Annotated in this window: 57 protein-coding genes (2 of these 57 cut by a window edge); 24 read left to right on the top strand and 33 right to left on the bottom strand. The window is 65.6% G+C overall.

Features of this window, described 5'->3' with window-relative positions:
- Nucleotides 1-67 carry the 3' end of a cysteine synthase CysM gene (cysM, locus tag MFF62_RS04145; RefSeq protein ID WP_238260489.1) on the top strand. Its footprint begins 836 nt before the window's first position, so 67 of the gene's 903 nt are visible here — the last part of the coding sequence; its start codon lies off the left edge, out of view; it ends in the stop codon at nt 65-67.
- 93 nt (nt 68-160) lie between these two features.
- On the opposite strand, the gene mltB is transcribed toward cysM, so the two are convergent.
- Nucleotides 161-1,267 carry a lytic murein transglycosylase B gene (gene mltB, locus MFF62_RS04140; RefSeq protein WP_238260488.1) on the bottom strand — a complete coding sequence of 369 codons (1,107 nt, stop codon included), beginning with the start codon at nt 1,265-1,267 and terminating at the stop codon, nt 161-163.
- Between the two features lie 151 nt (nt 1,268-1,418).
- On the opposite strand from mltB, the gene MFF62_RS04135 reads away from it, so the two are divergent.
- The 7 genes from MFF62_RS04135 to MFF62_RS04105 all read left to right on the top strand — a co-directional run bounded on the left by MFF62_RS04135 (nt 1,419) and on the right by MFF62_RS04105 (nt 8,835).
- Nucleotides 1,419-2,342: a histone deacetylase family protein gene (locus tag MFF62_RS04135; RefSeq protein ID WP_238260487.1), complete on the top strand. Its 924-nt coding sequence runs from the start codon at nt 1,419-1,421 to the stop codon at nt 2,340-2,342.
- Between the two features lie 170 nt (nt 2,343-2,512).
- A complete protein-coding gene (locus MFF62_RS04130; protein WP_238260485.1) occupies nt 2,513-3,547 on the top strand; it encodes a methionine ABC transporter ATP-binding protein in 1,035 nt (344 codons plus the stop codon).
- On the top strand, nt 3,537-4,190 hold the full coding sequence (locus MFF62_RS04125; protein ID WP_238260483.1) for a methionine ABC transporter permease: 654 nt from the start codon (nt 3,537-3,539) through the stop codon (nt 4,188-4,190). Before MFF62_RS04130 ends, MFF62_RS04125 begins: the two co-directional genes overlap by 11 nt.
- A gap of 40 nt (nt 4,191-4,230) precedes the next feature.
- The gene (locus tag MFF62_RS04120; RefSeq protein WP_238260481.1) at nt 4,231-5,025 is read left to right on the top strand and encodes a MetQ/NlpA family ABC transporter substrate-binding protein; all 795 of its coding nucleotides are present in this window, start codon (nt 4,231-4,233) and stop codon (nt 5,023-5,025) included.
- A gap of 207 nt (nt 5,026-5,232) precedes the next feature.
- On the top strand, nt 5,233-5,982 hold the full coding sequence (locus MFF62_RS04115; protein WP_238260479.1) for an electron transfer flavoprotein subunit beta/FixA family protein: 750 nt from the start codon (nt 5,233-5,235) through the stop codon (nt 5,980-5,982).
- Between the two features lie 19 nt (nt 5,983-6,001).
- On the top strand, nt 6,002-6,937 hold the full coding sequence (locus MFF62_RS04110; RefSeq protein ID WP_238260477.1) for an electron transfer flavoprotein subunit alpha/FixB family protein: 936 nt from the start codon (nt 6,002-6,004) through the stop codon (nt 6,935-6,937).
- A gap of 113 nt (nt 6,938-7,050) precedes the next feature.
- Nucleotides 7,051-8,835, top strand: a complete 1,785-nt coding sequence (locus MFF62_RS04105) for an acyl-CoA dehydrogenase (RefSeq protein WP_238260475.1) — start codon at nt 7,051-7,053, stop codon at nt 8,833-8,835.
- 66 nt (nt 8,836-8,901) lie between these two features.
- Here MFF62_RS04105 and MFF62_RS04100 read toward each other — a convergent pair whose 3' ends face one another.
- The gene (locus tag MFF62_RS04100; protein ID WP_238260473.1) at nt 8,902-10,206 is read right to left on the bottom strand and encodes a D-amino acid dehydrogenase; all 1,305 of its coding nucleotides are present in this window, start codon (nt 10,204-10,206) and stop codon (nt 8,902-8,904) included.
- Nucleotides 10,207-10,316: 110 nt separating this feature from the next.
- Between MFF62_RS04100 and MFF62_RS04095 the strand changes: the two genes are divergently transcribed.
- Nucleotides 10,317-10,829, top strand: coding sequence for an Lrp/AsnC ligand binding domain-containing protein (locus MFF62_RS04095; RefSeq protein ID WP_238260471.1), 513 nt, complete (start codon nt 10,317-10,319; stop codon nt 10,827-10,829).
- Between the two features lie 78 nt (nt 10,830-10,907).
- Entirely contained in the window at nt 10,908-12,029 is a 1,122-nt protein-coding gene (locus MFF62_RS04090; RefSeq protein ID WP_238260469.1) for a PA0069 family radical SAM protein, read from the top strand.
- 289 nt (nt 12,030-12,318) lie between these two features.
- On the opposite strand, the gene MFF62_RS04085 is transcribed toward MFF62_RS04090, so the two are convergent.
- The 3 genes from MFF62_RS04085 to MFF62_RS04075 all read right to left on the bottom strand — a co-directional run bounded on the left by MFF62_RS04085 (nt 12,319) and on the right by MFF62_RS04075 (nt 13,689).
- Nucleotides 12,319-12,822, bottom strand: a complete 504-nt coding sequence (locus MFF62_RS04085) for a TM2 domain-containing protein (RefSeq protein WP_238260467.1) — start codon at nt 12,820-12,822, stop codon at nt 12,319-12,321.
- A 67-nt stretch (nt 12,823-12,889) separates the two neighbouring features.
- On the bottom strand, nt 12,890-13,039 hold the full coding sequence (locus MFF62_RS04080; RefSeq protein ID WP_238260465.1) for a hypothetical protein: 150 nt from the start codon (nt 13,037-13,039) through the stop codon (nt 12,890-12,892).
- Nucleotides 13,040-13,275: 236 nt separating this feature from the next.
- Nucleotides 13,276-13,689 (bottom strand): hypothetical protein, encoded by a 414-nt coding sequence (locus MFF62_RS04075; RefSeq protein WP_238260463.1) that lies wholly within the window; start codon nt 13,687-13,689, stop codon nt 13,276-13,278.
- Between the two features lie 373 nt (nt 13,690-14,062).
- On the opposite strand from MFF62_RS04075, the gene rpsP reads away from it, so the two are divergent.
- From rpsP to MFF62_RS04050, 5 genes are all read left to right on the top strand, one after another.
- Nucleotides 14,063-14,317 (top strand): 30S ribosomal protein S16, encoded by a 255-nt coding sequence (rpsP, locus tag MFF62_RS04070; RefSeq protein WP_238260461.1) that lies wholly within the window; start codon nt 14,063-14,065, stop codon nt 14,315-14,317.
- 57 nt (nt 14,318-14,374) lie between these two features.
- Nucleotides 14,375-15,040 carry a ribosome maturation factor RimM gene (rimM, locus tag MFF62_RS04065; protein ID WP_238260459.1) on the top strand — a complete coding sequence of 222 codons (666 nt, stop codon included), beginning with the start codon at nt 14,375-14,377 and terminating at the stop codon, nt 15,038-15,040.
- Nucleotides 15,041-15,070: 30 nt separating this feature from the next.
- Complete coding sequence (gene trmD / locus MFF62_RS04060; RefSeq protein ID WP_238260458.1) at nt 15,071-15,853, top strand: tRNA (guanosine(37)-N1)-methyltransferase TrmD; 783 nt, start codon at nt 15,071-15,073, stop codon at nt 15,851-15,853.
- Nucleotides 15,854-15,921: 68 nt separating this feature from the next.
- Nucleotides 15,922-16,311 carry a 50S ribosomal protein L19 gene (rplS, locus tag MFF62_RS04055; RefSeq protein ID WP_238260457.1) on the top strand — a complete coding sequence of 130 codons (390 nt, stop codon included), beginning with the start codon at nt 15,922-15,924 and terminating at the stop codon, nt 16,309-16,311.
- 156 nt (nt 16,312-16,467) lie between these two features.
- Nucleotides 16,468-17,148, top strand: coding sequence for a CoA pyrophosphatase (locus tag MFF62_RS04050; protein ID WP_238260455.1), 681 nt, complete (start codon nt 16,468-16,470; stop codon nt 17,146-17,148).
- 3 nt (nt 17,149-17,151) lie between these two features.
- Here MFF62_RS04050 and MFF62_RS04045 read toward each other — a convergent pair whose 3' ends face one another.
- A complete protein-coding gene (locus MFF62_RS04045; RefSeq protein ID WP_238260453.1) occupies nt 17,152-18,009 on the bottom strand; it encodes a sulfurtransferase in 858 nt (285 codons plus the stop codon).
- Between the two features lie 175 nt (nt 18,010-18,184).
- Between MFF62_RS04045 and dnaE the strand changes: the two genes are divergently transcribed.
- Entirely contained in the window at nt 18,185-21,694 is a 3,510-nt protein-coding gene (gene dnaE, locus MFF62_RS04040) for a DNA polymerase III subunit alpha (RefSeq protein ID WP_238260451.1), read from the top strand.
- Nucleotides 21,695-21,739: 45 nt separating this feature from the next.
- Here dnaE and MFF62_RS04035 read toward each other — a convergent pair whose 3' ends face one another.
- From MFF62_RS04035 to MFF62_RS04025, 3 genes are read right to left on the bottom strand one after another with little or no spacing between them, the layout of a single operon-like run.
- Entirely contained in the window at nt 21,740-22,591 is an 852-nt protein-coding gene (locus MFF62_RS04035) for a glycosyltransferase family 2 protein (RefSeq protein ID WP_238260449.1), read from the bottom strand.
- On the bottom strand, nt 22,588-23,361 hold the full coding sequence (locus MFF62_RS04030) for a glycosyltransferase family 2 protein (protein WP_283205309.1): 774 nt from the start codon (nt 23,359-23,361) through the stop codon (nt 22,588-22,590). The genes MFF62_RS04035 and MFF62_RS04030 overlap by 4 nt, the downstream gene beginning before the upstream one ends.
- Before the next feature lie 25 nt (nt 23,362-23,386).
- Nucleotides 23,387-24,712, bottom strand: coding sequence for an O-antigen ligase family protein (locus MFF62_RS04025; protein ID WP_238260438.1), 1,326 nt, complete (start codon nt 24,710-24,712; stop codon nt 23,387-23,389).
- Between the two features lie 345 nt (nt 24,713-25,057).
- On the opposite strand from MFF62_RS04025, the gene msbA reads away from it, so the two are divergent.
- Nucleotides 25,058-26,791 carry a lipid A export permease/ATP-binding protein MsbA gene (gene msbA, locus MFF62_RS04020; RefSeq protein WP_238261199.1) on the top strand — a complete coding sequence of 578 codons (1,734 nt, stop codon included), beginning with the start codon at nt 25,058-25,060 and terminating at the stop codon, nt 26,789-26,791.
- A 103-nt stretch (nt 26,792-26,894) separates the two neighbouring features.
- Here the strand turns inward: msbA and waaC are convergent, their stop codons facing one another.
- On the bottom strand, nt 26,895-27,896 hold the full coding sequence (waaC, locus tag MFF62_RS04015) for a lipopolysaccharide heptosyltransferase I (protein WP_238260436.1): 1,002 nt from the start codon (nt 27,894-27,896) through the stop codon (nt 26,895-26,897).
- Between the two features lie 182 nt (nt 27,897-28,078).
- On the opposite strand from waaC, the gene MFF62_RS04010 reads away from it, so the two are divergent.
- Complete coding sequence (locus MFF62_RS04010; RefSeq protein ID WP_238260434.1) at nt 28,079-28,687, top strand: peroxidase-related enzyme; 609 nt, start codon at nt 28,079-28,081, stop codon at nt 28,685-28,687.
- 24 nt (nt 28,688-28,711) lie between these two features.
- Here the strand turns inward: MFF62_RS04010 and MFF62_RS04005 are convergent, their stop codons facing one another.
- The 8 genes from MFF62_RS04005 to phnG form a co-directional block, all read right to left on the bottom strand.
- The gene (locus tag MFF62_RS04005; protein ID WP_238260432.1) at nt 28,712-29,239 is read right to left on the bottom strand and encodes a hypothetical protein; all 528 of its coding nucleotides are present in this window, start codon (nt 29,237-29,239) and stop codon (nt 28,712-28,714) included.
- A 234-nt stretch (nt 29,240-29,473) separates the two neighbouring features.
- Entirely contained in the window at nt 29,474-30,673 is a 1,200-nt protein-coding gene (locus tag MFF62_RS04000; protein ID WP_238260431.1) for an alpha-D-ribose 1-methylphosphonate 5-triphosphate diphosphatase, read from the bottom strand.
- A gap of 36 nt (nt 30,674-30,709) precedes the next feature.
- Entirely contained in the window at nt 30,710-31,453 is a 744-nt protein-coding gene (gene phnL / locus MFF62_RS03995; RefSeq protein WP_404990608.1) for a phosphonate C-P lyase system protein PhnL, read from the bottom strand.
- A 2-nt stretch (nt 31,454-31,455) separates the two neighbouring features.
- Nucleotides 31,456-32,232: a phosphonate C-P lyase system protein PhnK gene (gene phnK / locus MFF62_RS03990; RefSeq protein WP_238260429.1), complete on the bottom strand. Its 777-nt coding sequence runs from the start codon at nt 32,230-32,232 to the stop codon at nt 31,456-31,458.
- Nucleotides 32,229-33,131 carry an alpha-D-ribose 1-methylphosphonate 5-phosphate C-P-lyase PhnJ gene (locus MFF62_RS03985; protein WP_238260422.1) on the bottom strand — a complete coding sequence of 301 codons (903 nt, stop codon included), beginning with the start codon at nt 33,129-33,131 and terminating at the stop codon, nt 32,229-32,231. Before MFF62_RS03985 ends, phnK begins: the two co-directional genes overlap by 4 nt.
- On the bottom strand, nt 33,128-34,270 hold the full coding sequence (locus MFF62_RS03980; protein ID WP_238260420.1) for a carbon-phosphorus lyase complex subunit: 1,143 nt from the start codon (nt 34,268-34,270) through the stop codon (nt 33,128-33,130). Before MFF62_RS03980 ends, MFF62_RS03985 begins: the two co-directional genes overlap by 4 nt.
- Before the next feature lies 1 nt (nt 34,271).
- Nucleotides 34,272-34,901: a phosphonate C-P lyase system protein PhnH gene (phnH, locus tag MFF62_RS03975; protein ID WP_238260418.1), complete on the bottom strand. Its 630-nt coding sequence runs from the start codon at nt 34,899-34,901 to the stop codon at nt 34,272-34,274.
- Nucleotide 34,902: 1 nt separating this feature from the next.
- Complete coding sequence (gene phnG / locus MFF62_RS03970; RefSeq protein WP_238260416.1) at nt 34,903-35,391, bottom strand: phosphonate C-P lyase system protein PhnG; 489 nt, start codon at nt 35,389-35,391, stop codon at nt 34,903-34,905.
- A gap of 182 nt (nt 35,392-35,573) precedes the next feature.
- Between phnG and phnF the strand changes: the two genes are divergently transcribed.
- From phnF to phnN, 4 genes are all read left to right on the top strand, one after another.
- Nucleotides 35,574-36,308 carry a phosphonate metabolism transcriptional regulator PhnF gene (gene phnF, locus MFF62_RS03965; RefSeq protein WP_238260396.1) on the top strand — a complete coding sequence of 245 codons (735 nt, stop codon included), beginning with the start codon at nt 35,574-35,576 and terminating at the stop codon, nt 36,306-36,308.
- A gap of 97 nt (nt 36,309-36,405) precedes the next feature.
- Complete coding sequence (locus MFF62_RS03960) at nt 36,406-37,608, top strand: alpha-D-ribose 1-methylphosphonate 5-triphosphate diphosphatase (protein WP_238260394.1); 1,203 nt, start codon at nt 36,406-36,408, stop codon at nt 37,606-37,608.
- Entirely contained in the window at nt 37,605-38,339 is a 735-nt protein-coding gene (locus MFF62_RS03955; RefSeq protein ID WP_238260392.1) for a DUF1045 domain-containing protein, read from the top strand. The genes MFF62_RS03960 and MFF62_RS03955 overlap by 4 nt, the downstream gene beginning before the upstream one ends.
- Nucleotides 38,336-38,935: a phosphonate metabolism protein/1,5-bisphosphokinase (PRPP-forming) PhnN gene (gene phnN, locus MFF62_RS03950; RefSeq protein WP_238260375.1), complete on the top strand. Its 600-nt coding sequence runs from the start codon at nt 38,336-38,338 to the stop codon at nt 38,933-38,935. The genes MFF62_RS03955 and phnN overlap by 4 nt, the downstream gene beginning before the upstream one ends.
- 107 nt (nt 38,936-39,042) lie before the next feature.
- Here phnN and MFF62_RS03945 read toward each other — a convergent pair whose 3' ends face one another.
- The 12 genes from MFF62_RS03945 to MFF62_RS03890 form a co-directional block, all read right to left on the bottom strand.
- A complete protein-coding gene (locus tag MFF62_RS03945) occupies nt 39,043-39,591 on the bottom strand; it encodes a phosphonate degradation HD-domain oxygenase (RefSeq protein ID WP_238260373.1) in 549 nt (182 codons plus the stop codon).
- Nucleotides 39,588-40,400, bottom strand: a complete 813-nt coding sequence (gene phnE, locus MFF62_RS03940) for a phosphonate ABC transporter, permease protein PhnE (protein WP_238260371.1) — start codon at nt 40,398-40,400, stop codon at nt 39,588-39,590. Before phnE ends, MFF62_RS03945 begins: the two co-directional genes overlap by 4 nt.
- Before the next feature lie 78 nt (nt 40,401-40,478).
- Nucleotides 40,479-41,468, bottom strand: coding sequence for a phosphonate ABC transporter substrate-binding protein (gene phnD, locus MFF62_RS03935; protein ID WP_238260369.1), 990 nt, complete (start codon nt 41,466-41,468; stop codon nt 40,479-40,481).
- An 82-nt stretch (nt 41,469-41,550) separates the two neighbouring features.
- Nucleotides 41,551-42,405, bottom strand: coding sequence for a phosphonate ABC transporter ATP-binding protein (gene phnC, locus MFF62_RS03930; protein ID WP_238260360.1), 855 nt, complete (start codon nt 42,403-42,405; stop codon nt 41,551-41,553).
- A gap of 227 nt (nt 42,406-42,632) precedes the next feature.
- A complete protein-coding gene (gene rng / locus MFF62_RS03925; protein WP_238260350.1) occupies nt 42,633-44,090 on the bottom strand; it encodes a ribonuclease G in 1,458 nt (485 codons plus the stop codon).
- Between the two features lie 97 nt (nt 44,091-44,187).
- Nucleotides 44,188-44,790: a Maf family protein gene (locus MFF62_RS03920; RefSeq protein ID WP_238260348.1), complete on the bottom strand. Its 603-nt coding sequence runs from the start codon at nt 44,788-44,790 to the stop codon at nt 44,188-44,190.
- 54 nt (nt 44,791-44,844) lie between these two features.
- Complete coding sequence (rlmH, locus tag MFF62_RS03915; protein WP_238260346.1) at nt 44,845-45,324, bottom strand: 23S rRNA (pseudouridine(1915)-N(3))-methyltransferase RlmH; 480 nt, start codon at nt 45,322-45,324, stop codon at nt 44,845-44,847.
- Between the two features lie 35 nt (nt 45,325-45,359).
- Nucleotides 45,360-46,148 carry a ribosome silencing factor gene (gene rsfS, locus MFF62_RS03910; protein ID WP_238260344.1) on the bottom strand — a complete coding sequence of 263 codons (789 nt, stop codon included), beginning with the start codon at nt 46,146-46,148 and terminating at the stop codon, nt 45,360-45,362.
- A gap of 20 nt (nt 46,149-46,168) precedes the next feature.
- Complete coding sequence (locus MFF62_RS03905) at nt 46,169-46,912, bottom strand: nicotinate-nucleotide adenylyltransferase (RefSeq protein WP_238260335.1); 744 nt, start codon at nt 46,910-46,912, stop codon at nt 46,169-46,171.
- Between the two features lie 5 nt (nt 46,913-46,917).
- Nucleotides 46,918-47,829, bottom strand: coding sequence for an oxygen-dependent coproporphyrinogen oxidase (hemF, locus tag MFF62_RS03900; protein ID WP_238260328.1), 912 nt, complete (start codon nt 47,827-47,829; stop codon nt 46,918-46,920).
- 120 nt (nt 47,830-47,949) lie between these two features.
- The gene (gene purD / locus MFF62_RS03895) at nt 47,950-49,218 is read right to left on the bottom strand and encodes a phosphoribosylamine--glycine ligase (protein WP_238260326.1); all 1,269 of its coding nucleotides are present in this window, start codon (nt 49,216-49,218) and stop codon (nt 47,950-47,952) included.
- An 87-nt stretch (nt 49,219-49,305) separates the two neighbouring features.
- Nucleotides 49,306-50,031: a YebC/PmpR family DNA-binding transcriptional regulator gene (locus MFF62_RS03890; RefSeq protein WP_238260317.1), complete on the bottom strand. Its 726-nt coding sequence runs from the start codon at nt 50,029-50,031 to the stop codon at nt 49,306-49,308.
- A 261-nt stretch (nt 50,032-50,292) separates the two neighbouring features.
- Between MFF62_RS03890 and MFF62_RS03885 the strand changes: the two genes are divergently transcribed.
- A complete protein-coding gene (locus MFF62_RS03885) occupies nt 50,293-51,819 on the top strand; it encodes a helicase HerA-like C-terminal domain-containing protein (protein ID WP_238260302.1) in 1,527 nt (508 codons plus the stop codon).
- A 60-nt stretch (nt 51,820-51,879) separates the two neighbouring features.
- Here the strand turns inward: MFF62_RS03885 and MFF62_RS03880 are convergent, their stop codons facing one another.
- The 3 genes from MFF62_RS03880 to MFF62_RS03870 form a co-directional block, all read right to left on the bottom strand.
- On the bottom strand, nt 51,880-52,032 hold the full coding sequence (locus MFF62_RS03880; RefSeq protein ID WP_238260293.1) for a DUF3149 domain-containing protein: 153 nt from the start codon (nt 52,030-52,032) through the stop codon (nt 51,880-51,882).
- Nucleotides 52,033-52,137: 105 nt separating this feature from the next.
- A complete protein-coding gene (upp, locus tag MFF62_RS03875; RefSeq protein ID WP_238260291.1) occupies nt 52,138-52,788 on the bottom strand; it encodes a uracil phosphoribosyltransferase in 651 nt (216 codons plus the stop codon).
- A gap of 102 nt (nt 52,789-52,890) precedes the next feature.
- Nucleotides 52,891-53,868, bottom strand: a complete 978-nt coding sequence (locus MFF62_RS03870) for a Bug family tripartite tricarboxylate transporter substrate binding protein (protein WP_238260289.1) — start codon at nt 53,866-53,868, stop codon at nt 52,891-52,893.
- A gap of 290 nt (nt 53,869-54,158) precedes the next feature.
- On the opposite strand from MFF62_RS03870, the gene MFF62_RS03865 reads away from it, so the two are divergent.
- A protein-coding gene (locus MFF62_RS03865; protein ID WP_238260287.1) for a DMT family transporter crosses the window boundary here: on the top strand, nt 54,159-54,369 show its 5' end (the start). It continues 701 nt past the right edge of the window; the window shows 211 of its 912 coding nt (coding positions 1-211); the start codon lies at nt 54,159-54,161; the stop codon falls past the right edge of the window.

The following is a 54,369-nucleotide window of genomic DNA, read 5'->3' as shown; positions in this document are numbered from 1 at the left end:
GACGATCGTGTTCGTGGTGTGTGATCGCGGCGACCGCTATCTGTCGACCGGCGTGTTCCCGGCCTGAGTTACGCGTCTTCGGCCCCGAACGGGCTCCGAAGCAAAAAACCCCGCGAGACTCTCGCGGGGTTTTTTGTTTTCTGGAAGCGGATGTGGCAGGTCAGCCCATCGCCGCCTTGACTGCTTCGCCCAGTTGGTAGACGGCCAGCGCGTAGAAGAAGCTGCGGTTGTAGCGCGTCAGCACGTAAAAATTGCGCAGGCCGATCATGTACTCCGTGGGCTGATCGGGGGTGGGCAGGTCGACGACGAGCACGCCGGCTTCCCCTTCGCGCTGCACGTCGATCGGCTCGTCCACGCGCAGCCCGGCGCGGGTGAGCTGGTTCAGCGTGCGCGTCGGCCAGGGCTCTCCATCGGCTGCCGCGGTGGCTACACCCAGGCTGCCGGCATCGCCGGCAATGCGCCATGCCACGGGTCGGCCAGGCTCCCAGCCGTGCAGTTGCAGGAATCGCGCGACGCTGCCGATGGCATCGGTGGGGCTGTTGCGCAGGTCCACATGCTTGTCACCGTCGTAGTCGACCGCGTATTCACGCAGGCTGGTCGGCATGAACTGCGGAATGCCGACGGCCCCGGCGTACGAGCCGAGCACCGAGAAGACATCCGTCTTGGTGTCGCGGCACCAGAGCAGGTAGTCGGCAAGCTGGTTACGGAACAGCGTGGTGCGGGCAGCGCGGTTCGGCGTGTCGGGATAGTCGAAGGCCAGCGTGGACAGCGAGTCGATCACGCGGAACGTGCCCATGTCGCGCCCGTAGATAGTTTCCACGCCGATGATGCCCACGATGACCGATGCGGGCACGCCGAACTCGGCTTCCGCGCGGCGCAGTGTTTCGCGGTTCTGTTGCCAGAAGCGGACGCCGGCATTGATGCGGATCGGCTCGATGAAACGCGACCGATACGCGCGCCAGCTTTTCTTTCCTGGCGTGCTGGGCGGCATGATCAGCCGCGACACCGTGGCCGAATACACGGCCTGGCTGAACCACGATTCCAGCTCTGCACGCTGAAAGCCGTTGCGCGCCACCATCTCGTCGATGAATGCACGCGCCTGGGGGTGATTCTGGTAGCGGCCCGGTTCGATTTCCTCTTCCCGGACACTCACGCGGCGACGGCCGGCGGCCAGCAGGCCAGGAGAAACGCCGCACAGGCCCAATGCGGCAGCGGTGAGTGCGGCGCCCAGCAGCGGGCGGCGCAGGGAGCGCTGTTGGTCGGTCATGTTGTCCTTTGCAAGTCGCACCGAGTATAGCGGATGCGATACACGCAACGCCCGCTCCACGGGCATTTGGTTACGAAGTTCCGGCGTCTGAAAACCGGGCACGTCCTGTGCTAACGTAACGTCTGGAGACAAACTTGACCCACAATCGAAAATGCCAACGGGTTATTACACGCATCCGTCGTTCCAGCTGCACGAGATGGGATTTTTCCATCCCGAATGCCCGGAGCGCCTGCAGGCCATTGAAGACCATCTGATTTCGCACGGGATGGACGGCCTGCTCGACCGGCGCGATGCCCCGGCTGCCACCGAGGAACAGATCGAGCGCGTGCACCGGCCCGACTACGTCGCCAGCCTGTCCGGCAACAGCCCGTCCGACGGCTACTTCCAGATCGATCCCGATACGTCCATGAACCGCCACACGCTGACTGCCGCCACCCATGCGGCGGGCGCGGCCGTGGCGGCCACCGATGCAGTGATCGCGGGCCAGATCGAGAACGCGTTCTGTTGCGTGCGTCCGCCCGGCCATCATGCCGAGCCCGACCATGCCATGGGCTTCTGCTTCTTCAACAACGTGGCCATTGCCGCGCGGCATGCCATTGCCGCCCACGGCCTGCAACGCGTGGCGGTGGTCGATTTCGATGTGCATCACGGCAACGGCACCGAGGCGGCCTTCCGCGACGATCCGCAGGTCATGATGTGCAGCTTCTTCCAGCATCCGTTCTATCCGTACAGCGGCACCGAACACCTGGCGCCGAACATGTCCAATATTCCGTTGCCGGCGTACACCAACGGCCTGGCCGTACGCGAGGTGGTGGAAACGATCTGGCTGCCGCGCCTGAACGAGTTCAAGCCGGAGATGCTGTTCATCTCGGCGGGCTTCGATGCCCACCGCGAGGATGATCTGGGTCAGATGGGGCTCGTGGAGCAGGACTACGCGTGGATCACCGAACAACTGGTGCAGGTGGCGCGCACCCACGCGAAAGGGCGCATCGTCAGCTGCCTGGAGGGCGGCTACAACCTCAGCGCGCTGGCGCGGAGCGTGTTTGCCCACCTGAAGGTGCTGATGGAGGCATAAATATGCCTTTTTCGACGCTTTATTGACTTCTATATGACGTCAACGCATAAAGCCATCGAAAAAATCTCGTTTGAGGTATGAAGCGGATCGCATAAAATGCGGGCTTCATAAAAATAAGTACGGCAACAACGCAGGAGACCCCGCGCTGTTGCCGTTTTCTTTTCTCTTTCATGATTGAACTGCAAGGACTGTCGCAGCGGTTCCCCGGTGGGTCGGGGGAAGTGCATGCCCTGCGTGATGTCAGCCTTTCCATTGCCGCTGGCGAGATCTTCGGCATCATCGGGCGCAGCGGCGCGGGCAAGAGCACGCTCGTGCGTGCCATCAACCTGCTGAACCGGCCCACCAGCGGCCGGGTGATCGTCGACGGCCAGGACCTGACTGCGCTGTCCAACGGCGCGCTGCGCGAGGCACGGCGCGAGATCGGCATGATCTTCCAGCACTTCAACCTGCTGTCGTCGCGCACGGTCTACGACAACGTGGCGCTGCCGCTGGAACTGGCCGGCAAGTCGAAGCAGGAGATTGCCTCGACGGTGGAGCCGCTGCTGGAACTGGTTGGTCTGTCGAAACTCCGCGACCGCTATCCGGCGCAGATCAGCGGCGGCCAGAAGCAGCGCGTGGGTATTGCGCGCGCGCTGGCCAGCAAGCCGAAGGTGCTGTTGTCCGACGAAGCGACATCGGCGCTGGACCCCGAGACCACGCGCTCGATCCTTGAGCTGCTCAAGCAGATCAACAAGGAACTGGGCCTGACCATCGTGATGATCACGCACCAGATGGAGGTCATCAAGCAGGTCTGCGACCGCGTGGCGGTGCTGGAAGCCGGCGAAGTCGTGGAAACGGGCCGTGTAATCGATGTGTTCCTGCGGCCTGCGCACGAAGTCACGCGCGCCATGATCGGCGACGTGATTGCGCAGGAGTTGCCGGCCAGCGTGCTCAAGCGCGTGGAAAGCCGCCTGGGCAACGGGCGCGACCACGTCTATCGCCTGGCGTTCACGGGTGACAACGTCGACCAGCCGGTGCTGGCCCAGGCCATCCGCCAGCACGGGCTCGACTTCAATATCCTGCACGGCCATATCGACGAGATCCAGGGCCAGGCATTTGGCTCGCTGGCGATCATGGCCACGGGCGAACCCGCTGCGGTACGCGCCGCGATGGATTACCTGCAGACGCAGGGCGTAGTGGTGGAGGAGATCGAACATGTGGTCTGAAATGTTTGACCTGTTCCTGTCGTCGTTTGGCGAGACGCTGCTGATGGTGGCGATTTCCGGCGTGGTCGGATCGCTGCTCGGCGTGCCGCTGGGCGTGCTGCTGCACCTGACCAATCGCGGCGGCGTGCTGTCGCATCCGCTGTTCAACCGCACGATCGGTGTGGCGGTGAACGCGGTGCGGTCGATTCCGTTCATCATCCTGCTGGTGGTGGTGATTCCGTTCACGCGCTTTATCGTCGGGTCTTCGATCGGCACGACGGCGGCTATCGTGCCGCTGACGATCGCGGCGGTGCCCTTCATCGCGCGCCTGGTGGAAGCCGCGCTGCGCGAGGTCGACAAGGGTCTGGTGGAAGCGGCCCAGTCGATGGGTGCCACCACGAGCCAGATCGTCTGGAAGGTGCTGCTGCCCGAAGCGATGCCCGGCATCGTGGCCGGCCTGACCATCACGTTCGTGAGCCTGGTTGGCTATTCGGCGATGGCCGGTGCCATCGGTGGCGGCGGGCTGGGCGACCTTGGCATCCGCTACGGCTACCAGCGCTACATCACCGAGATCATGGTTGCCGTGGTGGTGATCCTGATCGTGTTTGTCCAGGCAGTGCAAAGCTTTGGCGACTGGCTGGTGCGTCGCATCAGCCATCGGTAATCCAGAAAAATTTCGCAGGGAAACTCAGGGGTACTTCGCAATGCAACGTCGTAGTGTGATCAAGAGCGCCATCGTCGCGCTGGGTTTGGTGGTGTCGGCAGGCGCGTTCGCGCAGGACAAGCCGATCAAGATCGGCGTGACGGGCGGCCCGCACGCCCAGATCATGGAGCAGGTCAAGAAGGTGGCGGCCAAGGATGGCCTGAACATCCAGCTGATCGAATTCAGCGACTACATCCAGCCCAATGCCGCGCTGGCCGCCGGTGACCTGGATGCCAACAGCTACCAGCACCTGCCGTACCTGGAAGCCCAGATCAAGGATCGCGGCTACAAGTTCACGCACGTGGCCTTCACGGTGACGTTCCCGATGGGCGTCTACTCGAAGAAGATCAAGTCGCTCGACCAACTGAAGCAGGGCGCCCGCGTGGGCGTGCCCAACGATCCCACCAACGGTGGCCGCGGCCTGTTGCTGCTGCAATCGAAGGGCGTGATCAAGCTGCGCGCGGATGCCGGCCTGAAGGCCACGCCGCTGGACGTGATCGAGAACCCGAAGAAGATCAAGATCGTGGAACTCGACGCCGCCCAATTGCCGCGCTCGCTGGACGACCTCGATGCCGCCGCGATCAATGGCAACTACGCCGAATCGGCCGGCCTGTCGCCGACGCGCGATGCCATCGCCATGGAAGGCCCGAAGGGCCCGTACGCCAACCTGATCGCAATCCGCGCAGCCGACAAGGACAAGCCGTGGGTGGCCAAGCTGGTGAAGGCGTACCACTCGCCCGAAATCAAGCAGTACGTACAAAGCACTTTTAAGGAATCCGTGATTACCGCTTGGTAATTTCTGGAAGTTTTCATCCAAACCCTGTGCCCGCAGGGCATCCTGCGGCACAATGGGTCTGGATTTTTTGGACAGCCGGCTATGCCCGGCTATTCTTTGTCTATAAAATAGTACGATCGTTCGAAAAACTAAAGCGCCGCCACCCCGGTGGTTATAATGGCGAGCGATTCAAACTTTGGAACTATCAGCTATCAGTGGAGTGAGCGCATGAAAGTATTCGTCGCAGTCAAGCGGGTGGTGGACTACAACGTCAAGGTCCGCGTGAAGTCGGATGGCACGGGCGTCGACCTGGCCAACGTGAAGATGAGCATGAACCCGTTCGACGAAATTGCCGTCGAAGAGGCCGTGCGTCTGAAGGAAGCCGGCGTGGTCACCGAGGTGATCGCCGTGTCGTGCGGCGTGGCCCAGTGCCAGGAAACGCTGCGTACCGCGATGGCCATCGGTGCCGACCGCGGCATCCTGGTGGAATCGAACGAAGACCTGCAGCCGCTGGCCGTGGCCAAGCTGCTGAAGGCGCTGATCGACAAGGAACAGCCGAGCCTGGTGATTCTGGGCAAGCAGGCCATCGACGACGACTCGAACCAGACCGGCCAGATGGTGGCCGCGCTGGCCGGCCTGCCGCAAGCCACGTTCGCCTCGAAGGTGGTTGTGGCCGATGGCAAGGCGTCGGTGACGCGTGAAGTGGATGGCGGTCTGGAAACCCTGTCGGTCAAGCTGCCGGCCGTGGTGACCACCGACCTGCGCCTGAACGAGCCGCGTTACGTCACGCTGCCGAACATCATGAAGGCCAAGAAGAAGCCGCTGGATACCGTCAAGCCGGAAGACCTCGGCGTCGACGTGAAGCCGCGTCTGTCCACCGTCAAGGTTGTCGAGCCTGCCAAGCGCAGCGCCGGCGTGATGGTGCCGGACGTTGCCACGCTGGTGCAAAAGCTGAAGTCGGAAGCCAAGGTTATCTGAGCGCGGGGGAGAAAAGAACATGACTGCACTTGTCATTGCTGAACACGACAATCAATCGATCAAGGCCGCCACGCTGAACGCCGTGACGGCTGCCGCCCAGTGCGGCGGTGACGTCCACGTGCTGGTGGCTGGCTCGAACGCCAAGGCTGCGGCCGACGCCGCCGCGAAGATCGCGGGTGTGGCGAAGGTCCTGCTGGCCGACGCACCGTACTTCGGTGACGGCCTGGCCGAGAACGTGGGTGAGCAGATCCTGGCTATCGCCAACGACTACTCGCACATCGTTGCTCCGGCGACCGCCTCGGGCAAGAACATCCTGCCGCGCGTGGCCGCCAAGCTGGACGTGGCCCAACTGTCGGACATCACCAAGGTCGATTCGCCCGACACGTTCGAGCGTCCGATCTACGCTGGCAACGCCATCGCCACGGTCAAGTCGGAAGACAAGATCAAGGTGATCACGGTGCGTGGCACGGCGTTCGACCCGGCTGCCACCGAAGGTGGTTCGGCTACGGTGGAAACGCTGCCGGCCGTGGCCGACGCGGGCATCTCGCAATTCGTGTCGCGTGAAGTGACCAAGAGCGATCGTCCGGAACTGACCGCCGCCAAGATCATCGTCTCGGGTGGCCGTGGCGTGGGTTCGGGCGAGAACTACACCAAGGTGCTGACCCCGCTGGCCGACAAGCTCGGTGCGGCAATGGGCGCATCGCGCGCGGCAGTCGACGCCGGCTTCGTGCCGAACGACTACCAGGTGGGCCAGACCGGCAAGATCGTGGCACCGCAGCTGTACATCGCCGTCGGTATCTCGGGCGCGATCCAGCACTTGGCCGGCATGAAGGACTCCAAGGTGATCGTCGCCATCAACAAGGACGCTGAAGCCCCGATCTTCTCGGTGGCGGACTACGGCCTGGTGGGTGATCTGAATACCGTGGTGCCTGAGCTGGTGGCCGCACTGGGCTGATGCCCGACCGGCCGGTTCGACGTCGTATTGAACCGGCCGTTGAAAGAAGAACAAGGAAGCCGTTCCGGGTAGATCCCGCGAGCGGCTTTTTTACGAGATCGTGGAGACATACGATGACCTACCGCGCACCGCTCAAGGACATGCTGTTCGTGATGAACGAACTCGCAGGGCTTGAACAGATCAGCCAGTTGCCCGGCTATGAAGAGGCAACGCCCGATACCGCTGAGGCCATTCTGGAGGAGGCCGCCAAGTTCAACGAGCAGGTGGTGGCGCCGCTGAACCGTGCCGGCGACATCCAGCCCAGCAGCTGGAAGGATGGGGTCGTCACGACGACGCCGGGCTTCAAGGACGCTTTCCGCCAGTTTGGCGAGGGTGGCTGGCAGGGCGTGCTGCATCCGTCCGATTTCGGCGGCCAGGGCCTGCCGAAACTGGTGGCCACGCCGTGCAACGAGATGCTGAACACGGCAAACCTGTCGTTCGCGCTGTGCCCGCTGCTGACCGACGGCGCCATCGAGGCGCTGCTGACGGCCGGTACCGATGCGCAGAAGGCATTGTTCCTGCCCAAGCTGATCTCGGGCGAGTGGACTGGCACGATGAACCTGACCGAACCGCAAGCCGGGTCGGATCTGGCCGCGGTGCGCACGCGGGCCGAGCCGCAGGGCGACGGCACGTTCAAGGTCTTCGGCACCAAGATTTTCATCACGTATGGCGAGCACGACATGGCGGACAACATCGTCCACCTGGTGCTGGCCCGTACGCCGAACGCGCCCGAAGGCGTCAAGGGCATCTCGCTGTTCATCGTGCCGAAGTTCCTGGTGAACGCGGACGGCACGCCGGGCGAGCGCAATGACGTGCAGTGCGTGTCGATCGAACACAAGCTCGGCATCAAGGCCAGCCCCACGGCGGTGCTGCAGTTCGGTGACCACGGCGGCGCTATCGGTACGCTGGTGGGCGAGGAGAACCGTGGTCTCGAGTACATGTTCATCATGATGAACTCGGCGCGCTTCTCGGTGGGCATGCAGGGCATCGCCGTGTCCGAGCGCGCGTATCAGCAGGCTGTGGCGTACGCGAAGGACCGCGTGCAAAGCCGCCCGGTCGATGGGTCGGCGCGCGAAGCCGTGACGATCATCCATCATCCGGACATCAAGCGCATGCTGATGACGATGCGTGCGCTGATCGAAGGCGCCCGCAGCGTGGCGTACGTGGCGGCCGCGGCCAGCGACGTGGCACACCAGCATCCGGACGAAGCCACGCGCCGCCAGAACATGGCGCTCTACGAATTCCTGGTGCCGGTGGTGAAGGGCTGGAGCACCGAGCTGTCGATCGACGTCACGAGCCTGGGCGTGCAGGTGCACGGCGGTATGGGCTTCATCGAGGAAACCGGTGCCGCGCAGCACTATCGCGACGCCCGCATCCTGCCGATCTACGAAGGCACGACCGCGATCCAGGCCAACGACCTCGTGGGTCGCAAGACCGTACGGGACGGCGGCGCCGTGGCCCGCGCGATCTGCGCGCAGATCGCCGAGACCGAGGCCGCGCTGGGCCAGCATGGCGGCGCGGCATTTACGGCCGTGCAGGCGCAACTGAAGCAGGGTCGCGAGGCGCTGGACGCGGTGGTCAAGTTCGTGGTGGAAAACACCAAGGCCGATCCGAACGCCGTGTTCGCGGGCAGCGTGCCGTACCTGAAGCTGTGCGGCATCGTGTTCTCGGGCTGGCAGTTGGGTCGCGCGATGCTGGCGGCTGATGCGAAGCGTGCGGAAGATCCGGCGTTCTACGACGCCAAGATCGCCACCGCGCATTTCTTCAGCCAGCACATCCTGTCGCAGGCTTCGTCACTGCGCGCGGCGATCGTGGAAGGTGCGGCGCCGGTGAATGCGCTGACGGCCGAGCAGTTTTAAGCTGCGTTCGGTTTGCTCCCCTCTCCCGCATGTGGGAGAGGGGAGCTTAAACCAAGGGGAATGAATTCAAGCCGGCATCGGCCGCGGCATGTGGTGCGCGCGCGGCTGCTTGCGATAGCGATCCACCGACAGGTCGTCGGCGCGGATCGCCGGGCGCGTGCCCGACACCAGATCCGACAGCAACTGGCCCGAACCGCAGGCCATCGTCCAGCCCAGCGTGCCATGGCCGGTGTTGAGCCACAGGCCGCGAATGCCGGCCGGGCCCACCACGGGTGTGCCGTCCGGCGTCATCGGACGCAGGCCGGTCCAGAACGTGGCGCGGCTGACATCGCCGGCACCCGGGAACAGGTCGGTGACCACGTGCTCCAGCGTGCGACGCTTGTTCGGATCGAGCGAGCGGTCATACCCGACGATCTGCGCCATGCCGCCCACGCGGATGCGGTCGTCGAAGCGCGTGATGGCCACCTTGTAGGTTTCGTCGAGCACCGTCGATACCGGACTCTTGTCGGCATCGACCAGCGGCACCGTGATCGAGAATCCCTTTAGCGGATAGACCGGCAGGTTCGACAGGCCCGGAAGCACGTGCTTCACGAACGGCGTGGACCAGCTACCCAGCGCCACCACCACGGCATCGGCCATCATCGGCCGGCCGTCGACCAGCGCGCCGGTCACGGCGTCGCCCTGGGTCAGCAAGCCATCGATCGACCGGTTATAGAGAAACTCCACGCCATTCGACTCGGCCATGGCTGCCAGCCGTCTTGTGAACAGCTGGCAATCCCCGGTTTCGTCGTTCGGCAGGCGCAAGCCGCCAGCCAGCTTCTGGCCGGCAGCGGCAAGCGCCGGTTCGCTCGCGCCGAGTTCGTCGCGCGAGAGCAATTCGTAAGGCACGCCGGCTTCTTGCAGCACGGCGATGTCGCGCGCGGCGGCTTCCATCTGCGCATCGGTACGGAACACCTGCAGCGTGCCTTGCTGGCGGCCTTCGTAGGCAATGCCGGTTTCGGCGCGCAGTGCACGGATGCAATCGCGGCTGTACTCGGCCAGCCGCACCATGCGTTCCTTGTTCTCGGCGTAGCGCGCGGGGGTGCAGTTACGCAGCATCTGCCACATCCACTGCAGCTGGAACAGCGTGCCATCGGGTTTGATGCTCAGCGGCGCATGTTCCTGGAACATCCACTTAATGGCCTTCAGCGGCACGCCCGGAGCGGCCCACGGCGATGCATAGCCCGGCGAGATCTGGCCGGCATTGGCAAAGCTGGTGCCCAGCGCGGGGCCGCCCTCGCGGTCCACCACGGTCACTTCATGACCTGCCCGGGCCAGATACCACGCACTGGTGACGCCAATCACGCCACTGCCAAGGATGAGAACGCGCATTTTTCGGGGGCTCCGTACTGCAAGAAAGGGCTATGGGAGAATTCGCTTCTATACTATTGACTTCAATGCAGTCATAGTTCGCGAATTTCGTACGGAAACAGGAAAAATTCATGAGAACAAGTCGTCAGCCGGTACGCGCGCTGGATCGCCTCGATCGCAAGATCCTTTCGGTGCTGCAGGGCGATGGGCGGATATCGATGAAAGACCTGGCGGAGTCCGTCGGGCTGACCATCACGCCGTGTATCGAGCGCGTGAAACGGCTGGAGCGGGACGGCGTGATCATGGGGTATTACGCGCGGCTCAATCCGGCGCTGCTGGGTAGCGCGCTGCTGGTGTTCGTGGAGATTTCGCTGGGCAACAAGTCGGGCAACATGTTCGAGCAGTTCCGGCGTGAAGTACTGCGAATTCCGGAAGTGCTGGAATGCCATCTGGTGTCGGGCGATTTCGACTACCTGATCAAGGCACGCATCCGCGAGATTGGCGAGTACCGGCGGCTGCTTGGCGACATCCTGCTGCAGTTGCCGGGCGCCGCGCAGTCGAAGAGCTACGTTGTCATGGAAGAAATCAAGGAAACGCTGGCTATCGCGGTGGATGCCAAGGAGAGCGGCGTGTCCGGGGTGTGAAAACAGGTTGGGGCAGGTGGTGCCGATACTGTATATTTATACAGTATTCGAATCGCCCCCCCCACGCCGACACCAACCATGCCCCCGATCCCCACGCAGCCCAGAAAGGGCCGCGGCGCCGTCAGCAACCTGCAGGGCCGCTTCGAGCGCGACCAGCGGGATACCTTCGATGACGGCTGGGTCGAGCCGGTCGACGCCCGGACCACCGATGACGAAGCCCTGCCGCCGAAGCTCGTCACGCGGGTCAGTATCGAGCAGGCCAGGTCGATCCTGACACGCAACGCATCGCCGGACATTCCGTTCGACACCTCGCTGAATCCTTACCGGGGATGCGAACACGGATGCATTTATTGCTTCGCACGCCCCACCCACGCGTATCTGGACCTGTCGCCCGGGCTCGACTTCGAGACCCGGCTCTTCGCGAAGACCAATGCCGCGCAGCGGCTGCGCGAGGAGCTGTCCCGGCCGTCGTATCGTTGCGAAACGATCGCACTGGGCGTCAACACCGACGCCTACCAGCCGATCGAGCGCGAGCAGCGGGTGACGCGTGGCGTTCTGGAAGTACTGCACGAGACTGATCATCCGGTGGCGCTGATCACCAAGTCGTCGCTGATCGAGCGCGATATCGATCTGCTGGCGCCCATGGCGGCCAAGCGGCTGGCTGTGGCGGCCGTCACCATCACCACACTCGATAGCGAGGTGGCGCGCACGCTGGAGCCGCGCGCGGCCACGCCGTCACGCCGGCTGCGCACGATCCGGGAACTGACCGATGCCGGCATCCCGGTTGGTGTCAGCGTGGCGCCGGTCATCCCATTCATCACGGAACCCGATCTGGAGAGAATCCTGGAGGCTGCGCATGAGGCCGGCGCGGTCTATGCGAACTACATCGTGCTGCGCCTGCCTTGGGAAGTGCGCCCGCTGTTCCAGGAATGGTTGCAGGCGCATTTTCCCGACCGTGCCGAGCGGGTGATGAATCGCGTACGCGAGATGCGGGGCGGCAAGGACTACGACGCCGATTTCGCTTCGCGCATGCGTGGCACGGGAATCTGGGCCGATCTGATCCGGCAGCGCTTCTACAAGGCCGCCGATCGTCTCGGATTTCGCTATAACCGCTTCGAACTCGATAGCTCGCGGTTCAGGCCGCCGCCCAGGCCAACGCGGCCCGGTGGGGGCGAGGACAAGCAGGGCTCGCTTTTCTGAGTTTCCTTGCGGGCGGTTGCGGGTGATTCGAGGCTGTCGTCGATCATGCGGCACGCCAGTTCCAGTGCCGCTCTGGCGCTGTGCGGCGGCAGGCCAGACGACATGGCCAACCGCACGGCGATCGCCGCCAGGCGTCCTTCCTCGTAGCTTGGATGTTCCATCTGCCCTCCTGTGCGTGACGCCGGAACGCGGTCCCGACGTCGAACCTGAACCTAAGCAGTATGGGTGATCCGCGCCGGCGCAGGGCGATGGTTACGAACTTGTCACGGCAGTGTCAGCGAAGCGCCGCTTACTCTTGCGAAAGGGCCTTGGCCGCCTCCACCTGCGATTCGAAAAAGGTCTGGAAGCTGATGGCCAGGCCAGCCATCAACAGGCCTGTGCCGATCATCAGCGACAGGATCACGAGGATCACGACCGGCCAGCCCGAACGTGTGGGCTTGCCGTGTGCGTTGTAGCGGGCGTCCCATTTGTCGTCGGGACGCAGGCCGAACACGATGGCGGTCAGGAAGGCGCTGATGAGCGATATACCGCCCGCGACCGCGAAGACCCAGTTCATCGGCGTACTGCCCGCGCCAAGGATCAGTGACGTCACGCCGATGGCGCCGGCCGCGGTGGCCAGCAGATGCGCCCAGCCGAACAGGTCGCGCAAGCCCTTCAGGTAGAAGCGGTGCGCGCCCAGGCTGCCCAGCAGGAATGCCAGCGCGACGGTGATCAGCTTGGATTTTCCGCCGGAGATGGCGGGCGGGCGATTGGCGTCGCGGGCAATGGCGGGGGCTTGGCTGGCTGCAGGCATTTTGGGCAAGGCGTTGGCGAAACGGAAAAACCCGGGGATGCCGGCGGCATCGGCGCCCATTGTAGCGTCAGGACGGCCAGATCGAAGCCAGTACGCCAGAAGCCAGGTCGGCGATATGCGTCTCGCTGTACAGCACCAGCGTCAGCAGCAGCATGAACAGCAGCGACAACGACAACTGGCCCGCATGCCGGGCCAGGTCGTGAAGAAGGGGAGACATGATGAACCTCGACAAGTCGTTCTTGTGGAGGCCGCGCCCGGCCTTCGGGCCCAGGCAGTGGGTGCCGGACAGAGGCAGGTCAGTTGGATTGCCGTCTGCGCAACAGCGGCACGCTGGACGTTCCCGGACAGCGCCGGGCGGCAGCCTGTGCGGCGTTTTCTGGCACGCACGTCTAGAGTGACAATGGAAAACGGCCGGAAGTTCCGGCCGTCTGGTTTATGGTGCGGGCGTGTGCGTCAGCGTCCGCCGTCACGGCCACGCGCCTGCCAGCCGGGGCCAACGTTGGTGGGGCGCATTTCGGCGCCGCGCATCTGCGTTTCGCCGCCGTTGTTGCGATCCGGGCCACCAGGCTGGCGTACCGCGCGGTCGTCCGGCGCGCCGCCGGGCCCTTGCGGACGCCCGCTGAGCCGGTCGTCGTTGCGCGCCCGCTGCTCCATGCGATCGATCTGGGCCTGCACGTGATCGCGATTCTCGGAGCGGACGGCCGCCATATCCCAGCCGGCGCCCACACGGCCCATCCGGACCGGATGGTCAGCAAAGGCGCGCTGCCAGAAGGCAACTTGTGCGTGGCTGGTGGCAACGGTGCCAACCAGGCCGATGACGGCCACGGTACCAGCCACCAGATGGCGCAGGTGGGGGCGGGTAAGCATGTGCAATCCCAAAGTCCTGTAGTAGCAGGTGATGAGTCAGACGTTGGGTTCATGGTACGCAGGGAGGCTGCGGGGGCCTATTCGAAACCCGTTACCGGTGTAACGGATTGTTTCGTCATTTTTGCCAGCTTTGACGCGTCGGCCGTGGTTCCGCCCGTGGCTGGCTCTGGCGGCGCCCGGGCGGCCTTGCCAAGGCGCGGTCGGGTACCAGTTTGCGGTTTTCGCCACGATGCTACGGCTCCGGTGTTGCGTCAACGGCGCTCCGGGAGCGCGGATCAGTGCACGGAATCCCTAAGTGTTTGTTTGGACTTGGGAAGTGGGCTATACTCTTGCGTTTCGTGTTCGCACACCCCCGTTTTTCTGAGGACTTAACATGGTCGTAATCCGTCTGGCTCGCGGCGGCAGCAAGAAGCGCCCGTTCTTCAACATCGTCGCTACCGATTCGCGCAACCGTCGCGATGGCCGTTTCATCGAGCGCGTTGGTTTCTACAACCCGCTGGCTACCGACAAGGAAGAAGGCCTGCGCGTAGTGGCAGACCGTCTGGCCTACTGGCAAGGCGTTGGCGCCCAACTGTCGCCGACCGTTGCCCGCCTGGTCAAGCAAGCCGCCGCCAAGGTTGCTGCCTGATAGTGGTTCGGGCGTGCCCTTGACGGGCGCGCCGATGCGTAACGACATTCCGCCAACGTGACTGGCAACGCCACCGGCCGCAAGCCGCTGAACCTGTCGCCTGCCGCCACGCAAGATGGCGCCGCCGGCCGGCAGGCAAAGCTGCCTGCCTCGCTGCTTACGGACACCCTGCCCGACGATCTCGTCGAAGTGGGTTACGTGGGTGCGGCGTATGGCATCCGTGGCTGGATCAAGGTCCAGCCGCATGCGGACGACGCCTCTGCATTGCTCCATGCCCGCCGTTGGTGGCTGCTGCGTGCACCGGCCGTTGGCGTGGTGTCGGCGCCTGCGCAGGCGGCGGAAGCCGTCAGCGTCAAGATTTCCCAGTCGCGGGAGCATAGCGGAACCGTGGTGGCGCAAGCCACCGGCGTTTCGGACCGCAATGTGGCCGAGATGCTCAAGGGTCGTCGCGTCTGGATCCGGCGTGCGGATTTTCCCGCGCCGGAAGAAGGTGAGTTTTACTGGGTCGACCTGATCGGTTGTGCCGTGGTCAACGAGCAGGGCGAAACGCTCGGCGAGGTGACCGGCCTGATCGACAACGGTGCCCACCAGCTCCTGCAGGTGGCTTACGAGCTGCCGGATGGCAAGGCCGCGGAGCGGCTGATTCCGTTTGTCGATGCATTCCTGCGCACGGTGGATATACAGAGCCGGCGCATCGTGGTCGACTGGGGACTGGACTACTGAAGTTCCTGAATTGCCGTCAAGGGAGGCGCGATGCAGTTCGATGTGATCACGCTGTTTCCCGAGATGTTTCGCGCGCTGACCGACTGGGGTATTACCAGCCGGGCGGCGAAGCAGCAGCGTTACGCGCTGCGCACCTGGAATCCCCGCGACTTCACGGTCGACAATTACCGGACGATCGATGATCGGCCCTACGGTGGTGGCCCCGGCATGGTAATGCTGGCCAAGCCGCTGGAGGACGCCATCGACGGCGCCCGTGCGGCGCAGTCGGAAGCCGGTGTCGAGCGTCCGCACGTCGTGCTGATGTCGCCGCAGGGCACCACGCTGACCCATGCCAAGGTCATGGAGCTGGCGCAGCGTCCGGGCCTGGTGCTGCTGTGCGGACGTTACGAGGCGATCGACCAGCGGTTGATCGACCGTCGCGTGGACGAGGAAATCAGCCTTGGCGATTTTGTGCTGTCGGGCGGCGAGTTGCCGGCGATGGCGCTGATCGACGCGGTGGTGAGGCATCTGCCCGGCGTGCTGGGCGATGCGCAGTCGGCGGTGCAGGACAGCTTTGTCAACGGCCTGCTCGACTGTCCGCATTACACGCGGCCGGAAGAATATGAAGGTGTGCGGGTGCCCGATGTACTGCTCGGGGGCCATCATGCCGAGATCGAGAAGTGGCGGCGCCAGCAGGCGCTGGCCAATACCGCACGCAAGCGTCCCGATTTGATCGTGGCCGCGCGCGAGCAAGGGTTGTTGTCCAAGGTCGACGAGAAATTCCTGTCGGCCCTGGCAGCGAAAGCAGGGCAGGAGTTCGCTCCTGCCAAGTGAAAACCCCATCCTCTTCCGGGGCCCCGATGTGGGTATATAACGCCGGTACGATGGTTAAGGAGAAAACGATGAATCTCATCGAGCAGATCGAGAAGGAAGAGATCGCGCGTCTGACCGCGAACAAGACCATCCCCGCATTCGCACCTGGCGACACCGTGATCGTCAACGTGAACGTGGTGGAAGGTACGCGCAAGCGCGTGCAGGCTTACGAAGGCGTGGTGATTGCCAAGCGTAACCGTGGCCTGAACAGCTCCTTCATCGTGCGCAAGATCTCGTCGGGCGAAGGCGTGGAACGTACGTTCCAGCTGTACTCGCCGCTGATCGCTGGCATCGAAGTGAAGCGTCGCGGTGACGTCCGTCGCGCGAAGCTGTACTACCTGCGCGAGCGTTCGGGCAAGTCGGCACGTATCAAGGAAAAGCTGGTGACCAAGGCGAAGACCGCCGCCGTCGCCGAATAAGTTTTTCCCGCCGGGCATCGGGCAGCCGATGCCAGCCGGAATGGCGAAGGACACCCTCGGGTGTCCTTTTTGCATTTCTGGCGCGGCGATTCTGCCGGTCAGGGCAATTTACGTTGCAGTGCAACATCAGGCCGTTCTGTCATACTTGACGCCGTTATGCGCCCCAAATTCGATCCCGAAGCGCTGCCGGTCATCGAGACCGACAGCCGCCGCGCGCCGCTATCCGCGCCGCGCATGCAACCCGACTTCATCCGCCATCGGCTGCTGTCTCCGCCGTCCTGGGAGCCCGAGCTGACCGATGAGTCGCGCATCTATGACAAGACTCGTGGATTGCGTGAAGCAGCCGTGCTGGTGCCGCTGGTGCAGCAGCGCGACGGCCTGACGGTGCTGCTGACCGAGCGCAACGCCAACCTGACGTCGCATGCCGGCCAGATCAGCTTTCCGGGTGGCAGGCAGGAAACCTACGACGCCGACCGCATCGCCACGGCCTTGCGCGAGACCGAGGAGGAAATCGGCCTGAAGCGGGACTTCATCGAGGTATTGGGGTCGTTGCCGGACTACATCACGGGCACCGGCTATCACGTCAGCCCGATCGTCGGCCTGGTGCGGCCCGGCTATACGTTGCAGGCCGATGCCGGCGAGGTGGCCGACATCTTCGAGGTGCCGCTGTCTTTCCTGATGGATCCGGCGCGGCACGAGCGCCGGCTGCTGCGGTGGGAAGGCGGGGAACGCCAGTTCTACTCGATGCCTTATCCGCGCGAGGGCGGTGGTCATCGGTTCATCTGGGGCGCGACGGCAGGGATGCTACGCAATCTCTACCATCTGCTGGCTGCCTGAGTTTCAGGCAGCGGCCGCTGTCGATGTGCCAACGGCGTCCGCGCAATGCGGGCAGCTCTTGCCCACCACATACTTGGGATCTTGCTGTGCTTCCGGCGTCACCACGGCGCGACAGGCAAAGCACTGCACCGGGCCGGCGGGCTCTAGGTTCGGATTGAGTGCGGTGCGGTAGTCGAACACGAAGCAGTCGCCGCGATAGTGGCTGCCGCCCACTTCTTCGAAGTATTTGAGGATGCCCCCTTCGAGCTGGTACACGCGCTCGATGCCCACTTCCTGCATGTGGATCGCGGCTTTTTCGCAGCGAATGCCGCCGGTGCAGAACGACACCACGGTCTTGCCTTCGAGCGCCGCCTTGTTTTCGGCCACGGCCGGCGGGAAGTCGCTGAACTTCTGGATGTTGTATTCGACGGCGTTGTCGAAGGTACCTACCGCCACCTCGAAATCGTTGCGCGTATCGAGCATCACCACGGGACGGCCTTCGTCGTCATGGCCCTGGTCGAGCCAGCGCTTCAGGTCCACCGGGCGCACCGCCGGGGCACGGCCTTCTTCCGGCCGGATCACCGGCATCTTCATCGTGATGATTTCCTTCTTGGCACGCACCAGCATGCGCTTGAAGGGCTGGTTTTCCGAGATGCTTTCCTTGGGCGCGATGTCGGCAAAGCGGGCATCGGCGTGCAGCCAGACCATGAAGTCGTCGATCTGCGCGCGCGTGCCGGCCAGGAACATGTTGATGCCCTCCGGCGCGAGCAGGATCGTGCCTTTCAGGCCGGCTGCATCGCAGCGCTCGCGCATGGCGGGGCGCAGGGTCTCGATGTCCTCGAGCGTGACGAATTTATAAGCCGAAATGTTGACGATCTGCATGGAGCGACGCTGCCTGTCCGGGTGCCCGTGGGGCGCTCGGTAACTGCCTGATTGGAAAGGCGAAATTATAGCCCCTCAACCGCATAGACGATACCCGTCGGCGCATGGGCGCGGGGCCGTCACTTTGCGAAACTCCCAAGGATGCCGGCGAGGCAAGCCGGTACAATGGCGCCCTATGTCCGCACCCCGCTTCGTACACCTTCGCCTGCATTCCGAATACTCGGTCGTTGACGGTATCGTCCGACTCGATGACGCCGTCAAGGCCGCCGCCCGTGATGGCATGGGCGCCCTTGCGCTGACCGACCTCGCCAATGCGTTTGGCCTGATCCGCTTCTACAAGGAAGCCCGTGGCGGCGGCGTCAAGCCCGTCGTCGGCGCCGACGTCTGGCTGACCAATGCCGATGACCGCGACAAGCCCGCACGCATGCTGCTGCTGGTGCAAGACCGCATCGGCTACCTGAACCTCTGCTCGCTACTGTCCCGCGCCTGGCTGGGCAACCAGCATCGCGGCCGCGCCGAGTTCGAACCCGGCTGGTTCGAGGAGCCGGGCGAGGAAGGCCTGCCGCTGGCAACCGGCCTGATCGCGCTGTCCGGCGCGATGGGCGGCGACGTGGGCCTGGCTCTGGCCAACGGCAACCCCGACGGCGCGCGCCGCGCGGCCGAGCATTGGGCCCGCGTGTTTCCGCGACGCTTCTACATCGAACTGCAGCGCGCCGGCCAGCCCGGTACCGATGCCTACGTGCCGCAGGCGGTGCAACTGGCCGCGTCGCTAAAGCTGCCGGTGGTGGCCACGCATCCGGTGCAGTTCATGACGCCGGACGACTTCACGGCGCACGAGGCGCGTGTCTGCATCGCCGAGGGCGAATTGCTGGCCAACCCGCGCCGCACGCGCAAGTTCACGACCGACCAGTACTTCAAGACGCAGGACGAGATGTGCGCGCTGTTCGCCGACATTCCGTCGGCGCTGCAGAATGCCGTCGAGATCGCCAAGCGCTGCAACCTGACGCTGGAACTGGGCAAGCCACGCCTGCCGCTGTTTCCGACGCCCGACGGCATGTCGCTGGACGACTACCTCGTCTTCATGGCCAAGGACGGCCTGGAAAAGCGCATGGCCGTGTTGTTCCCCGACGACGCCGAGCGCGAGCGCAGGCGGCCGGAGTACTACACGCGGCTCGAGTTCGAGACCGGCACCATCATCAAGATGGGGTTCCCGGGCTACTTCCTGATCGTGGCGGACTTTATCAACTGGGCCAAGAACAATGGCGTGCCGGTGGGTCCGGGCCGGGGCTCCGGTGCCGGCTCGCTGGTGGCTTACGCGCTGGGCATTACCGACCTCGATCCGCTCAAGTACGCGCTGCTGTTCGAGCGTTTCCTGAATCCGGAGCGGGTGTCGATGCCCGACTTCGATATCGACTTCTGCCAGCACGGCCGCGATCGCGTGATCACGTACGTGAAGGAAAAGTACGGCAAGGAAGCCGTGTCGCAGATCGCCACGTTCGGCACCATGGCCGCCAAGGCGGCCGTGCGCGACGTGGGCCGTGTGCTCGACCTGGGCTACGGCTTTGTCGATAGCGTCGCCAAGCTGATTCCGTTCAAGCCGGGCAAGCTGGTGACGCTGGAGGAAGCCAAGAAGGAAGAGCCGGCGCTGGCCGAGCGCGAGCGCAACGAGGAAGAAGTGCGCCAGCTGCTGGAACTGGCGCAGCGCGTGGAAGGCATGACGCGTAACGTGGGCATGCACGCCGGTGGCGTGCTGATCGCGCCGGGCCGCCTGACCGATTTCTGCCCGCTCTACACGCAGGGCACCGACGGCATGAGCGGCGTCGTGAGCCAGTACGACAAGGACGACGTGGAAGCGGCCGGCCTGGTCAAGTTCGACTTCCTGGGCCTGACCACGCTGACGATCCTGGACTGGGCCGAGCGCTATATCCGCCGCATGGATCCGTCGAAAGCCGACTGGAACTGCAGCCAGATTCCGCTGGACGACAGCCCCGCGTTCGACATCCTCAAGAGCGCCAATACCGTGGCGGTGTTCCAGCTGGAAAGCCGCGGCATGCAGGGCATGCTCAAGGACGCCAAGCCTGACCGCTTCGAGGACATCATCGCGCTGGTGGCGCTCTACCGTCCGGGTCCGATGGACCTGATCCCGAGCTTCTGTGCCCGCAAGCATGGACGCGAGAAGGTGGAGTATCCCGATCCGCGCGTGGAGCCCGTGCTCAAGGAGACCTACGGCATCATGGTCTACCAGGAGCAGGTGATGCAGATGGCGCAGATCATCGGCGGCTACTCGCTGGGCGGCGCCGACTTGCTGCGCCGGGCCATGGGCAAGAAGAAGGCCGAGGAAATGGCCAAGCATCGCGAGCTGTTCCGCGAGGGCGCCGACAAGAACGGGCTGTCGGCGCAGCAGGCCGACGACATCTTCGACCTGATGGAGAAGTTCGCGGGCTACGGCTTCAACAAGTCGCACGCGGCCGCATACGCGCTGCTGGCGTACTACACGGCATGGCTCAAGGCGCACCATCCGGCCGAATTCCTGGCAGCCAATATGTCGCTGGCCATGGACGACACGGACAAGGTCAAGATCCTCTATGAGGATTGCCGCCTGAACGGCATCAAGGTGCTGCCGCCAGACGTCAACGCCAGCGAATACCGGTTTGCGCCGACCGATGCCAAGACCATCCGCTACGGCCTGGGTGGCATCAAGGGCTCGGGCCAGGGCGCCATCGAGGACATCCTGCGCGCACGCGAGGAAAAGCCGTTTGCCGACCTGTTCGACTTCTGCGAGCGTGTGGACCGCCGCCAGGTCAACCGCCGCACGATCGAGGCGCTGATCCGCGCTGGCGCGTTCGACAGCCTCAACGACAACCGGGCGCAGTTGCTGGCATCGGTGTCGATGGCGATGGAGGCGGCCGAGCAAAAGGCGGAATCGGCCAACCAGGTGTCGCTGTTCGACCTCATGGAAGACGCCGGCGAGGCGCATCGTCCGGAACTCGTGGACGAGCCGCGCTGGTCGGCCAAGCGCACGCTGCAGGAAGAAAAGCAGGCGCTGGGCTACTACTTCTCGGGTCACCTGTTCGACGCCTCGCGCGACGAGGTGCGGCGCTTCGTCAAGGGCACGCTGACGGCGCTGGAAAAGGAAGTGCAGGGCAACGGCGGCGGCTACGGTCGTGACGTGCGCGGCAAGGTGGTGGCCGGTGTGATCATGGGCGTTCGCACGCAGATGACGCAGCGCGGCAAGCTGATCATCGTGATGATCGACGATGGCACCGCGCAGATCGAAATGACCGTGTTCAACGAACTGTACGATGCCAATCGCCACATGTTCCGCGAGGACGAACTGATCATCGCCCAGGGCAATGCCCGGCACGATACGTTCACGGGCGGCGTGCGCTTTACCGCGGAATCGGTCATGGACATGGCTGCGGCGCGGGCGCGCTACGCGCAGGCCGTGGAACTCCGCTTCGACCAACGCGCCAGCCTGCCGCGGCTGCGCGAGCTGCTGGAGCCGATCCTGGCCAACGGCCAGGAGCCCGGTGCCGGCGTGCGGGTGCGCATCTCGTATGCGAGTGCGGGCGCAAGCTGCGCGACGATCCTTGGTGAGCGGTGGAGGGTGTTGCCGTCGGACGAGGCGCTGGCGGGACTGCGCAACGCGCTGGGCGACGAGTGCGCCAGGGTCGATTACGACTGAAATCGGCGGCCCTCTCCCGAACGCGGGGGAGGGCGGAACACCAACTTACCGCGTTACCACCGTTGTCGTATCGCCCCGGGCCTGCGCTAGGCCCGCGTCGGCCGTGATCTGCTTCGAAGCCAGTCGAGCCAGCACGCGCTGCTTGTTGACGTTCTCGGTGGCGCGCACGGCTTCCTTGTGCCACAGGTGCAGCACCTCGGTGGCAAAGAACCCCATGCGGCGCGGCACGCCTGCGTTGTGCAGCCGCGCGACGAAATCGGCGTCTTCATGGCCCCAGCCCGTGAACGTGCTGTCGAAGCCGTCGATACGCTCGATATCCTGCTTCCAGGCCGCCAGGTTGCAGCCCTTGATGCGGCGCCATTTGAACGTCTCGACGTCGCGCCCCGGCAGCCAGTTCCAGTGCGCGGCCAGCGGCAAGATCTTGTTGACCTGCCCCCGCAGCCGCGCCGCGAGCCAGAAGCCCACGCCCTGGCGTTGTACCGGAAGCTGGCGCGCTTCCACATCGGCGGTCAGCGCCGGCCCTAGCAGGATGCGGCTCCCGGTCATCATCGCGCCCGGTGCCGCCAGTTCGCCGTGCCGGCGCACGAAATCGCGCTGCGGCACGCAATCGCCATCGATAAAGATCAGGTAGTCGCCCGACGCCGCGGCGATGGCCTTGTTGCGGATTTCCGCCAGCCGGAAGCCGGTGTCGGGATGCCAGACGTGCACCATCGGCACGGCAGAGCGGGCACGCGCCTGTTCGACGATCTCACGGGTGGCCGCCTGAGAGCCGTCGTCGGCCACGATGATCTCGACCGGCGCCACTTCCTGGTCCAGGCAGCCGTCCAGCACCAGCGACAGCGCGGCGGGGCGGTTGTAGGTGCTGACGATCAGGCTGATGCGCGGGGCGGCCATCATTTGCCCTGCATCATCCAGAGCTTCAGATAGCGGTAGTAGGTGCCTTCGGCGTTGGTGATGGCCAGCATGAAACCCTGCTTGCCGTCCAGGAAACCACGCCGGATCACGTAGGTGCGGATAAACGCCCACAGGCCGCGGAAGACGGCCTTGCCGAACGAGCTGCGCTTGCCCTGCTCGAACATCGTCAGCGCGCCGGCGCTGGAGTACTGGTTGGCCTTGTCGACCGCCTCGGTGATGTCCGTGATCGCGTTGTGCACGATGGTCTCGGACAGCTTGCCCGTGGTGCCCGGCACTTCCACGTGAGTATGGGTGCGCACGTCGGTGAAATGACCCTTGTCGCGGCGGAACAGGCGGACGATGCGGTCAGGCCACCAGCCCGAGTGGCGCATGAAGCGGCCGCAGAAGAACGAGCTGCGCGGCGTGGAAAATGCGTCGTGCGGGCTGCGTTCGTCGAGCAGCCGGCTGATGCGCTGGTAAAGCTCAGGGCTCACGCGCTCGTCGGCGTCCAGCGACAACACCCAGTCGCCCTTGGCCATGTTCAGCGCGCGGTTCTTTTGCGGGCCGTCACCGGGCCAATCCGTTTCCACCACGATCGCACCCAGGTCGCGGCAAAGCTGCGGCGTGCCGTCGGTGCTGCCCGAATCGAAGACGATCACTTCGGAAGCGAGTCCCTTGACCGATTCGATGCAGGGCTGGATGTCGTGTGCCTCGTTCATGGCAACAATGATCGTGCTCAGTGTTGCGCGGCGAGAGGATTGCGGGGCTGTCATGGTTTGAATTGGACCCTGGTATGGCTTAAATCGAGTGGGCGGGCGTGCGATGCGCCGCCTCGCGCCGCGTGGCGGGTGCTGCGGCGCCGGCGCCGGCACGCTGCACTTCCACCGCCCAGAAATGGGCGAACACGGCAAAGACGTAGAAGGACACCACCACCTGGCGGTCGAACACGCAGTCGGTGAACGCGAACAACGGGAAGGAGAGGGCGGCGGCCAGTCCGGCCGCCTGCCAGGCCACGCAGGCGCCGTTTCGGCGCGCCTCGCGGAAGCGGCCGAGGAAGTAGACGATCGGCGCGCCGAACATCCACAGCAGTTGTGCCAGGCCGATCAGGCCGCCGGTGGCCAGCGCGCACAGGTATTCGTTGTGGGCGTGGTCAAAGATGCCGATGTCGGGCGGCGCCTTGCCTTCGGCGATCAGTTCGCGCGAGGCATCGCCAAAGTGGCCCAGGCCCACACCGGCCACGGGATGCGACTTGAAGATCGCGGCGGCGTTGTTCCACAGGCTCAGCCGCTGGCCCGTCGAGGTCTGGGTTTTGCCCTTCGCCCACAGTTGCACCTCGGTCACCGTGGATTCCATACGGTCGCGCAGCGGCCCGTAGAGCGCGATCACGGCAAAGGCCGCCACCACCACGGACACGGCGATCAGCGCGCCGCGCCAGCGCTTGCCACGCCGCACGGGGTCCGTGAAATTGAGCCAGCCCAGCACGCAGACCACGATGATGGCCACCAGCATTGGCGCACGGCTCTGCGTCAGCGCCGCGCAGACCACCGTCAGCACGCCGATGCCCATCAGCAGGCCCTTTTGGCCGGGCGTGACGCGGCCGAACTTGCCGAACGCCAGCATCAGCAGGGCAATGACCACCATCGAGAGCGCGAACTTGATGGCGCCCGAGGTCGTCGTCACCGGATTGAATCCGTACGTGCCGTAAGGGCGAACGATGTCCAGACAGAACCGTTGCACCAGCAGCACGGCGCATGCCACCAGCGCGGCCACGGCCAGGCCGATGCACCATTCGCGCATGCGGCGCGGCAGCACAATGGCGCAGGTGCCCATCAACGCGTAGAGCAGGTAGTGCACCGCGTTGTCCATGCTCGATCCCTTGCTGCCCAGCAGCAGGATATGCGCGGCGGAAAAGGGAATGTAGGACAGGAAGGCGGCGAACAGCCACTTGTGTTGCCAGATGACCTGCCTGATCTGCGGCTGGCGCACCACCAGGACCAGGCCGGCCACGCCAAGCAGGCCGTAGATGACATCCCGGAACGGTCCGGGGACGATCAGGGCCAGTGGCAGGGCGGCGACGATCCACGTCAGCGGGCGCTCGTAGCGCGACGCGATGCGCGTGGACATACCAAATTCAACAGGCATCGGATAAGGCGATAGGGAAAACGGATAGAATGCTGCCTGTTTCAGGCCACGAAGCGGTAACAATTGCCGCTTCATCGTCTCCCGAAAAACCGGGCCGAAGCATCGTCGGGCTCACAACAGGTGGGTCGAATGTAGGCTAAGCGGCCTACACGAACTCGGCATTATAGCGCTATTGATCAGGCGTCCCGACCGGGCGCCAGTCCGGCGAGGCGTTTCCCGGCGACCGTCAATCCGCCGCTATTCCCAAACGCAGAAGCGAGAAAACTTTTGACATCCAACACAGACGCGACCAGGCAAGGCCAGCAGGACGACAGCTCGTCCACGCTGATGCGCCGGCTTTGGTCCTACCTGCGCCCCGAACTGAAGGTTTTCATTGCGGCCATCGTGGCGATGGCGGTGGTGGCGGCCAGCGAAGGCGTGATTCCGAAGGTGGTGAACGACCTGCTGGACAAGGGCTTTGGCGGCGACTACGCCGGCCGGCTCTGGCACGTGCCGGCCATCCTGACCGGCGTGGCGCTGATCCGGGGCGTGGCCCAGTTTGCGTCGGGCTACCTCCTGAACCTGATCTCGAACAAGGTGCTGTTCAAGATGCGCATGCAGATGTTCGAGCGCATGCTGCAGGCCCCGGCCCAGTTTTTCTACCGCAACCCGGCCGCTTCGCTGATCAATTCGGTCATCTTCGAAGTCAACCAGGTGCTGCAGATCCTGACCAGCGTGTTCATCACGCTGGTGCGTGACTCGCTGACCGTGCTGGCGCTGCTGATCTACCTGTTCTACACGAACTGGAAGTTGACGCTGGTGGTGGCGGTGATCCTGCCCGTGATCGGCTTCCTGATGTCGAAGGTGAACAAGCGCCTGCGCCGCCTGAACCGCGACCACCAGACCCTGACCAACAGCGCCGCCTATGTGGTGGAAGAGGCGGCTGGCGGCTACAAGGTGGTGAAGCTGCACGGCGGCGAGGCCTATGAGCTGTCGCGCTTCGAGACCATGGCCAACCGCCTGAAGGCGTATTCGATGCGCATGGCGGTGGCCGGCGGCCTGAACCAGCCGGTGACGGCATTCCTGGCCGCGCTGGCGCTCTCCGTGGTCATCACCATCGCCATGGTGCAGGCGCAGGGCAACCAGACCACTGTGGGCGGCTTCACGGGCTTCGTGATGGCCATGCTGCTGCTGATCTCGCCGCTCAAGCACCTGACCGACCTGAACCAGCCGCTCACGCGTGGCCTGACCGCCGCCGAGATGATCTTCAAGCTGATCGACGAGCACATCGAGCCGCAGGAAGGCGGCCGGTCGATCGACCGTGCCGAGGGCGATCTGGCCTTCCGTTCGGTGTCGTTCGGGTACTCGGATGCGGGCAAGCCGGCGCTGCAGGGCATCGACCTGCACGTCCGTGCGGGCGAGGTAGTGGCGCTGGTGGGACCGTCGGGCAGCGGCAAGACCACGCTGGTCAACCTGGTGCCGCGCTTCTTCGAGCCGACTTCGGGTGGTATCTACCTGGACGGCCATCCGGTCACCGACATCAACCTGCGCGACCTGCGCCGCCAGATCGCGTTCGTCAGCCAGGACGTGGTGCTGTTCAACGATACCGTGGCCGCCAACGTGGCCTACGGCGCCGCCAACCATGACGCCATCGACATGGATCGCGTCAAGCGTGCACTCGCCGCCGCGCACCTGACCGACGTGGTCAACGCGCTGCCGGAAGGGCTGAACACGAACATTGGCGACAACGGCATGAAGCTGTCGGGCGGCCAGCGCCAGCGCATGGCCATTGCGCGGGCCATCTACAAGGACGCGCCGATCCTGATCCTGGACGAGGCGACCTCGGCGCTGGACTCGGAATCGGAGCGCCAGGTGCAGTCGGCGCTGGAAGCGCTGATGGTAGGCCGCACCACGCTGGTGATCGCGCACCGGCTGTCGACCATCGAGAACGCCGACCGTATCGTCGTGCTCGATCACGGCAAGGTGGCCGAGACCGGCACGCACGACGAACTGCTGCGGGCCAACGGCCTGTACGCGGGCCTGCACCGGATCCAGTTCTCCACGCAGGAACTGGCGGCATAACGCTGGCATAAGGCTGGCTTGAAGCCGGCCCGGCAACGAAAAATGGCGGTGAGTCCGGAAGGACTCACCGCCATTTTTCTTTAAGGCGCGGGGAAACGCGCGATCAGGACGCCACGGCGGGCGCCATTGCCGGCGTGGGGTAGACCTCTTCCAGCGCGGCCAGCACTTCGGCCGTGGAGGGCGTGACGCCGTCACCGCCCAGCGCCACGACGCGGCCCGGTTCCTGCACGCCGTAGTAATGCTGCGACGTGCTGTTGAACACCATGATCACGGGTTTGCCCAGCGCTTCGCCAATGTGGACGAAGCCGGTATCGGTGCCCAGCACCACATCGGCCGCGTTGACCATGCGCGAGCAGTCCAGCACGCTCATGCGCGCCATCAGCTCGGCATTCGGCATGCCGGCCACCAGCAGTTCGGCGTCGCGGCGCTCCGATTCCGAACCCCACGGCACCAGCACGCGCAGGCCGCGCTGGTTCAGGACCTTGCCAACCTCGATCCAGCGCTCGGGCGGCCATTTCTTGGCGTCGTCCGAGGTGGCGTGGAAGATCAACGCAAACGGACCCTTGCGGCCTTGCTCGGGCAGCTTGTCGGGCTCGGGCAACTGCAGGCCGTATTCCATCTTGTCGGTGATCGGGTAGCCGAACGCCCGGCTGACCGCGCGGCGCACGCGGGCGCGCTGGCAGAAGTTGTCTTCCGGCGCCCGGCCGGCCAGACGGTCGGTATAGGCAAACGCCGAACCGCCTTCGCCCAGTTCATGGTCGGGATAGCCGTAGCGCTTGGTCGAGCGCGTCAGGGCCACCGCGATGGCGCTCTTGTAGACGCCATGGATGTCGATCACGGCGTCGTACTTTTCCTTGCGCAGGGCCCGGATGGCGCCCAGGATCGCGCGGACGTTGGTCCAGCTGCGATCCTTCTTGATGGCGCGCAGCGGGGCGCTGATCACGCGGTCGATATCGGGATTCCAGCGGCACACCTCGGCGCAGTACTCGTCGGCGAACCAGTCGATGCGCACGCCGGGATAGGCGCGCTTGAGGTCAGCCACCAGCGGCTGGGCAAAAACCTCGTCGCCGAGCGACGTGATCTTGACGATAAGAACTCGCTTCATTAGGGCGGGAGCGATTTTTAGTAGGTTGGATCGGTGGCCAGGCACGTGGATTTGCCACGGCCCGGCTTGCAAGCCGCGTAAGTATGCCCGATTTGGCGCGGTTTACTACGTTTGGAAACATGCCGTTGCGAAGGTGGCGAATTGTCTAGAATGTGGCTAAATCGATGCAGCCGGAGGAGACCATGACCGCACAGCCGCACACCCAGAGCCTGCCCATCAGCCGTTATCCCGTCCCGGAGATCGCCAGCTTGCCCGACGATCTGCGCCAGCGCGTGCTGGAGGTGCAGGAAAAGGCGGGCTTCGTACCGAACGTTTTCCTGGCGCTGGCGCACCGCCCGGACGAATGCCGGGCGTTCTTTGCCTACCACGACGCGCTGATGCTCAAGGAGACGGGCAACCTGACCAAGGGCGACCGCGAGATGATCGTGGTCGCCACGTCGGGCGCCAACCAGTGCCTGTATTGCGTGGTGGCCCACGGCGCCATCCTGCGCATCTACGAGAAGAAGCCGCTGGTGGCGGACCAGGTTGCGGTGAACTACCGCAAGGCCGATATCGCGCCGCGCCAGCGCGCGATGCTCGATTTCGCGATGAAAGTCTGCGAGGCGTCGCACACGGTGGGAGAGGCCGATTTCGACGCGCTGCGGGCGCACGGGTTCGACGACGAGGACGCCTGGGACATCGCCGCCATCACGGCGTTCTTCGGCTTGTCGAACCGCATGGCCAATACCATCGGCATGCGGCCCAACGACGAGTTCTTCCTGTTGGGGCGCGTGCCGAAGTCCAAGGGCTGACCCGACCGGCCCCCGCCCGGTGTCCTAGCGCACCTGCGCGCAACCGCCGTTACGGGGGTCGAACAGCACGGGCCACGCCTGCTCGTAGATGCCGGGCGTGCAGTACTTCTCGCAGCGGGCATGCGCCAGCGTGATGCGGCGCGGGTCCTGCCAGACCATCAGCTTGCAGCCGCCGCCGTCCACCGCGTGCAGTTCGATGTGCGGCGTCTGCTGTACCTGCTTGAACTGCTCCAGGTCAAACCGGCACGAGCCCTTGCGCGACACCCAGAGCTTCCAGCTCAGCGTCTGCACGGCATTGTGGGACACCCGCACCACGGCATCCTCTCGGAAGCCATCTTCCTCGGTGCGCTTGCAGGTACCGCTCATGTTGATCTCGCGCGCGGCAATCGGCGTGGCGCGCTCTTGCGGCGAAGGTGGGTACACCTTGTCGACGTTGACATTGGGGCCGGCCAGCGGCGGGGATCGGTCGATGCGTTGCGGCAGCAGATCCGCGCAACCCGCGCAAATGAAAATGGCCAGCATGGCTGGCACTGTAATGCGTCTTGACTTCATGTTGACCCCCTCGCGGCTCCCGCCATCTTCAGAGTAGGGGATCGCAGGGCAAAGGCCAGCGGTATGTGATGAGGACTAGTCCCAACGTGCAGCGTTGAGGACGGCCGTCTATAGTCAATGGATGTGGCCGCGCGGCACCCCGGATCGGGATGCGATGCGCGGCCTTTTTTCTTGCCGAATTGCTTTCTGAATCGTTTGCAGAACGCGCGTTTGAACGCGCGCCCGGGCTAACCGTCAGGCCACGGCCTGCAGCGCTTCGGCATGCGGCGCCGCATGCTGTACGGCCGGGTAGCCGGCGGCAAACACCAGGCGTCCGGCGGACCACGTGTGCGTGACCAGCGGCTGCCCGGCCACGCTGGCCACGGCGATCACGTCGGCGCGCTTGCCCGGCAGCAGGCGGCCGCGATCGTCCAGCAGGCAGGCATCGGCCGGATTGGCGCTGACCAGCGCCAATGCCTGGTTTAGCGGCAGCTCGGCCAGACGCGCTGCCGCAAAGGCGGCGGCGATCAGCGTCGACGGCTGGTAGTCCGAACAGAGGATGTCACCCACGCCGGCCTGAACGGCGTCGATGGCGCGCATCGATCCACTCTGGCTCTTGCCGCGCAGCACGTTCGGCGCGCCCAGGATGGTCGGCAGCGCGTGCGTCGACGCCGCCCGGGCCGTCTCCAGGTTGATCGGGAATTCGCTCATGCGCACGCCCAGCGCCTGCATGGCGGCGATGCGCTGCGGCGAATCGTCGTCGTGGCTGGCGGTGGGAATGCCCAGCGCGTGCGCCTTCGACACCAGGCGGTTGACGCGCTCGGCGGCGCCGTCCAACTCGGCGGACTTCTTGGCGGCGGCGTTGGCCGCTTCCTCGCGGCTCATGCCGTGGTTGCCCATCATGTACGAAAGGTAGGCGTCCAGCGTCTTGAACTGGCCCTGGCCCGGCGAGTGGTCCATCACGGACAGCAGGTCCACCACGCCCTCGGCCATCAGCATTTCCAGCACCGGCACGGCGGCCGCGTCGGTCACTTCGTAGCGGCAGTGGATGCGGTTGTCGACCAGGCTGTGCTTGCGGTACCCGTGCACGGCGCGCACCAGCGTGGCGGCGGTGTCGTTGTTGCGCACGCCGAACTGGTTGCTGGCGAAGGACAGCGCGTGGTACGGCGTGGTGATGCCCGCGGCGGCGTTGCGGCGGTCGACCTGGGCCACGGCGAAGTCGAGCGGAAACAACACGTTGGCGCGCGGCTCGGCTTCCTTCTCGATGGCGTCGCAGTGCACGTCGATCAGGCCCGGCATCACGGTGTGGCCGCGCAGGTCGATCACGTCGGCGTCAACAGGCGCCGACGCGGGTTCGATGGCGGCGATCCGGCCGTCGGCGATCAGCAGCGCGCTGTCGTGCAGCACGCGGTCGGGCAATACCAGCGTCGCGTGCGTAAGGTAGGTAGAGGACATGTCCGGTTCCGTTTCAGGGGCGTCAGGCTTCGGGTGTCAGGCGTTGGCGGCGGTGGCGGCGGCGGTCGCAACGGGCTGCAGCGGCAGCGCACGCGTGGCCACGGCATCGCGCACGGCTTCGTCGTGGAAGATGCCGATCAGCGCGCGGCCTTCTGCCAGCGCTTCGCGAATCAACTCGATCACGACAGCGCGGTTGTCGGCGTCCAGCGATGCCGTCGGCTCGTCGAGCAGCAGGATCGGATGACCGCCGATCAGGCCGCGTGCGATGTTCACGCGCTGCTGCTCACCGCCCGAGAACGTGGCCGGCGGCAGGTCCCACAGCCGGCGCGGCAGGTTCAGCCGTTCCAGCAGCGTGGCGGCACGAGCGCGGGCTTCCTCGTGGCTGGCGCCGCGTTGCTGCATCGGGTCGGCCACCACGTCGAGCGCGGACACGCGCGGGATGGCGCGCAGGAATTGCGAGACGTAGCCGATCACGTCGCGGCGCAGCTTCAGCACGCGCTGCTCGGGGGCGTTGGTCAGTTCCACCCAGGGCTCGCCCGCTTCGCTCGTATCGCGCAGGCGGATAGTGCCTTCGGTGGCCAGGTAGTTGCCGTACAGGCAGCGCAGCAGCGTGCTCTTGCCGGTGCCGGAGCGGCCCGACAGCACCAGGCACTCGCCGCGCGACGCGTCGAAGTCGATGGCCTGCAGCACGGGCAGGCGGATGCCGCCCTGGTTGTGCAACGTGAACATCTTGCCGAGGCCGCGCACCTCGATCAGCTTGTTGGAGTCTGCTTGCATCATGGTCAACCCTGCAGGATGGAAGAAACCAGCAGCTGCGTGTACGGGTGCTGCGGGTCGTCGAGGATCTGGTCGGTCAGGCCTTGCTCCACCACGCGTCCGCCCTGCATCACGAGCGTGCGGTGGGCCAGCAGCCGCGCCACGGCCAGGTCGTGCGTCACCAGGATGGCGGCCAGGCCCAGGTCGGTCACCAGGCGGCGCATCAGGTCCAGCAGGCGCGCCTGCACGGACACGTCCAGCGACGCGGTGGGTTCGTCCATGAACACCAGGCGCGGATGCGTGACCAGGTTGCGCGCGATCTGCAGCCGTTGCTGCATGCCGCCCGAGAACGTGCTCGGCACGTCGTCCAGGCGCCCCAGGTCGATTTCCATTTTCTCCAGCCACGCGCCGGCGATTTCACGCAGGTCGCCGTAGTGGCGATTGCCCACGGCCATCAGCCGCTCGGCGATATTGGCGCCGGCGCTGACCTGCATGCGCAGCCCGTCGCGGGCGTGCTGGCGCACGAAGCCCCAGTCGGTACGGGCCAGCAGCCGCATGCGTGCGCTGGACAGCGTGCCCAGGTCGGTCAGGCCGGTCTCGCGCATGTCGTAGCGGATGCTGCCGCGCTGGGCCTTGACCTGCATCGACAGCGCCTGCAGCAGCGTGCTTTTGCCCGAGCCCGACTCACCGACCACGCACAGCACCTCGCCGGGGTACAGGTCGAAGTTGACGTCATGGCAGCCGTGCACGCCGTCCCAGGTGTGCGTCAGGTCGCTGACGGAAAGCAGTGGCGTGGCGTTCATGGTTGGCCTCCGGCGGCTTGCTTGACGGCTTGTCCGGCCTGGCGGTCTGCGCAGTACTCGGTGTCCGAGCACACGAACATGCGCGTGCCGGCATCGTCGGTGATGATTTCGTCCAGGTAGCTGTCGGTGGCGCCGCATTGCGCGCAGCAGCTCGACCACTTCTCGACGGTGAACGGGTGGTCGACAAAGTCCAGGCTCTTGACCGACGTGTACGGCGGCACGGCATAGACGCGCTTTTCGCGGCCGGCGCCGAACAGCATCAGCGCGGGGCTGCGGTCGAGCTTGGGGTTGTCGAACTTCGGGATCGGCGACGGACGCATCATGTAGCGCTGGTTGACGATCACCGGATAGTCGTACGTGGTGGCGATATGGCCGTGGTGCGCGATGTCCTCGTAGAGCTTCACGTGCATCGATCCATACTCGGCCAGCGCATGCATCGTGCGCGTCTCGGTCTCGCTCGGTTCCAGCCAGCGCAGCGGCTCGGGAATGGGCACCTGGTAGACCATGGTCTGGCCGGCGCGCAGCTTCGTTTCCGGAATGCGGTGGCGCGTCTGCACGATGGTCGCCTCGGCGGTGCGCTCGGTGGTCTGCACGCCGGTCACGCGGCCGAAGAAGCGGCGGATGTTGATGGCGTTGGTGGTGTCGTCAGAACCCTGGTCGATGACCTTGAGCACGTCCTGGCGGCCGATGATCGCGGTGGTCACCTGGATGCCGCCCGTGCCCCAGCCATAGGGCAGCGGCATCTCGCGGCTGCCGAACGGCACCTGGTAGCCGGGAATCGCCACCGCCTTGAGCAGCGCGCGGCGCAGCATGCGCTTGGTGGATTCGTCGAGGTAGCCGAAGTTGTAGTGCTCGTCGCGGACGACGGTGGTGTCTTGGGTTGCGGTGGCGGCGTTCATGCCAGCGACTCCTCTTGGGGCTTGGTCGATGGTTGCGACGTGGGCGAAGACTGCGATGCCGCCGGTGACTGCGGGGCCTGCTCGGCGCGCAGGCGGCGCAGCAGTTCCAGGTTGGCCTGGAAGTCCACGTAGTGCGGCAGCTTCAAGTGCTGCGTGAAGCCCGACGCCTCGACGTTGTCGCTGTGGTAAAGCATGAATTCGATATCGTTGGCCGGGTTGTCGGCGGCCTCGCCAAGCTCCTCGGCGCGCATGGCACGATCGGCCAGCGCCATCGACATGGCCTTGCGTTCGTTGTAGCCGAAGGTCAGTCCATAGCCGCGCGTCAGGCGCGGCGCTTCGTCGGCATTGCCGGCGAACTGGCTCACCATCTGGCACTCGGTGACCTCTACCTCGCCGATGGTCACGACAAAGCCGAGTTCCTCGATGAACATCTCCACCTCGGTGCTGCCGTAGCGGATCTCGGCGGCAAACGGATGCGAGTTGCCATAGCCGCGCTGCGTCGAGTATCCCATCGCCAGCAGGAAGCCTTCGTCGGCGCGCGCCAGGTTCTGCAGCCGTGCGGGACGCCCGGCCGGAAAAGTCAGCGGTTCGCGCGTGAGGTCGGGCGGCGTGGGGTCGCCGGCGGGAATCGTGTCGGCTTCCACCAGTGCTTCGGCTTCCAGCAGGCCCGTCACGCGCGGCATGCTCGCGGCCAGCGGTTCCGGCGACGGTGCCAGCGGTGCCGGATCGCGTCCCGCTTCGAGCGTGAAGTCGAGCAGGCGCTGCGTGTAGTCGTAGGTCGGTCCCAGCACCTGGCCGCCGGGCACGTCCTTGAACGTCGACGAGATGCGGCGCTGCAGCTTCATGGTGCCGGTGTCGATGGCCTGCGTGTAGCCAAAACGGGCCAGCGTGGTGCGGTATGCGCGCAGCAGGAAGATGGCCTCGATCTGGTCGCCGGCCGCCTGCTTGATGGCCAGCGCGGCCAGGTGCGGGTCGTACAGCGAGCCTTCGGCCATCACGCGCGCCACGGCCAGCGGCATCTGCTCGCGAATCTGCGCCAGCGTCAGTTCGGGGACCGACGTGTCGCCACGGCGGTACGTATCGAGCATCTGGTAGGAATTGAGGATGGCGCGTTCGCCACCCTTGACGGCTACATACATGTCAGTCCTCGATGTGCGTGGTGCGCGTCATGGCGCAGAATTGGTCGCCGCTGGCCAGCAGCAGGTCCACACCCAGCGGAAAGCGCGCGTTGTTGGCGCGCCAGGCCGGGCGGAAATCCGCCGGCAGGCCACGTACGCGCAGCGGCTGGGTAGTCTCGATGCCGGGGCCGGAAAGCGTGAGCGCGTCGCCGTCGTGCAGCGATGCCACTTCGGCGATCAGCGTGGCGGAGCGGTCCGGATAGGCGGGCAGGCCCTGCGCACAGTCGATCAGCGCGGGCATGGCGTGGCCGGCGGGTACGCAGACGAACGTGGCATCGGCCACGGTGTCGACCAGTGGGCAGCCGCAGTGGAAACGCAGGAACGCGCGCGCGGCGGCCGGGGTATCGGCGGGCAACCAGACCGGGGTATCGGGATCGGCCAGCGTCAGCAGCAGCGCGGCCAGCGCGGGCGACAGGCCATCGGGCAGGCCGCTGGTAGCCGGCAGCGTTTCCAGGCGGCCCGGGTGGGCAAACGCTTCGAGCGTGGCGCGGAAAACGGCCTGGGCATCATCTACGGGGTTGTCGAAGCCCGGCAACAGCGAGGTGGCGGAAGCAGCGGCGGACGTTTGCATCGAATTCAGGGTGGACGGCATGTCAGTCTTCTCCGCGGGCCATCGTGAAGAACTCCACGCGGGTTTGCGCGGCGGTAGCAGCCTGCGTGGCCGCGCGTTCGGTCAGCGCCTGCGCCAGCGGCGCGATGACGATGTCCTGCACGCGCTGGTGCCAGGCGGGGCGCTGCAGCAGGGCGTCGAGCACGGCTGCCTGTTCGGCATGGCGCTGCCCGCGGCCTTGTACATAGGACACGCCGGCCGTGGCCGGCTCGCCCTGCATTTCATTGAGCACCACGGCGCAGCGTGTGACCGACATTTCACCCAGGTTGAACTGCGCGCCAGTGCCGCCCGCACGTGCGCGCACCATGGCCATGCCCGACTCCGGCTTGCGCAGCAGGCGGTACGCGGGCAGGGCGGCGGCATCCGACAGTCGGCCATAGGCCGCGTCGAGCGCTTCGGAATGGGCCAGCGCCAGTACCCGCAGCCACGCGGCGCGGGCCACTTTGGCCTGGTTGGCGGTTTCGCTTTGCATGATCACCCCTATACGTCTATACGTTTAGATGTACACTAACACAACACGGCGATACTAGAACACAGGGACATGAACGTTTCGTGACGGGTCGGGGTTTTGCTCGGACACGCCGCAAGCGCCTGCGACTCGGGCACAATCGCACGGCAATCATTAAGTCTTGATGACACGGGGCAGAACGGAAGATGTCTGAACGGGAAGTGGAGCGGGGCTCCGGCGTGGCGGTGTGGCGCCAGATTGGCGAGGCGCTGGCGGATGACATCCGCAACAAACTCTATGGCCCCGGCGAGCAGTTGCCGCCGGAGCCCGAACTGGCGACGCGCTTTGCCGTCAACCGCCACACCATCCGGCGCGCGATGGGCGAGCTGGAGCTGAGCGGACTGGTGCGCATCGAGCAAGGGCGCGGCACGTTCGTGCAGGAACATGCGATCGACTACGCGATTGGCCGCCGCACGCGCTTTTCGCAGAACCTTGCCGCGCAAGGCATGCGCGGGCACCTGGAAGTGGTGGATAGCCAGACGCTGCGTGCGCCCGAGATCGCCAAGCACCTGGGGCTGGCGCGCAACGCCGACATCCTGCACATCCAGATGGTGGGCAAGGCCGAGGCGCGCACCATCGACGTGGCCGAGCACTACTTCGACCCCAAGCGCTTTCCGGGTCTGGAAGAGGCGGTGCGTGAATCGCGATCGATCTCGCGCGCGCTGACGCAGTTCGGCATTGCCGACTACACGCGCAAGTGGTCGCGCATCACGGCCGCCATGCCCAGCGCGCCGGTGGCACGCCTGCTCAATCAACCCAAGACGCGCCCGGTGCTGCAAGTGGAGGCGCTCAACGTCGACATCGACGATGTGCCGCTGCAGTACAGCATGACCCGCTTTGCGGGCGACTGGGTGCAGCTTACGGTGTCCGACAACGACTGACAGACATGCTGCGGGTTTCCGCAGCAGAGTCACATTGGTCTAGACATATGTATGTCATGTGCTGGCGCTAATTTGCTGGTGAACATCAAAGCCGATCATGCAAACGACTACCCAATCCTATTCGCTTCCGCTGCGCGGCATCACGGGACGCCGTGTCCTGGGTGCCGGCACCATCGCCCCGGCCACGCTGGGCTTCGAGCAAGGCAACATCGCCCAGCAAGTGGCGAGCAGCGGCCCGTGCATTGACGCAGGTGACCTGCTGGTGCTGCCTGGCATCGTCGACATTCATGGCGATGCATTCGAACGCTCGGTGATGCCGCGTCCCGGCGTGAGCTTTCCGTACGGCCCGGCGCTGCTCGACGTGGACCGCCAGTTGCTGGCGCACGGCATCACGACCGAATTCCATGGCGTGACCCTGTCGTGGGAAGGCGGCCTGCGTGGCGAAGCCTACGCACTGCGCATGTTCGATGCGCTGGCGCAGCTTGAACCCGTGCTGGGCGCATCGCACAAGGTGCACCTGCGCTTCGAGGCTTACCACCTGGCCGGTGTGAGCACCGCGCTGCAATGGATGGCTGACGGCCGCGTGAACCTGCTGGCCATCAACGATCACCTGCCCACCATGGCGCGCCGCATGAACGACGACCGCAAGCTGGCGCAGTATGCCGAGCGCGCCGAATGCGACATGGAGGCGTTCCGCACGCGTCTGCGCACCGCCAGCCGCCATGCGCAGGATGTGCCGGCCGCCGTGTCGGAACTGATTGCCGCGGCGCGCGCCGCAGGCCTGCCGGTGGCATCGCACGACGATCCCGATGTGGCCACGCGCCAGCACTACCATCGCCAGGGTTGCGCCATCGCCGAATTCCCGCTCACCGTGGAAGTGGCCAAGCTGGCACGCCAGATCGGCGACGAGACCGTGTTCGGTGCCCCCAACGTGCTGCGCGGCCAGAGCCATACCGGCGCGCCGAACGCCACCGAGATGATTGCCGCCGGCCTGTGCACGGTGCTGGCGTCGGACTACTACTATCCCGCGCCGCTGCAGGCAGCGTTCAAGCTCGTGCAGCTTGGCGTCTGCGGCCTGCCGGAAGCCTGGCACCTGGTGTCGCGCAACCCCGCGCGCGCCGCTGGCCTGCGCGACCGTGGCGCGCTGGTGCCTGGCATGCGTGCCGACGCAGTGCTGATCGACGACAGCCTGCCCGGCTTGCCGCGCGTTTGCGGCACGATCGTCAACGGCGAACTGCGCCACGCGGCCGCCGCATTGCCGATGATCGACCTGGCGGACGAAGCGAGCCTGGCGGCATGAGCCGCGCCGCCCATCGCTACGCCATCTATCTGGCACCGGCCGAGCCGTTTCGCAGCTTCGGCGCGCAATGGCTCGGGCGCGATGCCGATACCGGCGAGCCGCTGCCCCTGCCCGAAGGTATCGCCAAGCGTCCCGACGGCTGGGTCAAGGCGCCCGCGCACTACGCGCTGCACGCCACGCTGAAGCCGCCATTCCGGCTGGCCGAGGGCACCGACGCGGCCCATCTCGACAGCGCCGCGCGGGCTTTCGCTGCGGTACACCAGCCGTTCGAGGCGCCGCTGGCGCTGCGCGCGCTGCGCGGCTTCCTGGCGTGGTGCCTGGCCGATGCCACGGGGCCGGGCGGACGCCGGATGCATGCGCTGGCCGATGCCTGCGTGACCGAATTCGACCGCTTCCGCGCGCCGCCCACCGAGGCCGAGATCGCGCGCCGTGATCCCGCTAAGCTGAGTACCGCGCAACGCAAGCACCTCGACGCGTGGGGCTACCCCTACGTGTTCGATACGTTCACATTCCACATCACGCTGACCGGCATGCTCGACGCGGCTGACGAAGCGTCGGCCTTCGACATGCTGTCGGACGCGGGTGGCGCACTGCTGGCGCAGCCGCTGCACGTGGATGGCATCAGCGTCTATGTGCAACCGGAACCCGGGGCCGACTTCATCGCGGCGCGGCACTACCGCTTCGACGGCACCACAACGGATGGCGCCGGCGCGGCGTACCTGGACGCATGAGCGCGCGCCCCAACGCCGACGGCAACGGCCTGTTCTACGTGATGGGTCCGTCCGGCAGCGGCAAGGACTCGCTGCTGCGCGCGCTGCGTGAACGGCTGGACCCGGCTGACCCCGTCGTAATCGCGCATCGCTACATCACGCGCGCGGCCGATGCCAACGAGGCGTCGGTGGCGCTGTCCACCGAAGAGTTCACGCGCCGCGTGGCCCATGGCTGCCTGGCCATGCACTGGCAGAGCCACGGCCTGCACTACGGCATAGGCACGGAAATCGAGCAATGGCTCGCGCGCGGGCTCAAGGTAGTGGTGAACGGCTCCCGCGAGTACCTGCCGGCCGCTGCGGCACGCTATCCGTCGCTTTGTGCCGTGCATGTGCGGGTCAAGCCTGACGTGTTGGCCACCCGGCTGCGTCAGCGCGGGCGTGAATGCGAAGCGTCGATTGCCCGGCGTCTGGAACGCGCCACCCAGGCGTTCGACGTACCCGCTGGCTGCCGGCTCGTGGAAATCGACAACAGTGGGGCGCTGGAGGATTCGGCCGCACGCTTCGTTGACCTGGTCCGCACGGCACATCCCATCGTCCCTAACGCCCCTATCGCCTGAATCGAGCAACAACCAGGCAGCAAAAAGGGCTGGCACGTCGATGACGGCCAGCCCTTTTTAAACTTCATCTACTCACTTCCCCTGCAGTCGATCCCTGTCTGGTCCCGTCACGCCTGGCGGGCGCAGCGCGCCGCCATGTCGAGATAGTGCGACAGCGGCGGGGTGGTCAGGTCGACCACTTTCGCCAGGTCATCGTACCGGCGCAGGCGCACGGCTTCCAGCGCATGCGCTTGCTCGGCAAACGTCTCGGCCTGCCCATCGTCATACACGCCGCCCTGGAGCCGGAGGCTGTGGACGGATGCCGGCGACAGCGTATCGAAGTAGGCCGGGTCCACCGCGCACAGGTAGCGCTTGGCGGCCACGTGCATGCGGATCGGCTCGGTGACGTCGGCGCCGAACAGTTCAGCCAGCGCGTCGGCAGCGGCTTCCTGGTGGCGCATGTCGGTGGTGCTGCTTTCGGCCAGCATCAGGTGGCCCACGTCGTGCAGCAGCGCGGCGACGACCATCGCATCGCGCTCGCCGGCCTGCTCGGCCAGTTGGGCGCACTGCAGCGCGTGGGCGGTCTGGCTGATGGCCTCGCCGCCGTAGTACGCGGTGCCGTGCTTTTCGAATAGCGTGGCTATGTGGGACAGCGTCATCGTGACGGGGGCGTTCATACGAGCACCTTGCGGATCTGGGCCGAGGTCACGTCGATGGCGACCACGAACAGGATGATGATGATCATCACGGCGCAGGTCTGGGCGTACTGGAAGCTGCGGATGATTTCCCACAGCACGGTGCCGATGCCGCCGGCACCCACGATGCCCACCACCGATGCCGAGCGCACGTTCGACTCGAAGCGGTACAGCGCAAACGACAGCCACAGCGGCAGCACCTGCGGAATCACGCCGTAGACAATTTCCTCGATGGGGCCGGCGCCGGTGGCGCGCACGCCTTCCACGGGACGCGGATCGATGGCTTCGACGGCTTCGGCAAACAGCTTGGCCAGCACGCCCATCGTATGGATCCAGATGGCCAGCACGCCGGCGAACGGGCCCAGGCCGACGGCCACGATGAACAGCATTGCAAACACCATCTCGTTGATGGCGCGGCAGGCGTCCATGATGCGGCGGGCCGGCTGGTACACCCACACCGGCACGATGTTGGCCGAGCACAGCAGGCCCAGCGGCACGGCCATCAGCACGGCCAGTGCGGTACCCCACAGCGCGATCTGCACGGTCACGAGCATCTCGTCGAGATAGTTGTGCCAGTCGCGGAAGTTGGGCGGGAAGAAATCGGCGGCAAACTTGGCCATGTTGCCGGAGTCGCGCAGCAGGTCCAGCGGGCGCATGTCGGCGCCTTGCCACGACATGGCGAGCATGGCCAGCACGATGGCCCAGACCAGCATCACGGATAAGGACGTGCGCGGTGGCCGTACGGTACTTTGGGGCGAAGGGGGCAGGCCAGGCTTGGCGGTGGCGGTCATCGGACTATCCGGAAATGAAGACTTGAAACGGTGAAAACCGGCAACGCCCGCACGGGCGCCGCCGGTTTCAGGTACGGCTTACTGCTGCGTGGTGGTGGCGGCGGCCTTGTCCAGCTCGGCCAGGCGCTTGGTCACGTCGGCCAGCTTCTTTTCCTTGTCGGCGGTGGCCAGCGTGCTGTCCGTCTCGATCTTGGCCTTTTCGCGGGCCAGTTCGATCTGGCGGATCGGCACCAGCTGGGCATCGCTCGATGCGCGGAAGCCCTGGTACGTCAGCGTGACCAGGTTCTGCTTCTCGCGTGCGGCGTCGGCACCCTTGCCGTAGTTGACGAAGAAGGTCTGGATCTTCTTCTTCAGCTCGGGCGACAGGTCCTTGCGATAGACCATCGGATCGGCCGGGATCAGCGGCGACTTCCACAGCACGCGCACTTCGTCATAGGCGTTCTTGCCGGTGTTCAGGCGATAGCGCTCGAAGTTCTCGGTGTTGTTCACGGCCACGTCCACCTGCTTGTTCAGCACCGACAGCAGGTTCGTTTCGTGGTTGCTGATACGCACGGCCTTGAACAGCGTCTTCGGATCGACCTTGTTGGCGGCCCACAGGTAGTAGCCCGGCACGGCAGTGCCCGACGTCGAGTTCGGATCGCCGGCGCCGTAGCTCAGTTCCTTGCCACGCTTGAGCACGTCTTCCACCGACTTGATGTCGCTGTCCTTGCGCACGATCAGCAGCGACCAGTAGCCCGGGTTGCCGTCCTTGTCGATCACCGACGCGAACACTTCGCCGTTGGCGCGGTCCACGGCTTCCATGGCCGACTTGTTGCCCAGCCAGGCGATCTGCACCTTGTTGAAGCGGATGCCTTCGATGATGCCGGCGTAGTCCGAGGCGAAGAACGGCTTGACCGGCACGCCGAGCGCCTTGCTCAGGTCGTCGATCACGGGTTGCCAGGCATTCTTCAGGTTCGACGACGACTCCGTCGAGATAAAGCCGATGTTCAGGGTCTTGGCGTCCTGGGCGAAGGCGGGCAGCGCTACGACACCCGAGGCCACGACTGCGAGGAAAGTTCTGCGAAGCATTGAAAACTCCGTTTTTGAAAGAGGGGAAACGCGCTTGGGTTGAATCGGTACGTTGGGGAATGCGGTAGTGCTGGAAAGCTGATCAGGCCGTGGCCAGGTCCATGCGGACCATGGCCGGCGCGGGCATGCCTTCGACGGGTGCCGACTCCTCGGGCACGGTGTCGTGCAGCAGCTCGTCGGCCTCGGTGCCATACAGGTCGCGCAGCATCTTGGGGGTCAGCGCGGCCGACGGGCCGTCATAGACCACCTTGCCGTTGCGCAGCGCCACCACGCGCGGGCAGTAGCGCATGGCCACGTCCACCTGGTGCAGCGACACCACCACGGCAACCTTGCGCGTGCGGTTGATCTGCGCCAGCAGCGACATCACACGGCGCGACGACTCGGGATCGAGCGACGCGATCGGCTCGTCGGCCAGGATCACGCTGGCGTTCTGCACCAGCGTGCGCGCAATCGCGGCGCGCTGCTGCTGGCCGCCCGACAGCGTCGAGGCACGCTGAAACGCATAGTCGTCTATACCAACTTGCGCCAACGCATCGAGCCCGGTTTGTACTTCATCAGCCTTGAAATAGCGGATCAGGCTGCGCCACGCCGGTACACGCGTCAGCATGCCGACCAGCACGTTGGTGATCACCGGCAGGCGGCCTACCAGGTTGAACTGCTGGAAAACGAAACCAATCTCTGCACGTACCTTGCGGACGTTGCGCGCCAGACGACCGTTGCGTTGCACCATGCGGCCGTTGACGAGAATCTCGCCCGACCCGGCGTCGCCAGCGACAAAGCCGGCCACGTGGCGCAGCAGCGTCGACTTGCCCGAACCCGAGGCGCCCAGCAGGGCAACCATTTCGCCGGGGGCGATGTGCAGCGTGACGTCGTCAAGCGCCTTGCGGTCCGCGCGGAACGATTTGCTCAGCCCGCGGACTTCGATTGCATGCGTCATGTCGACTCCCTTGCTTGAATGACTTGCGCATTCTGGCGAGGGTCGATGACAGAACGATGACTTCAGGCAGAGGAATTTTGATGCGGGGAGGGGAGTGGCTTTGGGGACGCAGGGGGATTTTCCCCCCGGCTTGCCCCCGGGTTTGCTCCCCTCTCCCACAAAGTGGGAGAGGGGAGGAAAACTAGCGGGAGGAGGCGAGAAAACGAGGGGGGGCAGCGATGCAGGCGTTACATCAAAATAATGTCGTACTGTTCCTGATGGAACGTCGATTCCACCTGCAGCGAGATTGGCTTGCCGATGAAGTCGCCCAGCATGGCAAGGTGCTGGCTTTCCTCTTCGAGGAACAGGTCGATGACCTGCTGCGAGGCCAGGATGCGGAATTCGCGCGGGTTGAACTGGCGCGATTCGCGCATGATCTCGCGCAGGATGTCGTAGCAGGCGGTGCGCGCGGTCTTGACCTGGCCCTTGCCGGTGCAGACCGGGCATTGTTCGCACAGCACGTGCGCCAGCGATTCGCGCGTGCGCTTGCGCGTCATCTCCACCAGGCCAAGCTGCGAGAAGCCGTTCACCGTGATGCGCGTGCGGTCGCGTGACAGCGCGCGCTTGAGTTCCGAGAGCACCGCGTCGCGATGTTCCAGGTTCTCCATGTCGATGAAGTCGATGATGATGATGCCGCCCAGGTTGCGCAGGCGCAGCTGGCGCGCGATGGTGTGCGCGGCTTCGAGGTTGGTCTTGAAGATCGTGTCGTCGAAGTTGCGGGCGCCGACATAGCCGCCCGTGTTGACGTCGATCGTCGTCATCGCCTCGGTCTGGTCGATCATCAGGTAGCCGCCGGACTTCAGGTCCACGCGGCGCGACAACGCCCGCTCGATTTCCGCGTCGATATTGAACAGGTCGAAGATCGGACGCTCGCCGGTGTAGTGCGACAGGCGCGGCAGCACCGCCGGCGTGTATTCCTGCGCAAACTCCACGAGCTTCACGAAGTTCTCGCGCGAGTCCACCTGGATCACGCCCGTGGCGTCGTTGATGAAGTCGCGCAGCACGCGCTGCGCCAGGTTCAGGTCCTGGTACAGCAGGCTCGGTGCGGGCAGTGCCGTGGCGTTCTGCCGGATCGTTGCCCAGATCTTGCGCAGGTACGAGATGTCGTTGCTCAGTTCGTCGTTGCTGGCTTCTTCGGCGATCGTTCGCACGATAAAGCCGCCGCGCTCGTCCTGCGGCACCAGGCCCTGCACGCGTGTGCGCAGCGCTTCGCGATCCACCTCGCCTTCGATGCGCTGCGAAATGCCGATGTGCGGGTCCTGCGGCAGGTACACCAGCGTGCGGCCGGCAATGCTGACCTGCGTGGACAGCCGCGCGCCCTTTGTGCCGATGGGGTCCTTGATGACCTGCACCATCAGCGCCTGGCCTTCGAACAGCGTTTTCTCGATGGCCAGGTGGCCGTTCTTTTCGCCGTCGCGCGGATGCCAGATGTCGGCCACGTGCAGGAACGCCGCGCGCTCCAGGCCCACATCAATGAATGCCGACTGCATGCCCGGCAGCACGCGCACGACCTTGCCCAGGTAGATGTTGCCGACCAGCCCGCGCGTGAGCGTGCGTTCGACATGCAGTTCCTGCACGGCCGCCTGCTGCACGATGGCCACGCGGGTTTCTTGCGGCGTGATATTGACGAGGATGTCTTCGGTCATAGCGATGGATGCCGTCGCCGGTCTGCCGGCGCTTGTTGTTGTCGCCCGGCGTGACCGGGCATCTGACCCCTGAGTCCCTGACCGGACGGAGGCAGCGTCAGAAGCGCAGATCCGCCTCGCGCAGCAGCGCCGCCGTCTCGAACAAGGGTAGACCCATGATACCCGAATAGCTTCCGTCGATACGCTCCACGAATTCCGCCGCGCGGCCCTGGATGCCATACGCACCGGCCTTGCCGAGCGGTTCGCCGCTGGCCACGTAGCGGTCGATCTCGGCCGTGCTCATGGTGCGGAAAGTGACGTGCGAGATCGACAGCGCGTGGCGCGGGCCCAGCGCGGAGACCACGGTCACGGCGGTCAGCACGCGGTGCGTGGTGCCGGACAGCGCGCCAAGCATGCTGGCCGCATCGGCGGCGTCGGCGGGCTTGCCAAGGATGTCGCCGCCACGGCAGACCGTGGTGTCCGACGTCAGGATCGGCGCATCGGACAGCCCGCGCCGGATGCGGCGCTGCAGTGCCGCATCGGCCTTCAGCGCGCACACGCGCTGCACGTAGGCGTCGGGCGATTCCCCCGGCAGCACGGCTTCGAGCGCCTCGGCATCTTCGGAGGCATCGGCCAGCAGCAGTTCGTACTGCACACCAAGCTGCGTCAGCAGTTCGCGGCGGCGTGGGGATTGGGAGGCAAGGTAGAGGATGGAGGTCACGATGGGCCTGTTTGGTTGCACCCGCGTTGGCCTTGCTCCCCAGGGGGAAGGAATTCAGACGCGGTGATACGGGTGATTCTGCGTCACCGACCAGGCCCGGTACAACTGCTCGGCCAGCAGCACGCGCACCATGCCGTGCGGCAGGGTCAGGCTGGACAGGCGTATCAGGGTCTGGGCGCGCGCCTTGAGCGCGGGATCGAGGCCGTCGGCGCCGCCGATCAGGAAGGCGACGTCGCCGCCGTCGCGTTGCCAGCCGGTCAGTTGCTCGGACAACTGGATGGTGGTCCAGTCCTTGCCGCGTTCGTCGAGCGCGACGATGCGCAACTGCTTCGACAACGATCCCAGCACCGCATCGATGCGCGCTGCCTCACGTTGCATCACGGTGGCGGCGTTGTTGCTGGACGAGCGGGCCTCCGGCTTGACTTCGCGTAGTTCGATGCGCAGCTCTGGCGGCATGCGCTTGGCATACTCGGCAAAGCCGGATTCGATCCACGCGGGCATCTTGTGGCCGACGGCCACGATCACGAGTTGCATGTGAAATGCCCGGTGGTCTGTGCTTCAGGAGCGGATCAGGCCGAACGCTTGCGCGGCGCGGCCTTCTTGGCGGCCGGAGCCTTGGCAGCCGTCTTGGTGGCAGCCGTCTTGCGGGCCGGAGCCTTGGCGGCGGTGCCGGTGGCGGCCTTGCGTGCAGGCGCCTTGGCGGCCGTCTTGGTGGCAGCCGTCTTGCGAGCCGGAGCCTTGGCGGCGGTGCCAGTGGCGGTCTTGCGAGCCGGGGCCTTGGCGGGCGTGCCAGTCGACGTCTTGCGGGCCGCGCTGGCCTTGCGCGCGCGGGCGCCCATGGTGGCCAGTGCGTCCGGATCGGTGTCCTCGTGGCCCATCGGCGGCGACGGCTCCTTCATGCCTTCAGGCAGGCGGGCCAGCGACGGACGCAGGTTCGAAGCGCGGCGCACGCGCGGTGCCGGTTCGGCGTCCTCGTCGTCCACCGGCTCGCTGGCCTTGGCCAGGCCACGGGCGGCGGCCAGCTTCACGCGGACCGGCTTGTCGCCCCAGATTTCTTCAAGGTTGTAGTACAGGCGCAGTTGCGGCTGCAGGATGTGCACCACGGCGTCGCCGCAGTCCACCAGCACCCATTCGCCAGTCTCCAGGCCTTCCACGGCCACGATATGGCCGCCGGCGTCCTTCACCGTGTCCCGTACCGACGCCGCCAGCGCCTTGGTCTGGCGGTTCGAATTGCCGCTGGCGATCACCACCCGGTCGAACAGTTCGGTCAGGTGAGTGGTGTCGAACACCTTGATGTCCTGCGCCTTCACATCCTCGAGTCCGTCGACGATCGCGCGCTGCAGTTTACGAATATCCATGGTGTCTTTCTTGTTCAGCTTCATTCGGGTAGGGGCGCGTCGGGCGAGGGGTGTCGGTACAACCCGTGACGCGCGATGTAGTGTGCCACGCCGGCCGGCAAACGGTCATCCGTCTGGTCCGGCAGCAGGCCCTCGGCCAGGTGCTCACGCAGGCCGGTGGACGACAGGTCGACGGCAAGCGTCTGGTCGATCCACATATGTCCGGAGGGCGAGCATTGTATCAGGTGCGTGTCCGCCAGTCGTTCCTGCAGCGCGGCAAGCACCGGCCCTTCCAGTTCGTCCAGGTGAAAACCGGGCCGCGTGGCGATGCACAGGTGCACCTGTTCGAACAGGGCTTCCCAGCCGTGCCACGTGTGCAGGCGCAGCAACTGGTCGGCGCCCATCAGCCAGGACATCGAGGTGTCGGCGCCGTATTCGTCGCGCAGGTGCCGCACCGTGTCGATCGTATAGCTGGGGCCGTCGCGGTCCACTTCGATGCGGCTCACGCGTACCTTGGCGCGGCCCGGCTCCAGCGACGCGGCGGCCAGTTCGGTCATGGCGTAGCGGTCGGCGGCCGACGTCACATGGGCGCCTTTCTGCCACGAGTGGCCGGTGGGAATCCAGACCAGTTCGTCCAGGTCCAGGTGATCGATGCAGAGTTGGGCCAGCGCAACATGGCCGCGATGCGGCGGGTCAAAAGTGCCGCCTAGGATACCCAGGCGGTAGGGGCGCTTGGCGTTGCCGGTGGGGGCGCTGGGTGCAGATACTTGGGTAGCTTCGGTCATCGGCTTCAGGCCCACGCGCGCGCCGGCAGGAAATCGGTATAAAGCGCGGCTTCCGGGGTGCCGGGCTGCGGCTGCCAGTCATAGCGCCAGGTCACTTGCGGCGGCATCGACATCAGGATCGACTCGGCGCGGCCGCCCGACTGCAGGCCGAACAGCGTGCCGCGGTCGAATACCAGGTTGAATTCGACGTAGCGCCCGCGCCGGTACGCCTGGAAATCGCGCTCGCGCTCGCCATAGGCCGTGTCCTTGCGTGCGTTCAGGATCGGCACGTAGGCGTCCAGGAAGGCGTCACCGACCGATTGCATCATGGCAAAGCTCTGGTCGAAGCCCGGTGCGGAAAAGTCGTCGAAGAAGATGCCGCCGATGCCGCGCGCCTCGCCGCGATGCTTGAGGAAGAAATACTCGTCGCACCACTGCTTGAAGCGCGGATACAGGTCGTCGCCAAACGGTTGCAGCGAATCACGGCAGGTGCGGTGGAAGTGCGCGCAGTCTTCGGCGTTGCCGTAGTAGGGCGTCAGGTCCATGCCGCCGCCAAACCACCAGACCGGCTCCGCGTCGGGCTTCACGGCGATGAAGCAGCGCACGTTCATATGCACCGTGGGCGCGTACGGATTGCGCGGATGGAACACCAGCGACACGCCCATCGCCTCGAAGCTGCGCCCGGCCAGTTCGGGCCGGTTGGCGCTGGCCGATGGCGGCAGGGTGTCGCCGCGCACGTGCGAAAAGCCCACCCCGGCCCGTTCCATCACCGCACCGCCTTCCAGGATGCGCGTGCGGCCACTGCCGCGCAGGCGCTCGGTGGGCGGCTTTTCCCAGCTATCGGTCAGGAACGCCTGGCCGTCGATGGCGCCAACGGCGTCGGTGATGCGGTCTTGCAGGCCGAGCAGATAGTCACGGACTGCCTGGGAATCGATCATGATGGACGCTTGAGGGTAAGCCGGTGCAAAGACGGCGGGGCCGGCCGTCATCGCGGTGTCACGATTGTACCGGCTCGATTCCCCCCACGGGGCGCGGGGCGAATCGATGGCCTGACCGGCTCAGCGCTTGATGGCGCGGTAGCCAATGTCGGTGCGGAACTGCATGCCGTCGAAGCGGATCTGCTCCACGGCGGCATAGGCGTTCTTCTGCGCAGCCTTGACCGTATCGGCCAGGCCCACCACGCACAGCACACGGCCACCGGACGTGCGCAGCGTGCCGTCCTGCAGCGTGGTGCCTGCGTGGAACGTCACGGCGTCGTCGGTCTCGGCCGGGATGCCCGTGATGGCATCGCCACGGCGCGGGTTTTCCGGATAGTCGTAGGCGGCCATGACCACGCCCAGCGCGGTGCGGCGGTCCCAGTCCAGTTCCACCTGGTCCAGCTTGCCGTCGACGGCGGCTTCCATCACGTCCACCAGGTCCGTCTTCAGGCGGGCCATGATCGGCTGCGTTTCGGGGTCGCCCATGCGGCAATTGAATTCCAGCGTCTTGGGGTTGCCTTCCTTGTCGATCATCAGGCCGGCGTACAGGAAACCCGTGAACGGGATGCCGTCCTTTTCCATGCCGCGCACGGTGGGCATGATGATCTCGCGCAGCGCGCGGGCGTGCAGGGCCGGCGTCACCACCGGGGCCGGCGAATAGGCGCCCATGCCGCCCGTGTTGGGGCCGGCGTCGCCGTCCTGCAGGCGCTTGTGGTCCTGGCTGGTGGCCAGGGCCAGCACGTTCTTGCCGTCGACCATGACGATGAAGCTGGCTTCCTCGCCTTCCAGGAATTCCTCGATCACCACGCGGGCACCGGCGTCGCCAAGCTTGTTGTCGGCCAGCATCATGTCCACGGCGGCGTGCGCTTCTTCCAGCGACATCGCCACCACCACGCCCTTGCCCGCGGCCAGGCCGTCGGCCTTGATCACGATCGGCGCGCCCTGCGCGTCGATATAGGCATGGGCGCCGGCGGCTTCGGAGAAAGTCTTGTAGTACGCAGTGGGGATGCCGTGGCGATGCATGAAAGCCTTGGCGAAGTCCTTCGACGACTCCAGCTGCGCGGCGGCCTTGGTGGGCCCGAAGATGCGCAGTCCGCGCGCGCGGAACACGTCGACGATGCCGGCGGCCAGCGGCGCCTCGGGGCCGACCACGGTGAAGGCCACGCCTTCACGTTCCACGAAGGCGGCCAGCACCTCGGGGTCGGTCAGCGGCACGTTCTGCAGACGCTTGTCGAGCGCCGTGCCCCCGTTGCCCGGAGCCACGTAGACGACCTGCATCTTGGGCGACTGGGCCAACTTCCAGGCCAGTGCGTGCTCACGCCCACCGGAACCGACAACCAAAACTTTCATGATCCACTGCCAGAAAAGAAACGCATGCGAAAAGCGGCAGCTGGACTTGAGGCCGGGCTGCCGCCGTGGGGGGCGCGATGGAGGACCTTATTCCTCGATCACCGCGTTGGTGAAGACTTCCTGTACGTCGTCCAGGTTTTCCAGCGCGTCCAGCAGCTTCTGCATCTTGGCGGCGTCGTCGCCGGTAAAGCTCACCTCGTTCTGCGGCTTCATCACCACGTCGGCCACCTCGGCCTTGAACCCGGCGGCTTCCAGCGCGGCCTTGACCGTGGCGAAGTCGTTGGGCGGGCAGGTGACTTCGATCGAACCGTCGTCATTGGTCACCACGTCGTCCGCGCCGGCTTCCAGCGCAGCATCCATGAGCTTGTCCTCGGGCGTATCCGGCCCGTACAGGAACTGCCCGCAGTGCGTGAACATGAAGGCCACGGAGCCTTCGGTGCCCATGTTGCCGCCGTGCTTGGAGAACGCATGGCGCACTTCGGCCACGGTACGGGTACGGTTGTCGGTCAGGCAGTCGACGATGATCGCGGCGCCGGCCAGGCCGTAGCCCTCGTAACGGATTTCTTCGTAGTTCGCGCCTTCAAGGCCACCCACGCCGCGCTGGATCGCGCGCTGGATGTTGTCCTTGGGCATGTTCGCGTCCATGGCCTTTTCCATGGCCAGGCGCAGGCGCGGATTCGAGTCCACTTCACCGCCGCCGAGCTTGGCGGCAACGGTGATTTCCTTGATCAGGCGCGTCCAGACCTTGCCGCGCTTGGCGTCGGCGGCAGCTTTCTTGTGTTTGATATTGGCCCATTTGGAATGACCGGCCATGTTTCTCTCCGAGGCGGAATACGTGTCGTGTGGCGTGGAAACCCGGCGGCATTGCGCCGGCGGGAGCCGTGGCCGGACGATCCCTGGGACCCATCCTGGCAATTCGGCGGCCACGCCATGTGATTGATGTGCCGATCTGCTGGCTATAATCAGCGCAGGATTTTATCACGCGCCCCTGCCGCTACGCAGTGCCATGTATGGTTTGTCACCCGTGCATGGCGCCGGATTCCCGCCCCTGACCGCCCACCGCCGAGACCCGCCATGGCCGATCCCATCCTCATCGCCAAGAACGCCGACCACGAACTGGTGCTGCTGCCCGAAATGGGCAACCGGCACGGCCTGATCACGGGCGCCACCGGCACCGGCAAGACCGTCACCCTGCAAACGCTGGCCCAGGGCTTCTCCCGGCTTGGTGTGCCCGTCTTCATGGCGGACGTCAAAGGTGATCTGACCGGCATTTCCCAAGTGGGCCAGGCGTCCGACAAGCTCAAGGCCCGCCTGGCGGAACACGGCTTGGAGGAGCCGGTCTGGGGCGCCTGCCCGACCACGCTGTGGGACGTGTTTGGCGAAAAGGGCCACCCGGTTCGCGCGACGGTGTCGCACATGGGTCCGCTGCTGCTGTCGCGCATGCTGGAACTCAACGACACCCAGCAGGGCGTGCTGAACCTGGTGTTCCGCATTGCCGACGCTAACGGCCTGCTGCTGCTGGACGCCAAGGATCTGCGCGCGATGCTGCAGTACGTGGGCGACAACGCCAGCCAATTCACCACGGAGTACGGCAACATCTCGTCGGCGTCGATCGGGGCCATCCAGCGCGGCCTGATTGCGCTGGAGTCCCAGGGTGCCGACAAGTTTTTCGGCGAGCCGATGCTGAACCTGGAGGACTTCATCCAGACCGAGCGCGGCCAGGGCGTCATCAATATCCTGGCGGCCGACAAGCTCATGAACGCGCCGCGCCTGTACGCCACGTTCCTGCTGTGGATGCTGTCGGAATTGTTCGAGAAGCTGCCCGAGGCCGGCGACCTGGACAAGCCCAAGCTCGTGTTCTTCTTCGACGAGGCGCACCTGCTGTTCAACGACGCGCCCAAGGGGCTGCTCGACAAGATCGAGCAGGTCGTGCGCCTGGTGCGATCCAAGGGCGTGGGCGTGTACTTCGTCACGCAGAATCCCGTCGATATCCCGGACACGGTGCTGGGCCAGCTCGGCAACCGCGTGCAGCACGCGCTGCGCGCGTTCACACCGCGCGACCAGAAGGCGGTGAAGGTGGCGGCCACCACCATGCGCGCCAATCCGAAGCTCGACCTGGAACAGGTGATCGGCGAACTGGGCGTGGGCGAGGCGCTGGTGTCCTGCCTCGATGCCAAGGGCACGCCCGGCGTGACCGAGCGCGCCTGGGTGCTGGCGCCGGGCAGCCGCATCGGCCCGGTCAACGACGACGAACGCAAGGCGCTGATCGCGAACTCGCTGGTAGCGGGCACCTACGAGAAGACCATCGATCGCGAATCGGCCTACGAGAAACTGCGCGGCGACGCGGCCGCCGCCGCCAAGGGCGCTCCCGCTCCCACTGGCGCCGGGGTGGCCAAGCCAGAGGATGCTGGCAAGGAAGAGGGCGGCTGGATGGGCGAGGTCTTCGGCACGCTCACGCGCGGCACCGGCAAGACCGGGCGCGGCGATTCGATCCTGGAGTCGGTGGCCAAATCGGCCGCGCGCACGGTTGGATCGCAGGTGGGCCGCGAACTGATTCGCGGCGTGCTGGGTAGTCTGCTCGGCGGCGGCAAGCGCAAGTAAGCGCGCCGGCCCATAAAAAACGCCCGCTTCGGCGGGCGTTTTTCGTTGGGTGCTACGCGATCAATCCAGACCGCGGCGGGCGGCCTCGGCATCCTCGCGCGCCTTGCGTGCGAACAGGCTGGCGAAGAACGCAGCCATGCCGATGATGAATGCGATGACGGCCAGGCTGGCCAGGCCGGTGGCCGAGGTGGTCAGGATCTTCAGTGCTTCCATGGGGTTGGCTCCTTCCATTGAATATGCCGCGGAGGGCATGCCCAGTCTGGAGCAGTCAATCCCCATGAACATTGAGGCGCATCAAGCGCCGCGCGGTCGGATGCCTTAGTTCTTGGTGCCGAACAGGCGGTCGCCCGCATCGCCCAGGCCCGGAACGATGTACGCGTGCTCGTCCAGGTGGCTGTCCAGCGAGGCCACGAAGAGCTTCACGCCCGGGTGGGCCTTCTGGAACACCTCGACGCCTTCGGGCGCAGCCACCAGGGCCACGAACGTGATGGCCTCGTCGGGCACGCCGCGGCGCTTGAGCACATCCACCGCATGCGCGGCCGAGTAGCCCGTGGCGACCATCGGATCGCACAGGATGAACGAACGGTCTTCCAGGTCGGGCAGGCGCACCAGGTATTCCACCGGGCGGTGCTGTTCGTCGCGGTACACGCCGATATGGCCGATACGGGCCGACGGAATCAGTTCCACCAGGCCATCGCTCATGCCCACGCCGGCGCGCAGCACGGGCACGATCGTCAGCTTCTTGCCGGCGATCACCGGTGCGTCCAGCTCCACCAGCGGCGACTCGATGCGGCGCGTGGTCAGCGGCAGGTTGCGGGTGATCTCGTAGCCCATCAGCAGCGTGATCTCGCGCAGCAGCTCGCGGAACGTGCGCGTCGACGTTTCCTTGTCGCGCATGTGCGAGAGCTTGTGCTGGATCAGCGGGTGATTGAGGATGAAGAGGTTGGGAAAGCGGGGATCCTGTTTCATGGCGGGCTCGGCAGATACGGTGAGGGCCAGCCAGAGAAGGCGTGGCCCGATGCAGCGCGATTGTATCGGATGCACGGACCCCGCTGGGAGCCCGCCGGCCCCTTAGTCGACCGTGATGGCAGCCGATTTTGCGACTTTTCCGAAACGCTCGTACTCGCTCAGCGTCAGCGTCTGCAACTCGGCGGCGCTTGATCCCTTCGGATTGAAGCCGGCCTGGGCCAGCTTGTCGCGCACGTCGGGCCGGGCCAGCGCCTCGACGAATGCGGCATTGAGCGCCTGCGTGACCGGCGCCGGCAGGTTAGCCGGGCCGTACACGCCAAACCAGGGCTCCACGGCGTAGCCAGGCAGTCCGGCCTCGGCCAGCGTGGGCACGTTGGGCAGCGACGGCGCACGCGTCTTGCCCGCCACGGCCAGCGCACGAAGCTTGCCGGCCTGGATATGGGGCAGCGACGCCGGCAGGTTGTCGAACATCACCTGGATATGACCGCCGAGCATGTCGTTGATGGCCGGGCTGCTGCCTTTGTACGGCACGTGGGTCAGGCCGGTCTGGGTCATCTGCGAGAACATCGCGCCGGCCAGGTGCATCGACGTGCCCGTGCCGGCCGTGGCGTAGGTCAGCCCCGGGTGCGCCTTGGCGTACGCAATCAGTTCCGGCACGGTTTTCACCGGCAGGTCGTTGCTGACTTCGAGCACGATGGTCGACGTGCCCAGCAGGCTGATGGCCGTGAAGTCGCGGCGCGGATCGAACGGCACGTGCTTGTAGATATGCGGGTTGAGCGCGTTCGTCGAGATGGCGCCAAAGCCGATGGTGTAGCCGTCGGCCGGGGCCTTGGCCACCGCTTCCATGCCGATGTTGCCGCCGGCGCCCGGCCGGTTTTCGATCACCACGGGCTGCCCGAGCTTTTCGCCCACACGCTGCCCGACGGTGCGCGCGACCAGGTCGGTGGTGCCACCGGCAGCGTAGGGCACGATAAAGCGGACCGGCTTGGTCGGGAATGCGTCGGCGGCGTGGGCGCCGGTGGCGGCGGCCAGCAGGGCCAGGGATACGGCGGCAGGCGCGGCAATGCGAGGGAGCGACATGGCTCGAAAGTCTCCGGGATATTGTTTTTGGGGCCGGCCTGCACCGTTGCAGTGCGGGGCGCGGCGCGAGTCATTGTATTGGAAAGAAGGCAATGCCGCCGGGGGGAGGATGGCATCAGTCGCCAGGCGGAATCGGCCATGAAATGACGCCCGGAGCGGCGGCGCCTTTTGACATACAATCGGCGGGTTCAGTCGCGCCACCGGCCTGTTCGCCGGCCCGGCGCCCGAGATTCCAGCGTCCCCCCGTGCCAGCGTCCCAGAAGTCCGCATCCTCCCCGTCGTCCACCGAAATGGCCGCCACAACGTCCGCCGCCGTGGCAGCCACGCAGCGTGTCGGACTCGCCACCGCCGCCATTGGCGCCGTGCTGTTTTCCGCCAAGGCCATCGTCGCCAAGCTCATGTACCGCTACAACGTGGATGCGGTGATGGTCATCACGCTGCGCATGCTGTTCGCGGTGCCGCTGTTCCTGGCCATCGGCTGGTGGCAGGCGCGCAAGCTGC

Origin of the sequence: Cupriavidus pauculus (assembly GCF_022179805.1) — a bacterium.
Lineage (GTDB): Bacteria > Pseudomonadota > Gammaproteobacteria > Burkholderiales > Burkholderiaceae > Cupriavidus > Cupriavidus pauculus_E.
Note: the sequence above shows the minus strand (reverse complement) of the source record. Positions and strands in the feature narration are given on the sequence as shown.

Excerpts from the sequence above, each read along its gene's own strand:
- mltB (WP_238260488.1), bottom strand. The coding sequence starts at position 1,267 with ATGACCGACCAACAGCGCTCCCTGCGCCGCCCGCTGCTGGGCGCCGCA.
- MFF62_RS04135 (WP_238260487.1), top strand. The coding sequence starts at position 1,419 with ATGCCAACGGGTTATTACACGCATCCGTCGTTCCAGCTGCACGAGATG.
- MFF62_RS04130 (WP_238260485.1), top strand. The coding sequence starts at position 2,513 with ATGATTGAACTGCAAGGACTGTCGCAGCGGTTCCCCGGTGGGTCGGGG.
- MFF62_RS04125 (WP_238260483.1), top strand. The coding sequence starts at position 3,537 with ATGTGGTCTGAAATGTTTGACCTGTTCCTGTCGTCGTTTGGCGAGACG.
- MFF62_RS04120 (WP_238260481.1), top strand. The coding sequence starts at position 4,231 with ATGCAACGTCGTAGTGTGATCAAGAGCGCCATCGTCGCGCTGGGTTTG.
- MFF62_RS04115 (WP_238260479.1), top strand. The coding sequence starts at position 5,233 with ATGAAAGTATTCGTCGCAGTCAAGCGGGTGGTGGACTACAACGTCAAG.
- MFF62_RS04110 (WP_238260477.1), top strand. The coding sequence starts at position 6,002 with ATGACTGCACTTGTCATTGCTGAACACGACAATCAATCGATCAAGGCC.
- MFF62_RS04105 (WP_238260475.1), top strand. The coding sequence starts at position 7,051 with ATGACCTACCGCGCACCGCTCAAGGACATGCTGTTCGTGATGAACGAA.
- MFF62_RS04100 (WP_238260473.1), bottom strand. The coding sequence starts at position 10,206 with ATGCGCGTTCTCATCCTTGGCAGTGGCGTGATTGGCGTCACCAGTGCG.
- MFF62_RS04095 (WP_238260471.1), top strand. The coding sequence starts at position 10,317 with ATGAGAACAAGTCGTCAGCCGGTACGCGCGCTGGATCGCCTCGATCGC.
- MFF62_RS04090 (WP_238260469.1), top strand. The coding sequence starts at position 10,908 with ATGCCCCCGATCCCCACGCAGCCCAGAAAGGGCCGCGGCGCCGTCAGC.
- MFF62_RS04085 (WP_238260467.1), bottom strand. The coding sequence starts at position 12,822 with ATGCCTGCAGCCAGCCAAGCCCCCGCCATTGCCCGCGACGCCAATCGC.
- MFF62_RS04080 (WP_238260465.1), bottom strand. The coding sequence starts at position 13,039 with ATGTCTCCCCTTCTTCACGACCTGGCCCGGCATGCGGGCCAGTTGTCG.
- MFF62_RS04075 (WP_238260463.1), bottom strand. The coding sequence starts at position 13,689 with ATGCTTACCCGCCCCCACCTGCGCCATCTGGTGGCTGGTACCGTGGCC.
- rpsP (WP_238260461.1), top strand. The coding sequence starts at position 14,063 with ATGGTCGTAATCCGTCTGGCTCGCGGCGGCAGCAAGAAGCGCCCGTTC.
- trmD (WP_238260458.1), top strand. The coding sequence starts at position 15,071 with ATGCAGTTCGATGTGATCACGCTGTTTCCCGAGATGTTTCGCGCGCTG.
- rplS (WP_238260457.1), top strand. The coding sequence starts at position 15,922 with ATGAATCTCATCGAGCAGATCGAGAAGGAAGAGATCGCGCGTCTGACC.
- MFF62_RS04050 (WP_238260455.1), top strand. The coding sequence starts at position 16,468 with ATGCGCCCCAAATTCGATCCCGAAGCGCTGCCGGTCATCGAGACCGAC.
- MFF62_RS04045 (WP_238260453.1), bottom strand. The coding sequence starts at position 18,009 with ATGCAGATCGTCAACATTTCGGCTTATAAATTCGTCACGCTCGAGGAC.
- dnaE (WP_238260451.1), top strand. The coding sequence starts at position 18,185 with ATGTCCGCACCCCGCTTCGTACACCTTCGCCTGCATTCCGAATACTCG.
- MFF62_RS04035 (WP_238260449.1), bottom strand. The coding sequence starts at position 22,591 with ATGATGGCCGCCCCGCGCATCAGCCTGATCGTCAGCACCTACAACCGC.
- MFF62_RS04030 (WP_283205309.1), bottom strand. The coding sequence starts at position 23,361 with ATGACAGCCCCGCAATCCTCTCGCCGCGCAACACTGAGCACGATCATT.
- MFF62_RS04025 (WP_238260438.1), bottom strand. The coding sequence starts at position 24,712 with ATGTCCACGCGCATCGCGTCGCGCTACGAGCGCCCGCTGACGTGGATC.
- msbA (WP_238261199.1), top strand. The coding sequence starts at position 25,058 with ATGCGCCGGCTTTGGTCCTACCTGCGCCCCGAACTGAAGGTTTTCATT.
- waaC (WP_238260436.1), bottom strand. The coding sequence starts at position 27,896 with ATGAAGCGAGTTCTTATCGTCAAGATCACGTCGCTCGGCGACGAGGTT.
- MFF62_RS04010 (WP_238260434.1), top strand. The coding sequence starts at position 28,079 with ATGACCGCACAGCCGCACACCCAGAGCCTGCCCATCAGCCGTTATCCC.
- MFF62_RS04005 (WP_238260432.1), bottom strand. The coding sequence starts at position 29,239 with ATGAAGTCAAGACGCATTACAGTGCCAGCCATGCTGGCCATTTTCATT.
- MFF62_RS04000 (WP_238260431.1), bottom strand. The coding sequence starts at position 30,673 with ATGTCCTCTACCTACCTTACGCACGCGACGCTGGTATTGCCCGACCGC.
- phnL (WP_404990608.1), bottom strand. The coding sequence starts at position 31,453 with ATGATGCAAGCAGACTCCAACAAGCTGATCGAGGTGCGCGGCCTCGGC.
- phnK (WP_238260429.1), bottom strand. The coding sequence starts at position 32,232 with ATGAACGCCACGCCACTGCTTTCCGTCAGCGACCTGACGCACACCTGG.
- MFF62_RS03985 (WP_238260422.1), bottom strand. The coding sequence starts at position 33,131 with ATGAACGCCGCCACCGCAACCCAAGACACCACCGTCGTCCGCGACGAG.
- MFF62_RS03980 (WP_238260420.1), bottom strand. The coding sequence starts at position 34,270 with ATGTATGTAGCCGTCAAGGGTGGCGAACGCGCCATCCTCAATTCCTAC.
- phnH (WP_238260418.1), bottom strand. The coding sequence starts at position 34,901 with ATGCCGTCCACCCTGAATTCGATGCAAACGTCCGCCGCTGCTTCCGCC.
- phnG (WP_238260416.1), bottom strand. The coding sequence starts at position 35,391 with ATGCAAAGCGAAACCGCCAACCAGGCCAAAGTGGCCCGCGCCGCGTGG.
- phnF (WP_238260396.1), top strand. The coding sequence starts at position 35,574 with ATGTCTGAACGGGAAGTGGAGCGGGGCTCCGGCGTGGCGGTGTGGCGC.
- MFF62_RS03960 (WP_238260394.1), top strand. The coding sequence starts at position 36,406 with ATGCAAACGACTACCCAATCCTATTCGCTTCCGCTGCGCGGCATCACG.
- MFF62_RS03955 (WP_238260392.1), top strand. The coding sequence starts at position 37,605 with ATGAGCCGCGCCGCCCATCGCTACGCCATCTATCTGGCACCGGCCGAG.
- phnN (WP_238260375.1), top strand. The coding sequence starts at position 38,336 with ATGAGCGCGCGCCCCAACGCCGACGGCAACGGCCTGTTCTACGTGATG.
- MFF62_RS03945 (WP_238260373.1), bottom strand. The coding sequence starts at position 39,591 with ATGAACGCCCCCGTCACGATGACGCTGTCCCACATAGCCACGCTATTC.
- phnE (WP_238260371.1), bottom strand. The coding sequence starts at position 40,400 with ATGACCGCCACCGCCAAGCCTGGCCTGCCCCCTTCGCCCCAAAGTACC.
- phnD (WP_238260369.1), bottom strand. The coding sequence starts at position 41,468 with ATGCTTCGCAGAACTTTCCTCGCAGTCGTGGCCTCGGGTGTCGTAGCG.
- phnC (WP_238260360.1), bottom strand. The coding sequence starts at position 42,405 with ATGACGCATGCAATCGAAGTCCGCGGGCTGAGCAAATCGTTCCGCGCG.
- rng (WP_238260350.1), bottom strand. The coding sequence starts at position 44,090 with ATGACCGAAGACATCCTCGTCAATATCACGCCGCAAGAAACCCGCGTG.
- rlmH (WP_238260346.1), bottom strand. The coding sequence starts at position 45,324 with ATGCAACTCGTGATCGTGGCCGTCGGCCACAAGATGCCCGCGTGGATC.
- rsfS (WP_238260344.1), bottom strand. The coding sequence starts at position 46,148 with ATGGATATTCGTAAACTGCAGCGCGCGATCGTCGACGGACTCGAGGAT.
- MFF62_RS03905 (WP_238260335.1), bottom strand. The coding sequence starts at position 46,912 with ATGACCGAAGCTACCCAAGTATCTGCACCCAGCGCCCCCACCGGCAAC.
- hemF (WP_238260328.1), bottom strand. The coding sequence starts at position 47,829 with ATGATCGATTCCCAGGCAGTCCGTGACTATCTGCTCGGCCTGCAAGAC.
- purD (WP_238260326.1), bottom strand. The coding sequence starts at position 49,218 with ATGAAAGTTTTGGTTGTCGGTTCCGGTGGGCGTGAGCACGCACTGGCC.
- MFF62_RS03890 (WP_238260317.1), bottom strand. The coding sequence starts at position 50,031 with ATGGCCGGTCATTCCAAATGGGCCAATATCAAACACAAGAAAGCTGCC.
- MFF62_RS03885 (WP_238260302.1), top strand. The coding sequence starts at position 50,293 with ATGGCCGATCCCATCCTCATCGCCAAGAACGCCGACCACGAACTGGTG.
- MFF62_RS03880 (WP_238260293.1), bottom strand. The coding sequence starts at position 52,032 with ATGGAAGCACTGAAGATCCTGACCACCTCGGCCACCGGCCTGGCCAGC.
- upp (WP_238260291.1), bottom strand. The coding sequence starts at position 52,788 with ATGAAACAGGATCCCCGCTTTCCCAACCTCTTCATCCTCAATCACCCG.
- MFF62_RS03870 (WP_238260289.1), bottom strand. The coding sequence starts at position 53,868 with ATGTCGCTCCCTCGCATTGCCGCGCCTGCCGCCGTATCCCTGGCCCTG.